This is a genomic window from Desulfovibrio sp. 7SRBS1, assembly GCF_049723905.1.
GTDB lineage: Bacteria > Desulfobacterota > Desulfovibrionia > Desulfovibrionales > Desulfovibrionaceae.
On sequence record NZ_JBJKFD010000001.1, the window covers coordinates 4,485,718 to 4,543,388 of the forward strand.

49 protein-coding genes and 1 tRNA gene (1 of these 50 running past the window's edge) are annotated in these 57,671 nt (G+C 57.4%); 36 read left to right on the forward strand and 14 right to left on the reverse strand.

The genetic code is table 11. The features are described from left to right. The 9 genes from bioA to ACI0FJ_RS19800 all read left to right on the forward strand — a co-directional run. Positions 1 to 266, forward strand: partial view of an adenosylmethionine--8-amino-7-oxononanoate transaminase gene (gene bioA, locus ACI0FJ_RS19760; RefSeq protein WP_424306320.1) — the final stretch only. Its footprint begins 1,048 nt before the window's first position; 266 of the gene's 1,314 nt are visible here — the last part of the coding sequence; its start codon lies beyond the left edge, outside the window; it ends in the stop codon at positions 264 to 266. Then, positions 263 to 880, forward strand: a complete 618-nt coding sequence (gene bioD, locus ACI0FJ_RS19765; RefSeq protein WP_424306322.1) for a dethiobiotin synthase — start codon at positions 263 to 265, stop codon at positions 878 to 880. Before bioA ends, bioD begins: the two co-directional genes overlap by 4 nt. Before the next feature lie 2 nt (positions 881 to 882). Then, the gene (locus tag ACI0FJ_RS19770; RefSeq protein WP_424306324.1) at positions 883 to 1,818 is read left to right on the forward strand and encodes an ATP-binding protein; all 936 of its coding nucleotides are present in this window, start codon (positions 883 to 885) and stop codon (positions 1,816 to 1,818) included. 58 nt (positions 1,819 to 1,876) lie between these two features. Further along, a complete protein-coding gene (locus ACI0FJ_RS19775; RefSeq protein WP_424306326.1) occupies positions 1,877 to 3,184 on the forward strand; it encodes an RNA-binding domain-containing protein in 1,308 nt (435 codons plus the stop codon). Further along, positions 3,184 to 4,272, forward strand: coding sequence for a CCA tRNA nucleotidyltransferase (locus tag ACI0FJ_RS19780; protein WP_424306328.1), 1,089 nt, complete (start codon positions 3,184 to 3,186; stop codon positions 4,270 to 4,272). The genes ACI0FJ_RS19775 and ACI0FJ_RS19780 overlap by 1 nt, the downstream gene beginning before the upstream one ends. A 59-nt stretch (positions 4,273 to 4,331) precedes the next feature. Continuing rightward, positions 4,332 to 5,303 carry an ABC transporter ATP-binding protein gene (locus ACI0FJ_RS19785; protein WP_424306330.1) on the forward strand — a complete coding sequence of 324 codons (972 nt, stop codon included), beginning with the start codon at positions 4,332 to 4,334 and terminating at the stop codon, positions 5,301 to 5,303. A gap of 2 nt (positions 5,304 to 5,305) precedes the next feature. Further along, positions 5,306 to 6,268, forward strand: coding sequence for an ABC transporter ATP-binding protein (locus ACI0FJ_RS19790; protein ID WP_424306332.1), 963 nt, complete (start codon positions 5,306 to 5,308; stop codon positions 6,266 to 6,268). 263 nt (positions 6,269 to 6,531) lie between these two features. Beyond that, a complete protein-coding gene (locus tag ACI0FJ_RS19795) occupies positions 6,532 to 7,317 on the forward strand; it encodes a substrate-binding periplasmic protein (RefSeq protein ID WP_424306334.1) in 786 nt (261 codons plus the stop codon). Between the two features lie 246 nt (positions 7,318 to 7,563). Further along, a complete protein-coding gene (locus ACI0FJ_RS19800) occupies positions 7,564 to 8,043 on the forward strand; it encodes a hypothetical protein (protein WP_424306335.1) in 480 nt (159 codons plus the stop codon). Between the two features lie 118 nt (positions 8,044 to 8,161). On the opposite strand, the gene ACI0FJ_RS19805 is transcribed toward ACI0FJ_RS19800, so the two are convergent. The 3 genes from ACI0FJ_RS19805 to ACI0FJ_RS19815 all read right to left on the reverse strand — a co-directional run bounded on the left by ACI0FJ_RS19805 (position 8,162) and on the right by ACI0FJ_RS19815 (position 12,464). After that, positions 8,162 to 9,559, reverse strand: coding sequence for an aminopeptidase (locus tag ACI0FJ_RS19805; RefSeq protein WP_424306337.1), 1,398 nt, complete (start codon positions 9,557 to 9,559; stop codon positions 8,162 to 8,164). Positions 9,560 to 9,617: 58 nt separating this feature from the next. Further along, entirely contained in the window at positions 9,618 to 11,024 is a 1,407-nt protein-coding gene (selA, locus tag ACI0FJ_RS19810) for an L-seryl-tRNA(Sec) selenium transferase (protein WP_424306339.1), read from the reverse strand. A 192-nt stretch (positions 11,025 to 11,216) separates the two neighbouring features. Further along, a complete protein-coding gene (locus ACI0FJ_RS19815; protein ID WP_424306341.1) occupies positions 11,217 to 12,464 on the reverse strand; it encodes a bifunctional folylpolyglutamate synthase/dihydrofolate synthase in 1,248 nt (415 codons plus the stop codon). A 253-nt stretch (positions 12,465 to 12,717) separates the two neighbouring features. Between ACI0FJ_RS19815 and ACI0FJ_RS19820 the strand changes: the two genes are divergently transcribed. Further along, positions 12,718 to 12,794 (forward strand) — tRNA-Arg (locus ACI0FJ_RS19820). A 197-nt stretch (positions 12,795 to 12,991) separates the two neighbouring features. Here the strand turns inward: ACI0FJ_RS19820 and ACI0FJ_RS19825 are convergent. The 4 genes from ACI0FJ_RS19825 to ACI0FJ_RS19840 form a co-directional block, all read right to left on the reverse strand. After that, entirely contained in the window at positions 12,992 to 13,855 is an 864-nt protein-coding gene (locus ACI0FJ_RS19825; RefSeq protein ID WP_424306343.1) for a DMT family transporter, read from the reverse strand. After that, positions 13,852 to 14,094, reverse strand: coding sequence for an amidoligase family protein (locus ACI0FJ_RS19830; RefSeq protein WP_424306345.1), 243 nt, complete (start codon positions 14,092 to 14,094; stop codon positions 13,852 to 13,854). Before ACI0FJ_RS19830 ends, ACI0FJ_RS19825 begins: the two co-directional genes overlap by 4 nt. Positions 14,095 to 14,761: 667 nt before the next feature. Next, on the reverse strand, positions 14,762 to 15,316 hold the full coding sequence (locus ACI0FJ_RS19835; RefSeq protein ID WP_424306347.1) for a BMC domain-containing protein: 555 nt from the start codon (positions 15,314 to 15,316) through the stop codon (positions 14,762 to 14,764). 30 nt (positions 15,317 to 15,346) lie between these two features. Further along, entirely contained in the window at positions 15,347 to 16,705 is a 1,359-nt protein-coding gene (locus ACI0FJ_RS19840) for a 4Fe-4S dicluster domain-containing protein (protein WP_424306349.1), read from the reverse strand. A gap of 359 nt (positions 16,706 to 17,064) precedes the next feature. Here ACI0FJ_RS19840 and ACI0FJ_RS19845 point away from each other — a divergent pair, with 359 nt between their 5' ends. From ACI0FJ_RS19845 to ACI0FJ_RS19935, 19 genes are all read left to right on the forward strand, one after another. Further along, entirely contained in the window at positions 17,065 to 18,213 is a 1,149-nt protein-coding gene (locus tag ACI0FJ_RS19845) for a 1-propanol dehydrogenase PduQ (protein WP_424306351.1), read from the forward strand. 219 nt (positions 18,214 to 18,432) lie between these two features. Continuing rightward, on the forward strand, positions 18,433 to 18,729 hold the full coding sequence (pduA, locus tag ACI0FJ_RS19850; RefSeq protein ID WP_424306353.1) for a propanediol utilization microcompartment protein PduA: 297 nt from the start codon (positions 18,433 to 18,435) through the stop codon (positions 18,727 to 18,729). A gap of 29 nt (positions 18,730 to 18,758) precedes the next feature. Further along, the gene (gene pduB, locus ACI0FJ_RS19855) at positions 18,759 to 19,562 is read left to right on the forward strand and encodes a propanediol utilization microcompartment protein PduB (RefSeq protein WP_424306355.1); all 804 of its coding nucleotides are present in this window, start codon (positions 18,759 to 18,761) and stop codon (positions 19,560 to 19,562) included. Positions 19,563 to 19,635: 73 nt separating this feature from the next. Further along, entirely contained in the window at positions 19,636 to 20,490 is an 855-nt protein-coding gene (locus tag ACI0FJ_RS19860; RefSeq protein WP_424306357.1) for a BMC domain-containing protein, read from the forward strand. A 61-nt stretch (positions 20,491 to 20,551) separates the two neighbouring features. Beyond that, complete coding sequence (locus tag ACI0FJ_RS19865; protein ID WP_424306359.1) at positions 20,552 to 20,830, forward strand: BMC domain-containing protein; 279 nt, start codon at positions 20,552 to 20,554, stop codon at positions 20,828 to 20,830. Between the two features lie 41 nt (positions 20,831 to 20,871). Then, positions 20,872 to 21,585, forward strand: coding sequence for a phosphate propanoyltransferase (pduL, locus tag ACI0FJ_RS19870; protein ID WP_424306361.1), 714 nt, complete (start codon positions 20,872 to 20,874; stop codon positions 21,583 to 21,585). A gap of 4 nt (positions 21,586 to 21,589) precedes the next feature. After that, entirely contained in the window at positions 21,590 to 22,420 is an 831-nt protein-coding gene (gene eutJ, locus ACI0FJ_RS19875; protein WP_424306363.1) for an ethanolamine utilization protein EutJ, read from the forward strand. A gap of 7 nt (positions 22,421 to 22,427) precedes the next feature. Beyond that, the gene (locus tag ACI0FJ_RS19880; protein ID WP_424306365.1) at positions 22,428 to 22,736 is read left to right on the forward strand and encodes a hypothetical protein; all 309 of its coding nucleotides are present in this window, start codon (positions 22,428 to 22,430) and stop codon (positions 22,734 to 22,736) included. A 9-nt stretch (positions 22,737 to 22,745) separates the two neighbouring features. Beyond that, entirely contained in the window at positions 22,746 to 23,021 is a 276-nt protein-coding gene (locus ACI0FJ_RS19885) for a EutN/CcmL family microcompartment protein (protein ID WP_424306367.1), read from the forward strand. A 24-nt stretch (positions 23,022 to 23,045) separates the two neighbouring features. Continuing rightward, a complete protein-coding gene (locus tag ACI0FJ_RS19890) occupies positions 23,046 to 23,528 on the forward strand; it encodes a GlcG/HbpS family heme-binding protein (RefSeq protein ID WP_424306369.1) in 483 nt (160 codons plus the stop codon). Positions 23,529 to 23,542: 14 nt separating this feature from the next. Beyond that, positions 23,543 to 25,111 carry an aldehyde dehydrogenase family protein gene (locus ACI0FJ_RS19895; RefSeq protein ID WP_424306371.1) on the forward strand — a complete coding sequence of 523 codons (1,569 nt, stop codon included), beginning with the start codon at positions 23,543 to 23,545 and terminating at the stop codon, positions 25,109 to 25,111. A 27-nt stretch (positions 25,112 to 25,138) separates the two neighbouring features. Continuing rightward, complete coding sequence (locus ACI0FJ_RS19900; RefSeq protein WP_424306373.1) at positions 25,139 to 25,435, forward strand: BMC domain-containing protein; 297 nt, start codon at positions 25,139 to 25,141, stop codon at positions 25,433 to 25,435. 294 nt (positions 25,436 to 25,729) lie between these two features. Beyond that, entirely contained in the window at positions 25,730 to 28,297 is a 2,568-nt protein-coding gene (locus ACI0FJ_RS19905) for a glycyl radical protein (protein ID WP_424306375.1), read from the forward strand. Positions 28,298 to 28,393: 96 nt separating this feature from the next. Further along, positions 28,394 to 29,311, forward strand: coding sequence for a glycyl-radical enzyme activating protein (locus tag ACI0FJ_RS19910; RefSeq protein ID WP_424306377.1), 918 nt, complete (start codon positions 28,394 to 28,396; stop codon positions 29,309 to 29,311). A gap of 11 nt (positions 29,312 to 29,322) precedes the next feature. After that, complete coding sequence (metK, locus tag ACI0FJ_RS19915; protein ID WP_424306379.1) at positions 29,323 to 30,468, forward strand: methionine adenosyltransferase; 1,146 nt, start codon at positions 29,323 to 29,325, stop codon at positions 30,466 to 30,468. A 59-nt stretch (positions 30,469 to 30,527) separates the two neighbouring features. Then, positions 30,528 to 31,775 (forward strand): sensor histidine kinase, encoded by a 1,248-nt coding sequence (locus tag ACI0FJ_RS19920; protein ID WP_424306381.1) that lies wholly within the window; start codon positions 30,528 to 30,530, stop codon positions 31,773 to 31,775. 25 nt (positions 31,776 to 31,800) lie between these two features. Continuing rightward, positions 31,801 to 32,847, forward strand: coding sequence for a response regulator transcription factor (locus tag ACI0FJ_RS19925; protein ID WP_424306383.1), 1,047 nt, complete (start codon positions 31,801 to 31,803; stop codon positions 32,845 to 32,847). Between the two features lie 1,177 nt (positions 32,848 to 34,024). Then, the gene (locus ACI0FJ_RS19930) at positions 34,025 to 35,233 is read left to right on the forward strand and encodes an acetate kinase (RefSeq protein WP_424306385.1); all 1,209 of its coding nucleotides are present in this window, start codon (positions 34,025 to 34,027) and stop codon (positions 35,231 to 35,233) included. Between the two features lie 551 nt (positions 35,234 to 35,784). Next, positions 35,785 to 37,125, forward strand: a complete 1,341-nt coding sequence (locus ACI0FJ_RS19935) for a DUF6198 family protein (protein WP_424306387.1) — start codon at positions 35,785 to 35,787, stop codon at positions 37,123 to 37,125. Between the two features lie 227 nt (positions 37,126 to 37,352). On the opposite strand, the gene ACI0FJ_RS19940 is transcribed toward ACI0FJ_RS19935, so the two are convergent. After that, positions 37,353 to 38,198 (reverse strand): DUF169 domain-containing protein, encoded by an 846-nt coding sequence (locus ACI0FJ_RS19940; RefSeq protein ID WP_424306389.1) that lies wholly within the window; start codon positions 38,196 to 38,198, stop codon positions 37,353 to 37,355. 154 nt (positions 38,199 to 38,352) lie between these two features. On the opposite strand from ACI0FJ_RS19940, the gene ACI0FJ_RS19945 reads away from it, so the two are divergent. Beyond that, entirely contained in the window at positions 38,353 to 39,240 is an 888-nt protein-coding gene (locus tag ACI0FJ_RS19945) for a LysR family transcriptional regulator (RefSeq protein WP_424306391.1), read from the forward strand. 48 nt (positions 39,241 to 39,288) lie between these two features. On the opposite strand, the gene ACI0FJ_RS19950 is transcribed toward ACI0FJ_RS19945, so the two are convergent. The 4 genes from ACI0FJ_RS19950 to ACI0FJ_RS19965 form a co-directional block, all read right to left on the reverse strand. After that, positions 39,289 to 41,088, reverse strand: a complete 1,800-nt coding sequence (locus ACI0FJ_RS19950; protein ID WP_424306393.1) for a sensor domain-containing diguanylate cyclase — start codon at positions 41,086 to 41,088, stop codon at positions 39,289 to 39,291. Positions 41,089 to 41,384: 296 nt separating this feature from the next. Continuing rightward, the gene (locus tag ACI0FJ_RS19955; protein ID WP_424306395.1) at positions 41,385 to 42,980 is read right to left on the reverse strand and encodes an efflux transporter outer membrane subunit; all 1,596 of its coding nucleotides are present in this window, start codon (positions 42,978 to 42,980) and stop codon (positions 41,385 to 41,387) included. Positions 42,981 to 42,982: 2 nt separating this feature from the next. Beyond that, positions 42,983 to 46,138 carry an efflux RND transporter permease subunit gene (locus ACI0FJ_RS19960; protein WP_424306396.1) on the reverse strand — a complete coding sequence of 1,052 codons (3,156 nt, stop codon included), beginning with the start codon at positions 46,136 to 46,138 and terminating at the stop codon, positions 42,983 to 42,985. Between the two features lie 7 nt (positions 46,139 to 46,145). After that, complete coding sequence (locus ACI0FJ_RS19965) at positions 46,146 to 47,432, reverse strand: efflux RND transporter periplasmic adaptor subunit (protein WP_424306398.1); 1,287 nt, start codon at positions 47,430 to 47,432, stop codon at positions 46,146 to 46,148. A gap of 119 nt (positions 47,433 to 47,551) precedes the next feature. Between ACI0FJ_RS19965 and ACI0FJ_RS19970 the strand changes: the two genes are divergently transcribed. The 6 genes from ACI0FJ_RS19970 (at position 47,552) to larB (ending at position 54,083) form a co-directional block, all read left to right on the forward strand. Continuing rightward, positions 47,552 to 48,220 (forward strand): TetR/AcrR family transcriptional regulator, encoded by a 669-nt coding sequence (locus ACI0FJ_RS19970; protein ID WP_424306400.1) that lies wholly within the window; start codon positions 47,552 to 47,554, stop codon positions 48,218 to 48,220. Positions 48,221 to 48,484: 264 nt separating this feature from the next. After that, positions 48,485 to 49,585: an MBL fold metallo-hydrolase gene (locus ACI0FJ_RS19975; protein ID WP_424306402.1), complete on the forward strand. Its 1,101-nt coding sequence runs from the start codon at positions 48,485 to 48,487 to the stop codon at positions 49,583 to 49,585. Positions 49,586 to 49,762: 177 nt separating this feature from the next. Further along, a complete protein-coding gene (locus ACI0FJ_RS19980; RefSeq protein ID WP_424306404.1) occupies positions 49,763 to 50,914 on the forward strand; it encodes an aldo/keto reductase in 1,152 nt (383 codons plus the stop codon). Positions 50,915 to 51,040: 126 nt separating this feature from the next. Continuing rightward, positions 51,041 to 52,480: a nickel pincer cofactor biosynthesis protein LarC gene (gene larC / locus ACI0FJ_RS19985; RefSeq protein WP_424306406.1), complete on the forward strand. Its 1,440-nt coding sequence runs from the start codon at positions 51,041 to 51,043 to the stop codon at positions 52,478 to 52,480. 15 nt (positions 52,481 to 52,495) lie between these two features. Further along, complete coding sequence (gene larE / locus ACI0FJ_RS19990; RefSeq protein ID WP_424306408.1) at positions 52,496 to 53,305, forward strand: ATP-dependent sacrificial sulfur transferase LarE; 810 nt, start codon at positions 52,496 to 52,498, stop codon at positions 53,303 to 53,305. Between the two features lie 34 nt (positions 53,306 to 53,339). Then, entirely contained in the window at positions 53,340 to 54,083 is a 744-nt protein-coding gene (gene larB, locus ACI0FJ_RS19995; RefSeq protein ID WP_424306411.1) for a nickel pincer cofactor biosynthesis protein LarB, read from the forward strand. 294 nt (positions 54,084 to 54,377) lie between these two features. On the opposite strand, the gene ACI0FJ_RS20000 is transcribed toward larB, so the two are convergent. Both ACI0FJ_RS20000 and ACI0FJ_RS20005 read right to left on the reverse strand, forming a co-directional pair. Next, positions 54,378 to 56,525, reverse strand: a complete 2,148-nt coding sequence (locus ACI0FJ_RS20000) for a methyl-accepting chemotaxis protein (protein WP_424306413.1) — start codon at positions 56,523 to 56,525, stop codon at positions 54,378 to 54,380. A gap of 88 nt (positions 56,526 to 56,613) precedes the next feature. Continuing rightward, entirely contained in the window at positions 56,614 to 57,579 is a 966-nt protein-coding gene (locus ACI0FJ_RS20005; protein WP_424306415.1) for a DMT family transporter, read from the reverse strand. Positions 57,580 to 57,671: the final 92 nt, after the last annotated feature.

Sequence of the window (57,671 nt, forward strand, 5' to 3'; positions counted from 1 at the left end):
TTGCCGGTCATCCCCACGTGGGCGAAGTGCGCACAACGGGCTTTATCACCGCTCTGGAGCTGGTGGACGACCCGCAGACCCGCAAGGGCTTTGCCCCGGAGCGGCGCACGGGGTTCCATGTGTACAGAGCCGCAATGCAAAGGGGGGCGCTGATGCGCAACATGAAGGACGTGATGTACTTCATCCCTCCGTATATTATTACAAAAGAAGAAATCGAAACCATGGTGGATATCGCCTATGATTCGGTTCAAGAGGTTTTGGAATGATCCGTATCTATATATCCGGCGTGAACACCGAGATTGGAAAGACCGCGTTCAGCGCATTGCTGGCAAAACATTTTCTGGAGCAGGGCAAGACCGTTACCTATGTGAAGCCCGTGCAGACGGGCAGTCCGCCGGATGACGACTCGGCCTACGTGCGCGAGCACAGCGGGCTGGGAATGGACCGGGCCTATTGCCTGCTGACCGGCAAGGAACCTGCGGCCCCCATGTTCGTGTTCGAGCAGTTTCCCTTTTACGGACTGGTGGAAAAGATCAATGCGGTGCAGGATACGGACGTGCTGCTTGTGGAAAGTGCGGGTGGGCTGCTCGTGCCTCTCTGCCGTCGCTGGATGAACCATGATATTGCCCGCAAATGCGGGTTGGACGTGGCCCTCGTGGTGCCCAACCGCCTGGGATGCATCAACGATGCCCTGCTCAACATTCATTATCTGAAAACCACTGGCCTCAATCTGTACGGCCTGGCCATGAACGAACACTTTGCGGACGATCCCATGCCCGCAGAGCGCAACCGGGATTACCTGGCAGAGGTCGAGCCCGGCTGCATACGCTACGTGTTCGGCAATGGTTGGCTGAATGCGGTAGGAGCCGACAAGGACTGAGTATGACCGTTTGGGACGTGATAGAGCGATTTGCCGGACCGGCCACACGGGCCTGGGCGCGTGAAGCCCGCGAAGAAAATCTGGGGCTGGCTGGTTTTATCCACGGGTATGTCTACACCCGCTGGCCGTATCTTTATATTCGCACGGCGCTTGGCAAACACGTGTTGTCCATTGTGTTTGTGCCTTTGTATCTGCTCTGGCAGGGGCTGCGCTATCTGGGCGCGCGGCTTGTGGGGCGCAATCCGGCCGAACTGGCCGATTTTGCCGACGGCTATCACGGCAAGGTGGTGCCTCTGGACAAGGCCAAAAAGCTCATCACCATCAATCGGGATATTCACATCGACGATCTGGAACAGGTTTTGCCCTATGCCTCGGCACGCAAGCTGGTTCTGGAACATGCCGCCGACCTGGTGGTTCTGGACTGTCCCTGCCGGGTGTCCAAAAAGGAGCACTGCACGCCCGTGGACGTCTGCCTCATTGTGGGGCAACCGTTCTCGGGCTTTGTGCTGGAGCACCATCCTGAGAAATCCCGCCGCATCACCACGGCCGAAGCCCTGGACATTCTGGAGCAGGAAAACAAACGCGGCCACGTCTCCCATGCTTTTTTCAAAGACGCCATGCTGGGGCGGTTTTATGCCATCTGCAACTGCTGCTCCTGCTGCTGCGGTGCCATGAAGGCCATGCGCAACGGCTTGCCCATGCTGGCACCCTCCGGCTACAGCGCCGTGGTGGATGCCGGGCTGTGCGTGGGCTGCGGCAAGTGCGCCAAGATCTGCCCCTTTGACGCCATTACCATGGGGCCGGACAATACGGCTCTGATTGGCGAGAGTTGCATGGGCTGCGGAGTTTGTACGCATTCCTGCGCCAAGGAGGCGTTGTCCCTGGTTGTGGACCCTGCAAAGGGGGTTCCGCTGGACGTGGACGCACTGACAGACTAAAGTCGTAAAAGCTCGACGCATCTCATGCTCGCATACTGATTTTTCGGAGAAAATACGAATGTTCGGCAAGACCCCCATAGATCCCAATCTCCTTGATGTCGTTAAAGAAGACGGTTGCTACCTTCTGGCTGTGGACGGCACTCCCCTGCGCACTCCGGCAGGCAACGAGGTCTCTCATCCCAGCCAGCGGCTCATGGAGCACATGCTGCGCGAAATAGCCCTGAGCGGGGGATTTTCCAGCGAAAGGCTCAACGCCTACACCCAATATTCCTTTACCCGGGATTGCTTTGCGAACGCGGACGACAAGACCGTGGAACGGTTTGAAGAAGTCGTGCAGGCCGATCCCATTCTGCGCCGCCGGATGTGCTGCACCCTGGACGCCAGCACCGAGAATCTCGATGCCGTCATGGACGTGCTCGACAATCATTCCGGGGCCATGATGTTTATGATGGGCGGTGTGGCCGCCATAATGAAAAGCATGAACCGTTTTTTTCAGGAACGGACCGAAGGCGGGGGACGGAGCATCCGCAATATGGAAGGCAGCGTCGCCTTTTGCCGGGAACTCTACGACGCGCTGACCGAAGACGAGCAGGCGGGTGTGAACCTGCTGCGCATGGTGCACCGTTCCGGCCTGCTGTTGCCGCTGCTGTTCATCTACGGCCGCATTACGGCCTCGGAATACGCCAATACGCTGTTCAGCCTGCATCTGCCCGGCGTGGCTGTGGACGAATGTCCCGTCACCTGGCCCGCCTCCTGGGGAGACGTCTGCGTTGCCGAATGTTTGCCCGACTGGCAGACGCCGGAGAAAAGTTTCGAACACTTGCGGCTGCAGGCCGCCGGGGTGCTGGAATATCTGGCCTGCTTCGAATCCATGGACAAACGGTTGGCCTCCATACGCGATCTGATCGACCTGGGCGAGAGTTACAACCTGGAATTCAAGTCCACCTTCCGCATCAACCTGCATACGGGCAAGCCCGACGCCCGCATCAACCATGCCGGCTGCAAGACCATTGCCGCGTTCCTCAATTCCGGCGGCGGCTCCCTGCTCATCGGCGTGCGCGACGACGGCACCATAGAGGGCATAGAATCTGATAATTTCGAGAATCAGGACCGCTTTTCCCTGCATTTCTGGTCCGTGGTGGAGACCCTGCTGGGGCTGGACAATTCCCCGTACATCAAGACGAGTTTCGAGACCCTGGACGGGCGTACCGTGTGCCAGGTGAAATGTTCCAAAAGCCCGCGTCCCGTGTTTTTGCGGCCTGCGGGAAAGCCCGAAGAATTTTACATCCGCATCGGTCCCAAAAGCGTGCAGCTCTCCATTGAAAAGGCCCTTACCTACATCGGCCACCGTTTCGAGGGGCGCTAGTGCATATTTATCTGGTTGGCGGTGCGGTACGCGACAAGCTGCTGGGCCGTCCGGTAAAGGATAGGGATTTCGGCGTGGTGGGGGCAACGGGCGAAGACTTCATGCAGCGTTATCCCTCGGCCAAGCCCGTGGGCAGACTGGGGCTTACTTACATTTACAAGGGCGAAGAATATACTCTTTCCCGCGCCGCGACCATGCTGGAAGATTTGCAGACCCGCGACCTGACCGTCAATGCCCTGGCCGAGGACGAGGCCGGAAAGATCATAGGCCCGCCCGGCGCCCTGGACGACCTGCACGCCGGAATTCTGCGTCCTGTGGCCTGCGAAAATTTTCATACCGACCCGCACCGCGTACTCCGGGCCGCACGGTTTGCCGCTTCCTTCCCAGACTGGAACGTTGCGGACGAGCTTTCAGCCTGCATGCGCCAGGTGGCGGCAGCCGGACTGCTGGCCGAGATTGCCCCAGAAAGGGTGGGGCTGGAGTTGGTGAAGGCCTGCTCCTGCCCGGCGCCCGGCCGGTTCTTTCGGCTGCTGTGCGCAAACAATTGTCTGGAACCGTGGTTCGGCGCGTTCGCAACGTCCAACGAGGGCGACACTGCACGAGACGCCAAGCGCCATTTCGACTGGATGGACGCGGCGGCAGGCGGTGAAAAGTCGGAGACTTCACACCGGGCGGCCTGGCTGGTCGTCTGCGCCGGGCTGGACCCGGAACATGCCGAGGCCGAGGCCCGCCGCATCAAGCTTTCCCTGGACTACATCCGGGCTGCCGTTTTTGCCTCGCGCTGGCTGAAAAAGGCCTGCAAGACTGCGGACCCGCAGTGGACATTCCCGCAACTGACGTCTGCCCAGCGGGTGGACATGCTTTTGCACATGGACCGCCTCGGTTTGGTTCCGGCTTTTGCCCGAGCCGTGAGTGCCGGAATCGGTCCGGACAGGGTGGACGAGGCCGCACTCCTGGAGCGGTTGGAACAGGACGCCGCCAGGGTGCGCGAAGTGCACCTGCCCAAATCGGCCCGCGGACTGGGACCGGAATCGGGCAAAGTGTTGCTGGAGATGCGAATTGCCGCCCTTGAGGGAGCGCCCGAATAGGGCGGGGTAAATAGGTCAGCTTTCTTGCCCGGCCCTGCAAAACCGAGTAGTCTGAAAATATGAATCAGCCCGTCCTGTCCATCCGCGATCTGCACACCCAATTTCATACTTCACGCGGCGTTGCCCAGGCGGTCAACGGCGTCAGCCTCGATATCGGCACCGGCGAGATGGTCGCCCTGGTTGGCGAGTCGGGCTGCGGCAAGACCATGGTGGCACTCTCCGTCATGGGGCTGGTGCCTTCGCCGCCGGGGCTTATCGCCTCCGGCGAGATACTTTTCAAGGGGCGCGATCTGGTGGGCATGAGCGAACACGATCTGCGTTCCGTGCGTGGCAATCACATCGGCATGGTCTTTCAGGAGCCCATGACCTCGCTCAACCCGGTATTCCGCATTGGCGAGCAGATTGCCGAGGTCCTGCGCCTGCACAAGGGCATGAACCGCAAACAGGCTCTGGAAGCGGCGGCAAGGCACTTGAACGAGGTGGGCATACCAAGCCCGGTGGAACGGTTGCAAAGCTACCCGCATGAACTTTCCGGCGGCATGCGCCAGCGGGTGATGATTGCCATGGCCCTGGCCTGCGGACCCGAACTGCTGCTGGCGGACGAGCCTACCACTGCTTTGGATGTAACCATCCAGGCGCAGATTATGGGGCTTTTGGACAACTTGCGGCGCAAGCACGGCCTGTCCGTATTACTCATCACCCACGACCTGGGCGTGGTGGCCGGAACCTGTGACCGGGCCGCCATCATGTACGCCGGAAATATTGTGGAACGGGCCGACGTGGTTTCGCTTTTTCATGAACCGCTGCATCCGTACACGCGGGGATTGCTGGCGTCCGTTCCCCGGCTGGACGATCCGGAACGGCGGCTTGCCTCCATACCGGGCACTGTGCCCAGCCTGCTGCAATTGCCTTCGGGCTGCCGTTTCCATCCCCGCTGTTCCCAGGCCATGGATATCTGCCGGGAAAAGACGCCTCCGGAATTCGAACTTGGTCCCGGACGGCGGGTCGCCTGCTGGTTGCACGGGAAATAGCCATGGAAAATCTGGAAATACGCGACATCAAAAAACACTACATGGTCGGCGGTGGTCTTTTGGGCGGTGGGCAGTCCAAGGTGCGGGCCGTGGACGGCGTGAGCCTGCACATAGAGCCGGGCGAGACCCTGGGGCTGGTGGGCGAATCGGGCTGCGGCAAGTCCACCCTGGGGCGGCTGGTGCTGGGGCTGGAAAAGCCCACCGCAGGCGACGTGCTGCTGGGGGGCGAATCGATTTTTACAGGCAATCCAAGGGCCTTTCGCCGCCGGGTACAGATGATTTTTCAGGACCCTTTTTCCTCGCTCAATCCGCGCAAGTCCGTAGGCTCCATCATTGCCGAGCCCTTGGTCATCCATTCCGTTGGCAACCGTGCCTCGCGTCGGGAGCGGGTGGCCGAACTGCTGGGGCTTGTCGGCCTGCGGCCCGAACATGCCTCACGCTATCCGCACGAATTTTCCGGGGGCCAGCGACAGCGTATCGCCATTGCCCGCAGTCTGGCCCTGCAGCCGGAGTTCATTGTCTGCGACGAACCCGTCTCCGCCCTGGATGTCTCGGTGCAGGCCCAGGTCATCAACCTTTTGGCCGATCTGCGAACCCGCATGAATCTGGCATACCTGTTCATTTCCCACGACCTTTCCGTGGTTGCCAGTGTCAGCACCAGGGTAGCGGTCATGTATCTGGGGCGCATCGTGGAGGTCGGTCCGCGCCAGGATATCTTCACCTCTCCCGGGCATCCCTACACGCAGGCCCTGCTGCACAGCGTGCCGGTGCCCGATCCTGCTGTGCGCAGTGAAAGCATAGCCCTCTCCGGGGACCTTCCCAGCCCGGTCAATCCGCCCACCGGCTGCCATTTCCATCCACGCTGTCCCAAAGCCATGCCAATTTGTTCCGAACGGGTTCCGGAACACCACCAACTTGGACCGGGCCATTGGGCCGCCTGCCATCTTCATGGTTCAGGCTGCTGACAAAGGCAGGATAGCGTCGTTGCCTCAAAAAAACTCAACCCCTCGCGTATCAGGAACTACGCGTCAGCCTTGAGTTTTTCTTACAACGGTGAGTCTTTCTGGGCTCTCGCACCTTTTTGAGCAGCCTGGAAGATGTAACTTTGTAATCACTCTGCGCCATCTTCATGGCTGCTTCTTTTTTTTGGGTTCGTGAAAACTATAATTGCATTGCGCTCTTCTGAATTGTTATTTCCATGTATAGAATAACAATTTGGAGTTGCGCTATGAAGTTCCTGCGGTTCAGTTCTTTCTGGCTCTCGTTCGTGTACGTTCTCGTGTTGGGGAGTTTGGCGTGTGCTGCGTCGGACGCATCGGATGAAACAGCGGGCGATCCCTTGTGCTCCCTGAAATATATGACCGAAGAATACCGGCCGTTCAGTTTTCGTGACGCCGGAGGCCGCGCTACCGGGCTGTCCGTCGAAGTGCTCCGGCTGGTGATGAAGGAACTCGGCTGCCCAGCCCCCGAGTTGACCTTTTATCCGTGGAGCATGGCCTACCGTATCTTGCTGGAACGTCCGGGGACCGTGCTTTTCAGCATTTCCAAGTCAAGGCACAGGATGAACCAATGCAAGTTTGCCGGCCCTATAGCGGAGATGAACTATGCCCTGGTTGCCCGCAAGGACGCGGGCATCCGTGTGAACAGCCTGAGGGATGTCGCCGGGCTGCGTGTGGGGGTGCGCCAGGATGGGTGGGCCGACGCATTTTTTCATTTCCATCTGCCTACGGTAAGTTTGGCCCGGAAACCGCGTATTGAATTTGCCGTCAACCATGTGCGCAAGGGAAATCTGGACCTTTTTGCCTATGCTGAACCTGGAGTACCGGCCCTGCTGCGCAGCATGCGTCTGGACCCAAAAGAGTACGAAGTCGTGTACGTGTTTGAACCTGTCTCGCCGTATTACGGGTTTCATAAGGAAACACCGGATGCCTATGTGGAGAGGTTTCAAAGGGCCTTGGATGTGGTAAAGACCCGCCCGGAATTTCAAGAACTCATCGAAAAATATCTGGAATAAATGGCGCCTCTTCCTTTGGGGGGAGTACGGTTTTCGTCTGTGCCTCCGGGATGCGGTTTTCCTTCCTGGCTGCAATCTGGTAGGTCTTGGGTGCGGTTTTCTGCTCCTCGCAATGTGGGGCTTTTTTTTGACACTTGCGTATGTTTCCTAAGCAGGAATCTGGCGCGTACCCTTGACTCCCGGCGCGTTGGCGGCCATAGTCACGCTTCCCAAAGTTATAGGCATGTGTGCCGCCAAGGAGCGACCATGAAAGATATTCGGAATGCGCCGAACGAAGTTTTGGACATCATGCAGTTCGAGCACTGGCTGCGGTTTTATTTTGTGGAAGAAGTGGACGGTAAGCTGGAGCTTCGTGTCCCGGACGAAGAGATGGAACGGATCAAAGACGAGCTGCCCGTGATGCACAGTCTGGTGGAATTGCTCAACAACCGGGAAATCACCCAGCAGCTATGCACGGAAACCGTGTGCAGCTTCATCGCCGCACGGCTGGACGGGCAAAAGTACCCCGAAGGCACCATCACCAAGGTCTTCGACGGCAAGAAGTTCAAGCTGGAAATGTATCTCTTCAGCCTTTGGAACCGGACGCACGAGGCCAAGCTGGACGAGGAATATCTTTTTTATCCCAGCTGGCAGAAGATGTTTGCCGAATGGAAAGAGACCGACGAGGTCAAACAGTACATCGCCAAACTGACCATCTCCGCACCCGGCCCCAAGACCACGCAGTAGAAGGCCCCGACAAGACGGTCCTGGCGTCTGCAACCGCCTTTGGGCGGATAAAAAATCCCCGGCATCACATTGCGCGATGCCGGGGTTTTTTTGTGTGTATTTGGGGGCGCTCAGCGGCTTAGCTGTTCAGGAAGGCCTGGAAAGCAAGCTTGACGGCGTAGATGTCGGCCTTGCTGGCCAGCTCGAAGGGGCTGTGCATGCCCAGAATGCCGGGGCCGAAGTCGATGATGTCCATGCCGTAGATGGCAAGTTCCTTGGCAACGGTTCCGCCGCCGCCTGCATCCACCTTGCCCAGTTCGGCCATCTGCCAGGGAATCTCGGCAGTGTCGAACAGGTTACGCAGCCAGCCCACGTATTCGGCATGGGCGTCGTTGGCCATGTATTTTCCGCCGTGGCCGGTGAACTTGCAGAACACCGGACCGTATCCCATCAGGGAGGAGTTCATTTTTTCGTGCAGATCCTGGAAGTCGGGGTCGATGGCCGCATGCACGTCTGCGGACAGGGCCTTGGAGGCCATGAACACCTTGGACAGGCGTACGCCCGGTTCCCAGGCGTCGATGAGGTCCTGCAGGCTGTATTCCAGGAACAGGGACTTGGCTCCGGTGGAGCCGTCCGAACCGATTTCTTCCTTGTCCCAGAAAATCACGATCTGGGTGTGTTCGGGCTGGTCGGCAGCCAGAAAGGCTTCCAAAGCGGTGTACACGCAGGACCTGTCGTCCTGGCCGTATCCGCCGATGAGCGAGCTGTCCAGACCCACAAAACGGGCCGGACCGGCAGGCACAACCTGCAGCTCGGCGCTGTACAGATCGTCTTCAGTAATGCCGTAGCGCTGGTTCAGCAGGGTAAGAACCTGCTTTTTCACCGGATCTTTGGCTTCTTTCTTTTCGCCTTTTTCGTCGGTCTCGGCTTTTTCCGGAGCATGGCCGATGATGATGTTCAGCTTTTCCCCTTCAAAGGCGTCGGATACCTTGGCCTCGTTCTGCTTGCGGGCCAGGTGGGGCAGCAGGTCGGCAATTGTGAAGACCGGATCGTTCGGGTCCTCGCCTATGCACACCGTGACGGAGGTGCCGTTCTTGAGCGCGATAAGGCCGTGCAGGGCCAACGGACGGCCCAGCCACTGGTACTTGCGGATGCCGCCGTAGTAGTGGGTTTTGGCAAGTCCCAGCCCCACGGTTTCGTAAAGCGGATGCTGCTTGAGGTCCAGGCGCGGGGTGTCGGCGTGGGCACCGGCCAGGCGGAAGCCTTCGGACAGCGGACGCTTGCCTTTGCGGGCCATGAAGATGGTCTTGTTGCGCATGACGCGATAGCAGGCGTCGGCCGAAAAGTCGGGCTTGAAGCCTGCGGCCTCGATGCGTTCAACCACCTTGGTTATGGTTTCGCGTTCGGTTTTGCATTCGGTAAGAAAGTCCACATAGCCTTTTGCCAATGCATCCATGGCGTCCAGGTGGGCTTGGTCCGTGTATACGTCCCAGCAGCTTTGGGGCTTGGATTCGAGCTGATTTTTCTTGTCGGACATATGATGTGTCTCCTTGATAGTTGCAATGGGAAAGATGTTCCCCGCCAATTTACAGGGGCTACGCGCCAGCTTGAGCAATGGCCTGGGCAAGAGCCTCGGCCGCTGGTTCGAATTCCTCGTGGGCCAGGGTGCGCGGGTCCAGGGCGAAGTGTTCGTCTTCTATGCGGCCCACCAGGGGCGGGGTGGTGGCAAGCAGGGCCTCCTTGAGCGCGTCCACGCTGCAGCCCATGGGCCGGATGCGGACCAGGGTGGTGGGCAGGTCGCGTTCCGGGAATGCTCCGCCGCCCACGCGGGATGCGCCGGGGCAGGTATCCACCTCGGCGGCCTTGCCCAGACGGTTGCGCAGCGTTTCGGCCAACTGCACGGCCTTGGCCTCCAATTCCTGCGCAGAGGCGGTTATCATGGCCAGGGTGGGCACCCGCAGCCGGGCTTCGTCAATGTCCAGATACAGGCGCATGGTGGCTTCCAGCGCCGCCAGGGTCATTTTGTCGATGCGCAGGGCCCGGTTGAGCGGGTTGCGTTTGATTTTTTCGATGATTTCCCGGCGGCCCACGATGATGCCCGCTTGCGGACCTCCCAGGACCTTGTCGCCGGAAAAGCTTACCACATCGGCGCCGCTGGCAACGGAGCGCTGCACCGTGGTTTCCTCGCCCATGCCCAGGTGCGCGAAGTCGAAGAAATTTCCACTGCCCAGGTCTTCGATAACCGGCAGGTTGTGCGCCCGTCCCAAGGGCACCAACTCGGAAAGGGTGACTTCCTTGGTAAAGCCCACCACCCGGAAGTTGGAGGTGTGCACCTTCATAAGCACGCCGGTCTCTTCGGTAATGGCGTTTTCATAATCGTGCAAATGGGTGCGGTTGGTGGTGCCGACCTCCACAAGGCGTGCACCGCTGCGGGCCATGACGTCGGGGATGCGGAACGATCCGCCTATTTCTATGAGTTCTCCGCGCGAAACAACGGCCTCGCGTCCGCTGGCCAGGGTGTCCAGCACGATGAGTACGGCCGCGGCATTGTTGTTGACCACCAGGGCGGCTTCCGCGCCGGTGATGCGGCAGAGGATGTCTTCCACATGGCTGTAGCGGCTGCCCCGCTTGCCCGTGCTCAGGTCGAATTCCAGGTTTGAGTAGTGCTGGCAGGCCTGCTGCACCGCTTCCATTGCCTCGGGTGCAAGCAGGGAGCGGCCCAGATTGGTGTGCACCACCACGCCCGTGGCGTTGAGCACGCGGGTGAAGCGGGGGCCTCCCTTGCGGCGCAGCAGGGCGTGCAGTCCGGCCATGAGGCGTTCCGGTTCCAGCTCTTCCGGGTCGGTCAGCAGGCCGTCGCGGATCGCTGCCCGCAGCGTGTCCAGATATTCCGTAACAAGGTCTTTGCGCAGGGGGCGCGGCACGGCGGGTGCCAGGGGATCGTCCTCCAGGGCGGACAACAGTCTGTCTGTGGAAGGCAGGTGGCGGAACAGCTGGGACAAGGGAGCATCTCCTTACGTACAGAGTGAACAATAAAAGTATTCTGCCCGTCCGAAAAGTAAACACCCAGAGGGCAGATTAAACGACGTTCTGCCGAAAAAAGACGAGAAAAACGAAAAAAACGGTCGGCTCGGGCTGCGCTGTAAGTCAGTCGCGGCCCTGCGCCGGGGAACCGAGGTACCGGGGATACGTTCTCATTCTTGCGGTGTCGTGTCCAGTTGGTCGGGCCACAGCCTGTAGAACTCGGATAACAGATAGAGCGAGCCGCAGACAAGGACCTTGCCGCCGGATTGGGCGGCCTTTTCCAGGGCCCGGGCCAGGCCGGGGGCGGTCTGTACCTGTCCGCCGATGTGGCGGGCCGTGACTTCCGGGTCGGCAGTGCGTTCGTGCGCGTCCATATAGGGCACGATGATGGGGCCGTGGGTCAGGCTGCGCACCAGCGGTCCCATGGTCTGCATGTCTTTGTCCTTGAGACAGGCGAAGACAATGGCGTCGGGATGAAAATTCATGGCTGGCAGGGCCTTTTGCAATGCGTACAGGGCGTGCGGATTGTGTGCGCCGTCTATGAGCAGATCCACGGGGTTGTTGGAAATGTGCAGGCCGCTGATGTGCTGCAACCGTCCGGGAATAAAGGCCGTGCCCAGGGCGCGAATTTCTTTGGTCGTGTCCGGGGCAATGTGCAGTCTGCGGGACAATTCGTTCCAGGCGGCCAGGGCAAGGCGGGCGTTGGTCTGCTGGTGCGGTCCGGCCAGGGACGGGCTGCTGTGTGCGGGCAGGGGGGGCAGGTCCGTGTGCAGCCGTGCCCCGCAGGTTGCGGCCCGTTGGCTGATGACGGCCGCGGCTTCGTCCACCTGCGGCGCACTGAAAACCGGCATGTCCTTGCGCATGGCTCCGGCCTTGTCCGTGGCGATTTCCGTAATGGTGTTGCCCAGCACGGCCTGATGGTCCAGCCCTATGGGGGTAAGGCACAGCAGGTCGCGGCGCATGGAGCAGACCGCGTCGTACGTGCCGCCCAGTCCGGCTTCCATGATGGCGGCGTCCACACCTGTTGTAGCGAACATCTGCACGGCCAGCACGGTGAGAAATTCAAAGTAGGTCAGGCCGAGGTCCTCGGTGGTATCCATAACAAGGTTGGCCTGTTCCACCCAAAAGGTCGGGGGGAGCATGTCGCGGCCTATGCGGATGCGCTCGCGGATGGTGATGAAATGGGGGGAGGTGTAGACTCCGGCCTTGGCCCCGTGCTCGGCGCACAGGGACGCAAGGAACGTGGTGGTGGAGCCTTTGCCGTTGGTTCCCACCATGTGGGCCACGGCGAAATTTGGATTGCGCAGTCCCAGGCGGTCCAGAGCCTTGTCCGTGCGTTCCAGGCCGAGGTCCATGTGAAAGAGGCCGCGTTTGTCCAGCCAATGCTGCAATTGTTCGAAAGATGTGAAGTGCGACATGATGGAATGGGAAGTATCCGAGGCGGCTGGGGTAGGCAAGCCATTTGAACGATACTCTTTTTCTTGACCACTTGCTGTGGTTTGTATAATGTCGCGTCCGCCAAAAAGGGTGCAGAGATTATGCGTCCTAAAAAAAGGTGCAAAGACGAGGCACCTTGGCATATGATGCACTTGTCCGTTGCTCAGAATCATTATTCAAAGTGGCGGATATGCCGAGGAGAGCCAATCTCCCGAAGCATTATTTACAATCCGTGCGCCAGTAGCTCAGTTGGATAGAGCAACGGCCTTCTAAGCCGTCGGCCGGGGGTTCGAATCCTCCCTGGCGCACCACTTTTCAAAAAAAGGGTTACGAAGAAATTCGTAACCCTTTTTGTTTTGGGTGCTTTTGGCAGACCCTGCCAAAGCGGCAACCCAGTCTCTTCCCACGAAACTATTTGGGTAACACGGTTACACGACACCCTCCACTAGGCCGCCCTCTGGTGCGCTAGCACCAGAACAGCGGCTCTCCGTTCGCGCTCGAAAGCCGCCTATTGCGTCCGCTTTTTTCTTTTCGTGTAAGAGCCGATGTAGATGCCAATCAAGGCAAGCCCGACGCCCGAGAGCTCCACCGGATTGACCGGCTTGCCGAAGAAGAGGATGTCCCAGAGGAAGGAGAGGGTCGGCTGAAGCAGCAGGAGGAGGCCGACCAGGGCGCCGCGCACAGTCTGGATGCCCCGGGTGACCAGGAACCAGCCCACGGCGTGGCAGATGAAGGCCAGGGCGGAGATGGCGGCCAGGGACTTGAGCGTGGGGATGACGAAGGACTGGCCCTCGGCCAGGGCCAGCCCACCCAGGATCAGGCCGCTGACCAGGGCCGCGGCCGAGGCCAGGACCAGGGCATCCACGCGGTCCTTGGACAGAGCGTATTTGAGCGAGAGCATGTACAGGGCGTAGAAGCAGGCAGTCACCAGCCCGTAGGACACGCCCAGCCGGTAGTCCGCGGAAAACCCGGACCAGCTTACACCGACCATGAGATAGAGCCCGCCCAGGGCCAGGAGGATGGCCGCGTACATGCGCGCGGGCATGCGTTCCTTGAAGAACAGAGCCGAGACCACGGCCAAGGGGATGACCTGGAAGTTGCCAAGCATGGTGGACAGTCCGGGCCCGACAAACGCGATGGAGCGATGCCAGAACACGAAGTCGCCTGCAAAGAACACGGCAGCCACGCACCCCCACTTGATAGTGTTCGGGGTGAACAGCTTGAGCTTGCCTGCGCGGGCCAGGACCAGGAGCATGGCCATCCCGCCGCCGGTCAAGCGGTAGAACCCGGTCACTTCCGGGGGCAGCCCGGCCAGGACCACCATGACCGAGGAAAAACTGATGAGCACCGCTCCGATCAGCAGTGCGTTCATGCGGCCACCACCTTGAGCCTGCGTCCCAGGGTGGTGTAGGTTTTCCTCTGAAGAAACGGGCAGGCAACCTCAAAATCGTCCCGTACCGAGGAATCGCTCACAACCTTCCAATGATTTCGGGTGGTGTGGTTGCAGCCTTCTATGGCTGCCCGAAGACCTGTAATTCGAAGAACCTTGGCGGTTCGTTGTTTGGCCATTACGGCAATTTCAAGTTCAATTCCAAAACGTCTGTCAGTCATCGTGGTGGCTCCTTCAATGCGTCGTCGGGGCACCATTGTTCCAAGGTCGGGACGAGTCAACAAAGAAATTTACAGATTGCATATTTCAGGCTGCTGACAAAGGCACGATAGCGTCGTTGTTTCAAAAAGCTCAAACCCTCGCGTATCTGAAAATACGCGTCGGTCTTGAGTTTTTTTGGCTCTCGCACCTTTTTGTGCAGCCTGCCAGATTGAATTTTGTACTCAATCTGGAATATGCAGAAGGATAGAGCCCGCAAGTGGCAGAACTCATGCCAGGCCCTGGAAAAGCCCTCCACCGTTATCTCAATGTAACTGTCAGATTTTTTCAAGCTGGGTGTCTGCTTACAGTGGGCTGCCGTATGCAATGAGCCCCAAGTATGCATGGTATGTAATGGCACAGGGGGGGAAGAAATCCGGCCAGAGGAAGGAGGTCCGGCCAGGGAGAGACGTAAGCAAGGTGTATCTGGTGTGCTGTCTCCGCAATGCGTCTCTGCATTTGTGGAGGACCACGTCCTAGCTGTGGCGTTGTTGTAAGGTCTTCATTGCTGCCTGTTGTTGGCGAGGTTCCCGGCCCTGAAGCAAAAAAACCGGGAGCCCCGCCAGTGAGGCGAAAAACTTTTTTCTGCCGGGCTGTTGGATATGCCCCCGGCTACAGGTTGCCGTCAGCCTACACGAGCTGTTGGAACAGGACCGGGTCGGGCCTGGGCAGTACAGTGGTACCAACCAGCAGTCCGCGCTCACGGGCGCATTCCTGTCCTGTGGCAACAGCCGCCTCTACAGCACCTACATCTCCGGTAAGAAGCACATACCCTTTGCCTCCAAGGCCTAGTGCCGTGCGGATTTCCAAAAGGTCCACGGCTGCGGCCTTGACCGCGGCATCGGCCGCCAGAATGGCCGAGGCGACGGAAAATGTTTCTATCACTCCCAGCGCTTTGCGCTGCGTGATCTGCGTGCAGGCGGACAGCGCAGCCACAACATCGGGGTGCACGTTGGGTATGGTGAAACAGTCCACAACCGCAGTGGTGTTGATCTGTTTCCCCGTGTCGACGGAGGATTTGACCGCGCCGATTTCGCCACTGACTCCGGCAATGAATTTACCGGGACAGATGGTTTTCAGGCAGAAAGGGGTTACGGCAGCGGTTTTGAGCATGGCATCCGCCGCTTCAATGCCGGTATGGATATTTGAAAATTCAATCAGGCCGATGGCTGTTAATTTATCCACGGGTAACCTCGGAATTTGTATTGCTGAATGCTATTGAACCGCTATGCGGACATGGCTGCCCACTTCCAGAACCTTGCCGCCGACGCTGGCGTGAATTTGGGCCCCAAGGGCCTTTTCCGGTATGGCGCCGATCAGATCCCCCTTGGCCACGGTATCGCCTACTGCGACCACGGGCTGGCTGGGTGCGCCGATATGCTGCCGGAGCGATATGTTGACCTCGGCCGGGGTAATGTCCCCTTTGAACGGGGTTTCCAGGCTCATGTAGTGCGAAATTCCGATTCTGCCCGCGAGCCGGGGTACGGGAATTTTTCTGTAATCCCGGAAGGCCGTCTTTTCCTCCACAATCTCCTTGGACCCTTCGTAGGCTATGGATTGCGCCCGGAGCTCCCGTTTTATGGCCTGGTTGATGCGCCGCGGCGCCATGCCCATGGGGCAGGCGTAGTGCTCGCAGGCTCCGCATTCGCTACAGATCATGGCCTTGGCCCCGGCTTCGGACAGTTCGTTGCCTGCGGCAAAAGCACGCATGATGGTGTGTGTCTGGAGGGGGTGGCCGATAAGCCCGCGAGGACAGATATCCGAACACGCCCTGCATTGGATGCAGGCGGACGCGGCCCTGCGGCGCACCACTTCCAGGGGAAGGGTGGCGTTGCGGTGCAGGTAGTGGCCTGCCGGAAGTACGATAAGGCCGCCGGTCGTCTTGGTGACTGTTTCGCTTGCCAGTCCGTCGAGCCCCTCGACAACGCGTCCCATCATGGGGCCGCCGATGATGAAAACGGGAGAGGCTGGCAGTGCGCCGCCACATTTTTCCAGACAGTCGACCATGGAGGTGCCCAGAGGAGCACGCACGACACCGGGAGTACCTACTTCGCCCGTAATGGTAAGTATCTTGTCCGTTATCGGTGCGGGCTTGCCATCCTGACTTTTTCCTTCCAAGGCGGCTCCCACATGGGCAAGCGTGCCCACATTGGCAACAATGGTGCTTACGGCAAGGGGTATTCCCAAAGGCGGAACACTGCGTCCGGTGACTTCCCGTACCAGAATCTGCTCGTCGCCTGCCGGATAGAAATCTTCCATGAGAAAAAGGTCCACGCCGTATCCTGACAATTCCGTGCCAAGGGCCGGGATGATGTCGGAATGCTTCTTTTTGATGGCCAAAAGCAGACGGGAAGCGCCAACCGCCTGTCCCAGGGCCTGCATTGCCCTGCCGATGCGGGAGGCGTCGTTCTTCATTATGAAATGGTCGGTGTGCAGAAGCGGTTCGCACTCGCACCCGTTGGCGATAATGGTGTCCACATCCGCATTGTATTTGACGTGGGCCGGAAAACCGGCGCCGCCTTCACCAACAATCCCGGCTGCCTTGATCAACTCTATGAATGAGTTTTTATCCATATGGGCGTTCCTTATTAAAACTTTCAATATATTGGGTAATACCCCGTCCATGCTCTGACGAACAACGAGGTAAATTTGCCCTGCGTATGTAAAATTTTGTCTTTTCCGCAGATGCGCGTTTGTGTGCGTGCATTACTTTTTTCGGTTTATGCGGCAGATGGGGTGTGAATGGAGAGGGATGATCTATTATAAAGGTATACGCCGATGGAAATGAAAGGGCGGGACCGTGCAATTCGGCCCCGCTTTTTTGTTTGCGGCGCAATCTGGTCAAATATTTCCCTTGGGTTGTCAATTTTCCCATCTGGTTGTCCTCGGTCCGCTTGATATTATCCGGACAAATTCAAAGAAGAGGACACAGCATGAACGGTTCCGATAGATTTTACGTAAAGCCCCAGATTTTGTCCGGACAGGACGCGCTGCGTTGGCTGGAAAACTACAGGGAACGCCGCATAGGTATAATTACGGATTCGTTTATGGTTTCGTCGGGCATGTTGGACATGGTTCTCAAATATCTGCCCGACAACCGTATTGAAATATTTTCCGGCGTGGTCCCCGATCCCACTATCGAGGTCGTCATCAACGGTACGGAAGCCCTTCGGGGGCTGCGCCCGGAAATCCTTTTGGCCGTTGGCGGCGGGTCCACCATAGATACCGCCAAGGCCATTTTGGCCTCGTTGCGCGAAATGCCGGATATGCCGGACATGACGCTGGTGGCTGTTCCCACCACCAGTGGTACGGGCTCCGAAGCCACGGAGTTCGCGGTGATTTCCGATACCGCCAAGGGCATCAAGATTCCGCTGCGCACCGAAACCATCATCCCGGATCTGGCCATCCTGGCGCCGGAGCTGGTGCAGAGCGTTCCCCCCAAAGTTACTGCCGATACCGGCATGGATGTCATCACCCACTGCATAGAGGCTTTTGTCTCGCTGCGGGCCACGGACTTTGCAGACGCCTTTGCGGAAAAGGCCCTTGTCATGTCCTTCAAGTGGTTGCCCCGCGCCTATGACGACGGCTCCTGCCTTATTGCCAGGGAAAAAATGCACAACGCCTCCTGCATGGCCGGAATGGCCTTCAATGTTGCAGGTCTCGGCCTCAACCACGGCATAGCCCATGCCGTGGGATCGGTGATGCACATGGCTCACGGCAGAATCAACGCCATGCTCCTGCCCCATGTCATCGAGTTCAACGCGGGTACGTCCGGAGATTACTCGGCCTCGGAGCTCAACGAGTTTGTCGCCAAACGCTATGCCCGGCTGGCCGAAAGGCTTGACTGCGGCGCGCCTGCCTTGCGGGCTGCCGTAAAGGGCCTAGCCGGTGCGGTGCGGCGTCTGAACTCCCGGCTCGGCATTCCGGCCACGCTGCGTGAGCAGGGGGTGGATATGGAGAAATTCGCAAACGAGGAGTCCCGGATGGTCCAGGCCGCGCTGGACGACATTACAACCACCTGCAACCGCAGGCAGCCCACGGCCCAGGATGTGGAAGACATCCTGACCAGGGTGGCAGGGTAATTTTTTACCATTACGTAGGACTATTTTGCGGTTCTCGCTTTGTATGAGGACAAATTATGCCAGTAGCCCGTCAGGACATTCCGAAGGGGCGGGGCGTAAATTCAAGCTGAAATAAATAGTTACAGGGGAAGAGCGGAGAGAGGCGGAATTTCCGGCCGAACCGTTCGAGTGGAAGATCCAATTGTCCCAGAAAACTCAGCAATGAGTCGGAGGTTGTCAATGCAACAAGAAGCACTGGGTATGGTGGAAACCAAAGGGTTGGTCGGCGCAATCGAAGCTGCCGATGCCATGGTCAAGTCCGCCAATGTTGTCTTGATTGGTTACGAGAAGATCGGTTCCGGTCTGGTTACCGTGATGGTTCGCGGCGACGTGGGAGCGGTCAAGGCATCTACCGATGCCGGTGCAGTGGCTGCGGAAAAAGTCGGCCAGCTCATTTCGGTCCATGTCATTCCGCGTCCGCATATGGAAGTGGAGAAGATTCTGCCCGTCGTGGCGGCAACTCCGGCTGGTAAATAACATCCCGCCCGGAACCGGAGGAAGATTACATGAACGAAGCAATGATTGAAAAAATCATGGGTGAGGTCATGCAGAAAATGGGCGGCGAAGGCGAGTCCAAGCCTTCCTGCAAGCCTGCTGCCTCAGCCGTTGCCGGTTGCTGCGGACTTACCGAATACGTCGGCACGGCCACCGGTAGAACCATCGGTTTGGTCATCCCCAATGTGGACCCGCTTATTCATGACCTGATGAAGATCGACAAGAAGTACCGCTCCATTGGCATTATCGGTGCCAGAACCGGTGCCGGACCTCAGATCTTCGCAGCTGACGAAGCGGTTAAGGCTACCAACAGTGAAGTAATTTCCATCGAACTCGCCAGGGACACCGAAGGCGGCGCCGGTCACGGCAGCTTGATCCTGTTCGGTGCGGCGGATGTGCCCGATGCCCGCAGGGCTGTCGAGGTTTCACTCAAGGAAGTGGAACGCACATTCGGCGATGTGTACGGCTCTCCCGCCGGCCACCTGGAATTTCAGTACACGGCTCGCGCAAGCGGTGCCCTGAACAAGGCCTTCGGCGCTCCCATCGGCCAGTCCTTCGGCATCACTGTTGGTGCTCCGGCGGCCATTGGTGTTGTTCTCGCCGATGTGGCGGCCAAGGCGGCGACAGTCAACGCCGTTGGCTACTCCTCTCCCGGAAATGGCGGAACCAGTTTCAGCAACGAGGTGATCTTCACCTTCTCCGGCGACTCCGGTGCTGTCAGGCAGGCCCTGATTGCCGCGCGGGAAGTCGGTCTCAAACTGCTGTCCACCATGGGTCCCGAAGAAATCAAGTCGACAACCACGCCTTACATCTAACGGGCGGCGTTGTGTTACCGCGGGGCCGCCGTCGATTTGTTGAGCAACGGCCAGCGTCGCATCAGGAGCAGAGATGTCTAAACAGAGCATAGGACTAATCGAAACGGTGGGCCTTGTCGCCGCTATCGAAGCTGCTGACGCCGCTGTGAAATCGGCCAACGTGGAGCTGATCGGTTACGAGTTGTCAAAAGGCGGCATGACTGTGGTCAAGGTCGGCGGGGACGTGGGAGCAGTAAACGCTGCAATTGCGGCTGCAGCGGCATCGGCATCCCGCGTGAATGGCATTGTTTCCATAAAGGTCATCCCCAGGCCGTCCGACAGCATAGCCCCTCTTATTGTCAACGAAGAAACCGTCGGGGCGGTTCCGCCCTCCGTTCAGGAGAAGGATGTTCCGCCTGTTTCCGGAAAGGACGATGCGTCCGTAGAGGACGCTGGTGAGGCTGATTCAGCGATCAGTAATGATGTCGAAACCGCTGAAGCAGTTTTGCCTCCCGATCCGGCACCCGAAGCCAAAGTGGAAGAATCCGCTGCAAAGGCTGAAAAAGCTCCCGAACCGTCGGTTGAAAAAAGCGCGCCTCCCAAGAAGGAAGCTTCGTCCTCCACAGCCCAAAAGGCAGCTCCCGCTGCTCCGGCAAAGGAAGAAGTTGCCAAGGAAGACGCTCCCGCTGCCGCGGCCGGAAAAGAAGCAAAGACCGCAAAGGACGTTTCGCCGTCCCCAGCACAAAAGCCTGCTCCGGCTGCTCCCGAAAAGAAAGACGCACCCATGAAGGATGCGGACAAACCCAAACCGGCTGCCAAAAGCGCTGACAAGAAGCCCGCTCCCCAAGAGGCTTCCGAAACGGCCAAGAAGACGGACGCGAAAAAAACGGTCCGGGCTTCAAAGCCGAAAACCCAGAGCTCCCGCAAGTCGAGTCGTAAAAAGAAATAAAGCGTGACGTTCCGGCATGTCCACGGGGCAGGCCGCCGTATGCGCACACAGGAGAAGAGTAATGAGCAACGAAGCACTTGGCATGATCGAGACACAGGGATTGGTTGGCTCCATCGAAGCTGCCGATGCCATGGTCAAGGCGGCCAACGTAGAACTGATCGGTTACGAGAAGATCGGCTCCGGTCTGGTTACCACTATGGTTCGCGGCGACGTCGGTGCAGTCAAGGCTGCCGTGGATGCCGGAGCCGTGGCTGCCGAGCAGGTGGGCACAGTGGTTTCCAAGCACGTAATCGCCCGGCCCCATAACGACGTTGAAAAAATTCTGCCCAAGAACAAATAGCCCGGCTTGTGGAAAGACAACGGTAGATTAAAGGCGAAAAAATGGACCTTGATCAGATAATTGTAAACGAATTTGCTTCCCAGATACTCGCTGAACTGCGTTCGGGAAATGGAACCGGCAGCAGCGTACCCGTGGAAGCCGTCACGTTCGCCCCTTGGGCGGCCGAGACGTCGCAACAGACGTCTGCATTGGTCCCCGTCGGCATATCGAACCGTCATGTCCATCTTTCCAGGTCGGATATGGACACCCTGTTCGGGCCGGGCTCCAGCCTGACCCGCCTCAAGGCCGTCAAACAGCCGGGACAGTTCGCCGCCAAGGAGACTGTAACGCTCCGCACTCCCAAGGGAGAACTGGCGAAAGTCCGGATTCTCGGGCCGCTGCGCAGTGAAACCCAGATCGAACTCTCCATTGCCGACAGCTTCAAGCTCGGTCTCACCCCTCCCATACGGATGTCGGGAGATCTGGAAGCCTCGCCGGGCATCGAGATCATCGGACCGTGCGGAAGCGTGACCAAGGAAAACGGCGTCATCATCGCCTGGCGGCACATCCATGCCGATCCTGCCACGGCCACCCTGATGGGCATTCGTGACGGGCAAAAGGTGGATGTCGAGATTCAAGGCGATCGGGGCGGAATTCTGTCCAACGTGGTGATGCGGGTGGTGGAGGATTCCATTCCCGAGATGCACGTGGACATCGAAGAAGCGAATGCTTTCAATCTTCATAACAGCGACTTGGTGAAAGTCCTGCTGCCGTAAGCTTATGAACTACGAACAGGCAAACAGCACACTCCGCGAGATCGCCCGTCTCATAGACGAGAAATCCTGCAATCCCTACGAGGGAGAGTTGAGGACCGGCGTGGATCTCGGCACCGCGAACATCGTCCTTGTCGTGGTCGACAAAGACGGCAATCTGGTTGCCGGAGCCTCCCAACCCTCAACGGTTGTGCGCGATGGAATCGTTGTGGACTACCTGGGCGCCGTGCGAACGGTGCGCCGGTTGAAGGACGAGCTGGAGGAGCGCCTTGGCGTATCTCTGGCAAATGCCGCCACAGCCATTCCGCCGGGAATTATTGCCGGAAACGTGAAGGTCATCAGCAATGTTGTGGAAGGGGCCGACTTCAATCTGACCAAGGTCATTGATGAACCCACGGCAGCTTCCCATGTGCTCGGCGTTCGGGACGGGGCCGTTGTCGATGTCGGCGGCGGCACCACCGGCATAAGCATTCTGAAGGACGGCGAAGTCGTCCTTACTGCGGACGAGCCGACAGGCGGAACGCATATGACGCTTGTTCTGGCCGGGGCGTACGGAGTTTCCGTGGAAGAAGCGGAAACCATGAAAAAAGATCCGGAAAAGGAACGCGAAGTCTTTCCGGTGATCCGGCCGGTGGCGGAAAAAATGGCCTCCATCGTCAAGAACTGCCTGGTCGGCCATGAGGTAGAGACCGTGCACCTTGTGGGCGGTGCCTGCACCTTCAGCGGGTTCGACGATGTTTTTAGCAAGGTTCTGGGGCTGGAAATTTGTAAGCCGGAGGAGCCGCTTCTGGTTACTCCGCTTGGAATCGCCCTCAATTGCAAAGGCGAAGCGCGGTAGGTGACGCATGGACCCTCGGGAACTTGAAGAAATCATAACGCGGGCGATCATCACGTATTTCGTGGACCGCATCATGGAAAGGCTGGCGGCCCGGAATCTGCTGCCAGCGGTGCAGCAGAGGGAGAGTGCGAGCTCCTGGAAAGCATCGGTTTCGGACAGCCGTCCTCCGCTGCAGAAAAGGAAAAAGCTCTTCAGCTGGGAAGACGCGGTGCAGTGCGGCCAAGGCCAGACTGTGCTTATCGACCCGGGAACCATTGTCTCGCCATTGGCGGCGGACGAACTGGCAAAACGCAACGTCGTTCTCATCAGGGAATAGGTAGCCACTATGTATCTTGGAAAAGTGATCGGAACGGTTGTTTCCACCAGCAAGGACGAAACCCTCAAAGGCAGCAAGATTCTTGTGGTGGCGCGGCTGGACGAAAAGCAGGCCCCGACCGGGGAGACGGAAATCGTCGTGGACTCGGTGGGCGCGGGCAGCGGAGAAATCGTCATCGTTTCCCAGGGCAGTGCCGCGCGCTTTTCCAAGGGAAGAACCAACACCGTTGTGGATGCCGCCGTGGTGGGCATCGTGGACACGGTGGAAATAGACGGGCTGGCCTGAACTCGCGGCGCAAGGGGATAGGAGATGGCAATTATTTCAGCGGATAAGGAACGGATGATCATAGAAACAGTCCATTCCGTTCTGGACGAATTTTCCGCCGGCCCAAGGCCTTTCAAACGGCTGAACCTGGAAGCGGCACAACGCATGGCCTCTGCCGCACATCAGGAAGCGGGCAGAATGGGAATCGCCGCGGTGATTTCCGTGGTGGACGAAAGCGGCACCCCCATCCTTCTGCACCGAATGGACGGCTCGCTGCTGGTGGGCGTGAAGCTGGCCGAAGACAAGGCCTACTCGGCAACAGCCCTGCAGAGGCCCACACATGAACTGGCTGAGGAGTGCCGTGCAGGAAAACCTCTTTTCGGACTTCAGTTTCAGGACAGAATCACCCTTGTGGGCGGCGGGTTTCCCTGCCGGATGAGCGGTCAGCTTGTCGGGGCTATCGGAGTCAGCGGCGGAACCGTGGAGCAGGACATACGGATAGCGTCATTCGCCCTTGAATCTTTATAAGAAGGAACAGCGTGATGAGTCAGACAGATCAGCAGATTACCAATATAGTTGAGAAAGTGCTGGGGGAATACAATCAGGCCCCCAAAAAGACTCCGGACCCCAGAACGGTACCCAGAGCCTGCTGGCAAAAAGCCCCGGTGGTGGAAAAGCCCCTGGTGGACGACGCCATGATTTCCAAGGCGGTTGCCCAGATTCTGGGCAGCGGTGAAAACACCTACTCGCCCCAGCCTGCCCCGGTCATTGACAACGACGCCTATGTCGCTTCCGGCGACGGAATTTTCGAGAGCATGGACCAGGCCGTGGAGGCCAGCGTTGTTGCTCAGCGCCAGTACCTGCTCTGTTCCATGGAAGACCGCGAACGCTTCGTCAACGGCATCCGCGAGGTTTTTCTGGAACCCGGCACCCTGGACCTCATCTCCCGCATGTCCGTGGATGAAACGGGCATGGGCCGCTACGACCACAAGGCGATCAAACTTCGTCTGGCCGCCGAAAAAACACCCGGAACCGAAGACCTCCGTACCGAAGCGCTTTCCGGCGACGGCGGCCTTACCCTTGAAGAACTTTCCCCCTATGGGGTCATAGGTGCCATCTCGCCGACCACAAACCCTGTGGAAACGCTTATCTGCAACTCCATAGGCATGCTGGCGGCAGGCAACTCCGTTGTTTTCAGCCCGCACCCACGCGCAACCAAGGTTTCCCACTTATCGATCAAGCTCATCAATGAAAAGCTGGCTCACCTGGGAGCGCCGGCTAATCTGGTCGTCACCGTGGCCAAGCCCTCCATCGAGAATACCAAGGCCATGATGTCTCACCCCAAGGTGCGCATGCTGGTAGCCACCGGTGGTCCTTCCATCGTGAAGACTGTTATGTCGTCCGGCAAAAAGGCTATCGGCGCGGGTGCGGGCAATCCTCCCGTTGTGGTGGACGAAACCGCGAACATCGAAAAGGCGGCCATAGACATCATCAACGGCTGCAGCTTCGACAACAACCTGCCCTGCATTGCAGAGAAGGAAATCATCGCCGTCGATGAGATCGCGGATTTCCTGATCTTCAATATGAAAAAGAACGGCGCCTATCTGGTGACCGATCAGACCGTGATCGAAAAGCTCCAGGAACTTGTTCTGAAAGAAAAGGGCGGCCCCAAGACCGAATTCGTGGGCAAGAGCGCTGCCTATATTTTGGAAAAGGTCGGCATCAAGGTCGACGATAGCGTCCGGGTCATCCTGATGGAAACACCCAAGGACCATCCCTTTGTCGTCGAGGAACTCATGATGCCCATCCTGCCCCTGGTCCGCGTGGCCAATGTGGACGACGCCATCGACCTCGCCATCGAGGTGGAGCACGGCAACCGCCACACGGCCATGATGCACTCCACCAACGTGCTCAAGCTGACCAAATTCGCCAAGCTCATTCAGACGACCATCTTCGTCAAGAACGGGCCTTCGTACGCCGGTATCGGCGCAGGCGGAGAAGGGTGCACCACGTTTACCATTGCCGGACCCACTGGCGAAGGTCTTACCACGGCCAAGTCGTTTGCGCGCCGCAGGCGTTGCTGCATGGTCGAATCGCTCAACATCCGCTAGCGGAAAGGCGAGTCAGGAGAGTTGGATATGAACAGGCACATCATCAATGCACCCGGCCCGGAAGTCCGGAAGATGCTCGAACGCAGGGTTCCTCAGGGAACACGCGCCCAGCTGCAGGGACTTTCCTACGATGCGGTGGGCCTTGTTCAGACCTCCATTGCCTCGCTTTTCTACTATGCCGATCTCGTAGACAAGGCGTCCGACGTGCTGGTGGCGGAAATCAATGGCTCTTGTCCGCAGCACATCACCACTCTGGCTTTTTTCGGCGAAACTGCATCGGTGGTAACCGCCATGCAGGCGATTGAAGCCGTGGAGGGGAAATAACGATGTTTGCGGCGCACACCCGTACCCGGACATGTTTGAAATATGCAGGGGGCCGTTTTTTGGCCCCGGATTGCCGTGAAGTGCAGGTCCTTGTTTCGGCGGACGTGTTTTACGGCACAAGCGGCAACGAGCCACACTGGCGAGTTGCCGGAGAGAACCGGCGGGAGGACTCATGTTGTCGCCGCAATCGACTGCTGCTCCTCCTTCCAACATCGTCGTAATTGAAAGTACGCCTTTTCCCGGAATAGGGGAGGCATCCCTCTTAAACGAGCAGGATTATTCGGAGGTTCACAAATGGCTATTGAAAAAGGATTTGGCACACTGTCGCCGAGAGCAAAGCGCCTGAAGGATGAACTTATGAACGCGCAGCCTCGCGTGGAATGCGAACGCGCCGTTCTGGTTACCGAAGCCTATAAAGAAACCGAAGACTTGCCTATCATTCTGCGCCGCGCCAAGGCCGCCGAGAAGATCTTCAACAATATCCCCACCCCCATCCGGGACGGCGAACTGATTGTTGGTGCCACTTCCGACGCCCCGCGTTCGGCTGAAATCTTCCCTGAATTTTCCTTTGAATGGGTCGAAAAGGAATTCGACACCATGCATGACCGGGTCGCCGACCCCTTCACCATCACCAAGGAAGTCGCCAACGACCTGTCCGGGGCCTTCAAGTACTGGCCCGGCAAGACGGTTTTTGATCGTGCTTCTTCCTATATGTCTCCCGAAACGCATGCCTGCATGAACAATGGTCTCTTCACCGTGGGCAACTACTTCTACGGCGGCATCGGCCACGTCTGCGTCGACTACGGCAAGGTGCTGCGCATCGGCTTCAGCGGCATTATCGTGGAAACCATGGAAGCCCTGGACAAGCTGGACCATTCCGACCCGAGCTACATTGAAAAGACCCAGTTCTACAATGCCATCATCATCACGTACACGGCTGCCATCAATTATGCCCGCCGGTACGCTGCCAAGGCCGAGGAAATGGCTCGGATGGAAACGAATCCGACCCGCAAGGCCGAACTGATGCAGATTGCCAAGAACTGCTCCAACGTACCTGAAAAGGGCGCCAGCAACTTCTACGAAGCCCTGCAGTCCTTCTGGTTCGTGCAATGCCTGCTGCAGATCGAATCCAGCGGCCACTCCATCTCCCCGGGGCGTTTCGACCAGTACATCAACCCCTACCTGGAAGCCGACAAGAGCATCTCCAGGGAATTCGCCCAGGAACTGATGGATTGCCTGTGGATCAAGTTCAACGATGTCAGCAAGATCCGCGACGAAGTGTCTGCCCAGGCTTTTGCCGGTTGGGGCACTTTCCAGAACTTGTGCGTCGGCGGCCAGACTTCTGGCGGTCTGGATGCCACCAACGAAGTATCCTACATGTGCATGGAGTCCGCCGGTCGTGTGGGCATGCCGCAGCCTTCGTTCTCCATCCGCGTATGGCAGGGCACTCCCGACGAGTTCCTGTTCCGCGCTTCCGAAGTTGTCCGCCTGGGTTACGGATACCCGGCCATGTACAACGACGAAACCATCATGCCCGCCCTGCAGAACCGCGGTGTATCTCTGGAAGATGCCCGTGACTACTGCCTGATCGGTTGTGTTGAGCCCCAGGCCATGCACAGGACCGACGGCTGGCACGACGCCGCCTTCTTCAACGTTGCCAAGGTGCTGGAAATCACCCTGAACAACGGCCGCGTGGGCGACCTGCAGCTCGGACCCCAGACCGGCGAACTGACTGATTTCAAATGCCTGGACGAACTCTTCGACGCCTTCCACAAGCAGTTGAGCCATTTTATCTATTACCTGGCCGAAGCCTGCAACAGCGTGGACCTGGCCCATGCCGAAAGGGCACCGCTGCCCTTCCTGTCCGCCCTGGTGGACGATTGCATCGCAGCTGGCAAGTCCGTGCAGAACGGCGGTGCCCGCTACAACTTCACCGGCCCGCAGGCCTTTGGTATCGCGGATTCCGGCGACTCTCTGTACGCCATTCAGAAGAACGTCTTTGAAGACGGCCGCCTGACCATGGCCCAGATCAAGGACGGTCTGGACAACAACTTCGGTTTCCCCGTGGGCGGCTCCGACGCCAACCCGGCCGGAAGTGGTGCCAACGTGACCGAAGACCAGGTGTACGAAGCCGTACGCAAGGCTCTGAGCAGCGGCGGTTCCATGGATATCGCCTCCTTCAAGAACGAAGTGTACCGCACCCTGGGCGCTTCCACTTCCGCCGTCAACAAGGCTGCCGCTCCTGCTGCCACGTCCAATTACGCGGAACTCCGCCGTATCCTGGACAACACGGATAGCTTCGGCAACGACATCGACTCCGTTGATATGGTCGCCCGCAAATGCGCCGAACTGTATTGCCGCGAAGTTGAGAAATACAGGAACGTACGCGGTGGCGGACAGTTCCAGGCCGGTATCTACCCGGTTTCCGCCAACGTGCTCTTTGGCAAGGACGTCCTGGCATTGCCCGACGGCCGTCTTGCCAAGCAGCCTCTGGCCGATGGTGTCTCTCCCCGCCAGGGCCAGGACCACAACGGCCCCACCGCCGCTGCCAACTCCGTTGCCAAGCTCGACCACTTCCTGGCTTCCAACGGTACCCTGTACAACCAGAAGTTCCTGCCCTCCGCCCTTGCCGGCGACCAGGGCCTCAAGAACTTCGCCGGCATGGTCCGCGGCTACTTCGACAGAAAGGGCATGCACGTCCAGTTCAACGTCGTTGACCGCGCAGTCCTGCTGGACGCCCAGAAGCATCCTGAAAACCACAAGGACCTCGTTGTCCGCGTGGCCGGATACAGCGCCCAGTTCGTCATCCTTGCCAAGGAAGTTCAGGACGACATCATCAGCCGTACCGAGCAGACCTTCTAGTTTGCCGGTGTAACGGAACAATAGCTGTAATCGCCGGACCGGCAGGGCAAAAGCGGCTCTGCCGGTCCGCAACAACCTCTAGGAAATGAGGAGAGCATGAAAGAAATACAGTACGACATGGAAGGCGTTGTCTTCAATATCCAGCGCTACTCGGTTCACGATGGCCCTGGTATTCGGACGATACCCTTTCTGAAAGGCTGTCCGCTTTCCTGCCGTTGGTGCAGCAATCCGGAATCGCAGAGCGGCAAACCGGAAATCATGTACCAGAAGGACCGTTGCATTGGTTGTGGCAAATGTGTGGCTGCGTGCAAGCAGGGTGCTCTTTCCAAGGACAATCCCTTTTTCGTGGACCGGACCAAATGTATCGGGTGCGGTGCCTGCGCCGAGGTATGCACTACCGATGCCCTGACGCTGAAGGGCAAGAAGATGACCGTCTGGGAAGTTATGCAGATTCTTCAGAAAGACGCCATCACCTACCGCAGGTCCAATGGGGGCATTACCCTTTCCGGCGGCGAACCGCTTATGCAGCCCGATTTTTCCAGGGAGCTGCTGCGTGCCTGCCACGAACAGGGGTGGCATACGGCCATGGAAACCACGGGCTTTGCTCCCAAGCATGTGCTCGAACAGGTCATGCCGCATGTGGACCTTGCCCTGCTGGACATCAAGTCTGTTGATCCCGAGGCCCATCGCAGGGGAACCGGCGTGGACAACAGACTGATTCTTGAAAACATCATTCGGATTACCCATCTGACCGAAACAGTGATTCGCGTACCGGTTATTCCGGGCATAAACGCCGATGCGGAGCATATCAGCGCCATCGTGAATTTTGTTCAGTACCTGAACAACGTCACGAAGATCCATCTGCTTGCCTACCATACGTACGGTCAGAACAAATACGCTCTTTTGGGACGGGAATACCCCATGGGCGATACCCCGAACATGAAACCGGAAGAGCTGGAACCCTACAAGAAGATTGTGGAAGATCACGGCTACGAATGCGTGATCGGGGGCTGAAAGGGGCTGCAATGACAAGTCGTTTGATGAGCGCCGAGTCCGTTACCGAAGGACATCCGGACAAGGTTTGCGATCAAATTTCCGACAGCATCCTCGATGCCTGTCTTGGACAGGACCCGGACGCCAGGGTGGCAGCGGAAACCCTGGCATCCGGCAATTCCCTGCATATAGCCGGGGAAATAACGACGACTGCACAGGTCGACGTTGTCGAGGAGGCTCGAAAGGTTATCCGCAAGATCGGGTATACCGATCCGGCTCTGGGGTTTGACAGCGAAGGGTGTTTCATTCTCACCAGTCTGAACTCGCAGTCGCCGGATATTGCCCGGGGCGTCTCCAAAAATGGCGAACTGGGAGCGGGCGACCAGGGCGTTTTTTACGGGTTTGCCTGCGATGAAACGCCGAACTTGATGCCCACACCCATTGCCCTGGCGCACAGGCTTTCCAAACGGCTTGCCGAGGTTCGTCATCAAAAACTGGTTCCCTGGCTTCGGCCGGACGGGAAAACCCAGGTTACCGTGCGTTACGAGGATGGCAGGCCGGTGGGGCTGACCAGCCTGGTTGTTTCGGCCCAGCATGCCCCCGAAGCCGACATGGCAGAGTTGGTGCGGGGGATTGTGGCTGAAGTTGTTTTTTCGGAAGTGAACATCGACTGGATAACAAAAGACACCCGCGTACTGATAAATCCCACCGGACGTTTTGTGGAAGGCGGACCGGCGGCCGACACCGGGCTGACCGGGCGAAAGATCATGGTGGACACGTACGGCGGTTGTGCCCGGCACGGCGGCGGTGCCTTTTCCGGCAAGGATTCAACCAAGGTGGATCGCACTGCCGCATACATGGCCAGGTACGTTGCCAAGAACGTGGTTGCGGCCGGTTTGGCCGCGCGTTGCGAGGTTTCTATAGCGTATGCTATTGGACAGAGAAATCCCGAAATGGTAGCACTGGAAATGTTCGGAACCGAAAAAGTTGATCCTGAACGCCTCTGTTCAATTGTTCAAAATATATTTCCTTTTTCTGTATCTGGGATGGTTGCGGAGTTGGGGCTCCGCAGGCCTCTATTTGTGAAAACTTCTGCCTATGGGCATTTTGGTCGCGAGGATGAAGGGTTTGCGTGGGAGAGGCTGGACAAGGCAGAGCTCCTGCGCTCCTTTTTCTGATTTTTCAGGAGGAAAAACGCTTCATCACAAGAGCCGCGTGCCGTCAGGGGAATGCATTTATGGCTCGTTCTTATTTGCTGGAGAATCTGATCAGCATAGACATGCTGCAAAAGGTTCAGGATAATTTCAGTGTGGCTGTGGGCGTATCACTCATTACGGTCGATACGCATGGCAATCCCGTCACCCGGCCCAGCGGCTTTTCGGATTTCTGTGCTGCTTTTCGTGCAACGTCTGAAGAATTCAAGGCACTCTGCATCCGCTCCGACGAATTGGGCGGACTGCATGCCGTCAAGCGTCGCGGGCCGAGCATTTATCGCTGTCCCTGCGGGCTGGTCGATCTCGCTGTTCCCATTATGATCCGGGACCACCATCTGGGGTCCATCATGGCGGGCCAGGTCCGCCTGAGCGATGAAACCGCCGCGGTTATCGGCAGCCACATGCCGTACGACGAATCGTGGAAGGCCGACCGCAGACTTCGGGAATACCACGAGAGAATTCCCGCCATTTCCTACAGCAAGCTCATTGCTGCATCCAAAACCCTTTTTCATCTGGCCAACTATCTGGTGGAGCAGGGGTATTCCAACTCCATGGCGCAGGAGCTGAGTGCCAAGAACCTCAAGATCGTCGAGGAATCGAAGCGCACTCTGGAACTTGAAAAGACGCTGCGCGAGGTGGAGCTTCAAGCCCTTTCATACCAGGTGAATCCTCATTTTCTTTTCAATGTGCTCAATGCCATCGGCCGACTGGCCTATTTTGAAAACGCCAGAAAAACGGAAAACGTTGTTTACGGTTTTTCCGACATGATGCGCTACATCCTTAACAAGGACATAGCGCAGTTCGTAACAGTGAAGAATGAAGTCGAGCACGTTGGCAACTATTTGTATCTGCAACAGATTCGTATGAGCGATAAGTTCTCGTATGACATTGATGTGCCGGACAAGTACAATTCCACATTGTGTCCGTTTATGGTGCTGCAGCCCTTGGTGGAAAACTGCATCAACTACGCCATTGAGCCTTCCGGAAACGAGAGCTTTGTAAAAATAAAGGCCTCCGACGACGGCAAGGATGTGACCCTGGAGGTGCAGGACAGTGGTGACGGCATTTCGCCCGAAAAGGCCAGGGCCGCGTTGAACGGCACAGCGGAACGGTCCGGGCGTGCCAGCATCGGCCTGCACAACGTGAACCAGCGGCTCATCTATTTTTATGGCGAAAGTTACGGGCTGGAAATTGAAAGCCTGAACACACCCGGCGCGGGGACGCTTGTAAGGATGCGTTTTCCTTTGGAATTCGACCCAGCTGCCCTTTGATCTCAAACGCCACCCAGGAGTTTCCATGACGACCTCAATTGTTATCGTTGAAGATGAAAATCTGGAAAGACAGGCGATCAGGACAATTTTGAACAATGAGCTCAAAGACCCCTGCGAAATGCTGGAAGCCAGTACCGGGTTGGAGGCCATAAAAATCATCGATTCGGGCGGGGTCGATCTCATGCTTTTGGATATCAGCATCCCCCGGCCGAACGGCCTGGAAGTTCTTCGCTATCTTCGTGAGAACAACCATCATTCAAAGGTCATCATCACCACGGCCCACGACGATTTCAACATGGCGCGCGAGGCCATCAACCTGAAGGCGGACGGCTATCTGCTCAAGCCCATTCGGGTGCAGGCCCTGGTGGAGGCCGTACAGTCGTGCCTTGGGACCGGCTGCGGCACCGGGCGCCGCTGCGAGGAACTGGCGCAGGCGGTTTACCAGTATCTTGCCCAGAACATGTATCAGGACTCGGTTATTCTGGTGCGAAATCACCTCAACTGGATCTATGCGCAGGACGGCGGCAATATCCGCCAGCTGCTTTTGGAAACCGGGGATGCGCTGGTCAAGATGGGGCAGGAAAAGGATCTTGATACGGATTGTCTGCGCGGTGAGATAGACCGGGTAAGAAATATGAACACCGGGTCCCAGAACTGGGGAAAGGTGCTGGATACGTACCTGCGCATGCTGGATTGCCTTTTTGAGAGCACGCGCAAGTATTTCGGCCATTCGCAGGACACCATGCAGCGGGTTTTGGGGTACATAGAGCGGTTTATCTACAAGGGGGTAACCCTGGAAGAAGCCGCCGAGTTCGGCCATGTAAGTCCCTCGTATCTGAGCCGGTTGTTCAAGAAGAGCACGGGCGAGAATTTTGTTTCCTACACTACCCGGCTGCGGATGGAACAGGCCAAGGAATTGCTGAAGCAGAGCGATCTGCCCATTACCGCCATAGCCCTGGAACTGTCGTATAACGACGTCCAGTATTTTTATAAGTCGTTCAAGAAGATGTTCGGCATGTCTCCGTCCGAGTATCGCAAGCAGGCCAGTGCCGAGACGTGCGCAACCCATTGATAGTGTCCGCGTTGGACGATGGCTGGGCGGTTCAGGCAGCATGAACATGGGGGGGCAGGGTACAGCCACGGGCGACCACGGGCGACCTGAAGTTTTGGAAGCTGTGGAAGCTGTGTGCCTGCGCCTGACAAACCAGGTTTTTCTGGAGGGCACCGTCCCCTGTACAAAAGCCGTGTATTGGGGACAGCACAAAATCTACGGATGAATTTTGCAAAACCTGAGCTGTGGACCGTACTGGGGATGTCTCTGGACGGTCCACGGCTTTGAACAGCGCATGCTGAATATCCAGAAATCTTTTTGTGGATGATGCTCTTTCTTTAGTTTGCAATACTTTTTCTGCTACGTCTCAAGCTTGCAGAGAACTTTTTGCCATTTCGTAGAGTATTTTTTTATCTTCTACATTCTTTCAATTCATAAAGAAATCTCTTTTAAAGTTTTTTCATTTTTTATTCGAATTTAAACTTCAAATTATTTAGTGCGTAAATTCTATGGCACACATTTTGTTGTGCCATTATCTGGTTTATCATCCATACACATGTATTGGAATCTTTGGGTACACTCTTGGTACTTTTATGACATGCCTTTTGGGAAAATCTTGAAAACAAAGCAAGAATTTACCACGAGAGGTCAACCTCCGCATATTATCCGCAACATTCCTGCCTGCTATAACTCTGCTCAAGGAAATTGATCCAGCATCATTTTGTTGGTCTTCATGTGTAAACAAGCACTCTGGGCACTGAAGGCACAACCGGGGCGCAACTTCGCACAGTTCTGCCGACGCGTAATTGCCCCGTGTTCATATATGCCGTCTGCCGTGTCCCCAAACATGGCATGACGAAGACCGGGTATCTTGTTGATTTCGGCTTTGTTCTCCCCTGACAGAACCTGGCCGGTCAGCAAGGCGCCCCGGTGGTGCAGCGGGCTGTTGGTTCATGCAGCCCTGGCGGCGGGGATACGAATCCCCTTTGTATTGTTCACATGGCGCATGTCTCCTGCGATCTTTGGCGGTGTTGCATCCGGTCCTCGGCGTGCCGGGCTCTGGTTCCGCTGTCCAGCGGGTACGGATTTCTTCCGATGTTTTTCCCGAAACCATGGTGTTCCGGGATTTGCATGGGAAATCATCCCAGGAGGCGTTTAACTTTCAAACTGGCCGGTTGGTCCATACAAAGGCGTCTTCATGAAAGTTCTCGTCATCAATTGCGGAAGCTCGTCATTCAAATATCAGTTCATCAACATGGAAAACCGTCAGGTTTTGTGCTGCGGCCTTGTGGAACGCATTGGGACCGACACAGGAAGCCTGACCCATAAAAAGGCTCCCTGCACTTCCGATGAGATCGTATTCAAGGAAGAGCGGGAATTTGCCACCCACACGGATGGAATAACCCGGGTAATGTCCTTGCTTACCGATGCCGAGTACGGGGTCATCAAGGACCTCTCGGAAATTTCCGCCTGTGGACATCGGGGCGTCATGGGGGCTGAAAAGTTCACCAAACCGACGCTTGTGGAACCTGGAATGCTTGCGACCCTGGACGACCTCTCGGTTCTTGCTCCGCTGCATAATCCCCCCACGATTCAAGGGATGCGGATCATGTCCGAGCTGTTGCCGTGCCCGTCCGTGGCGGTCTTTGACACCGAGTTTCATTCCACCATGCCCGAACACGCCTATAAATACGCACTGCCCAACGACCTGTACACAAAGTACGGGATTCGGCGCTACGGCTTTCATGGAACCTCCCACAGGTATGTGGCGGAACAGGCTGCCGATTTTCTGGGCAAGCCCAGGGACGGGGTCAACCTCATTACCTGCCATTTGGGAAACGGAAGTTCCATTTCCGCGGTGCGTGACGGCAAGTGTGTGGACACCTCCATGGGGCTTACACCGCTGAGTGGTGTTGTTATGGGAACCCGCTGCGGGGACATCGACCCTGCCATTTCCAACTATCTTGCCGAGCGTACGGGCAAAACCGTTGCGGAAATAGACAAGATGTTCAATTCCGAAAGCGGACTCAAGGGACTGAGCGGCATGAACGACATGCGCGATATCCATGCCGCCAGGGAAAAGGGCGACCAGGGGGCGGAACTTGCTTTTGAAATGTTCTGCTACAGCATCCGCAAGACGATAGGTTCGTATTATGCCGTGCTGGGCAGGGTGGACGCCCTGGTTTTTACAGCTGGCATAGGCGAAAACGACGACATTTCCCGGGCTGCCATATGCAAGGATTTCGAATCGCTGGGCATTGCCTTGGATTTGGAGAAAAACGGCCAGAGAAGCGGAGAAGCCCGCAGCATCAGCAAGCCCGGAATGGCGGTTGATGTACTTGTCATCCCCACCAACGAGGAATTGGCTATTGCCATAGCCACCATGAATGTTTTGAAGGCGGCCTAAACAAAGAAGCAACTTTGCGGTAGCAGCGTTCCGTTTTTATGTCTCGGTGGGCGTTGCTGCATGTTGGCGACTTCCGGTCGGGTCCTCTCCGGCCACTCGGCTTTTAAGTCTTCCCCAATTGAGGCTTACGGTTTCCTGGACCACCGAGTGTTGGACCCCATACGGCATGTTGCCTCTTACGCCGCACTTCTTCCCGGCCCTTGGGTGTTCAGCCCAAGGGCCGGGTTTTTTATGTGCGCAGGCTAAATGATGGTGCGTATTCTGGGCCGTTGACAGTACTGGTTTGCAGATTTATTGACGCCTCACCCCAAGGCAAAACGGCTGCAGGGGGAAATGGTCGAAATTCTCCAAGCGCACAACGCGGTTCTTTTATTCCGGCTTTACTGCAGACGAACAAAACCTGATGATGTCTCTGCGCGACAGAATCATGGAAAATCTTCACCATCGTCTTGAGGGTTTCTCTCTCGACGCAATCAATAGTATTTTTCTTCCTGCGCACCATTGGTCCGATAAACTGAAACGACGTGAACTGGGGCAGTCTCTTGAAGCATATGTCGAAAAGAATTTTTGTGGCCGTTGCCGGGCTTGTCAGCATGGCATTCGGCGTTGCTTTCTCTGTGAAAGCCAATCTGGGTGTGTCCCCTGTTTCATGCATTCCGTACATTTACAGCCTGAAGTTCAATTTCACCGTCGGCGAACTGACCATCCTGCTGAACATGATTTTCGCCCTGGGCCAGTTCCTCATCCTACGGAAAAAGTACACGCTGCTTCACCTTTTGCAGATGCTCGCGGTCATCATATTCGGCTATTGCATCGATATGGCCTTGTATGTCATCGGCGGCATCAACCCGACCACCTACGTCGTGCAGATGGGGCTGTGCCTTTTGGGTTGCCTGACCCTTTCGGCGGGCATTTTTCTTTTGGTAAAGGCCAACCTTACCTATCTTCCGGGCGACGGTTTTGTGGTGGTGGTTGCGGACACGGTGCACACAGGATTCGGCAAGCTGAAGGTCGCGTTGGACTGTAGCATGGTCACAGTCGGGCTGGTCAGCTCCTTTGCCTTTCTGCACAGGCTGGAGGGCATCCGCGAAGGAACCGTCATTGCAGCCCTGCTGGTCGGCTCCCTCGTCAAATTCTTCAACACCAGGATTTTCTGGATAGACGGCTGGCTGGGCAACGGCGTGCAGGAAGAAGATATCCCGCTTTTGCCCGAGGGGATGGAGCAGCCCCTTGTTGTGACGATTTCCAGGGAATACGGGAGCGGCGGTCACAGTATCGGCCAAGTCGTTGCCAGGAAATTGGGCATTGATTTCTACGATAGGGAATTGATCGACATCACGGCGGCAAAAAGCGGGTTCACGCCGGAATACATCCAGGAGAACGAGCAGAAGCTGGCCGGTTCGCTGCTTGATGAACTCTATATGAACAACTACGCCTACGTGCAGGACGAGCTTCCTCCCTCCGATGTGCTTTTTCTGGTGCAGAGCAAGATCATCCGCGACATCTGCAGCAGGGGGCCCTGCGTCATCGTGGGCCGTTGCGCCAACTTCATTCTCAAGCACAATCCGCGTTGCTTCAACGTCTTTGTCCATGCCAGCGAAGCACACCGCATTGCCAGAATCGTCAACGAATACGGAGTGGACGAGTCGGTATCGGGCAAGAAACTGGAAAAACTGGACCGCGAACGGGCCAAGTATTGTCTGGAATACACGGGCGAGGACTGGCGGGACTCGACCAACTATCACCTTGCGCTGGACAGCTCGCTGTATGACAGCCCGGAGCAGATTGCCGACAGGATCATAGAGATGATTCCCGAGGACATCCTGCACCCGCAGGCGGAAGCAGCTCCCTCAGAAGAAGTTTCCTCGAAAGAAGTGTCCCCGGTCGCCTAGCTTTTTTCACCACGACCCCAAAACTCCCATTCCCCAGGTGCTTTGCAAAATGCCCCAGGGAATGGGAGTTTTTATTTTTTGTTGCCCTGTATGTTGGAGAGTCGGCGTTCCCCCCGTCATCCTCGGTCATCCCAAATCATCCCAGGTCACCTGGCTCTCTGGCTCGCCTTTCACCCAAAGAACCACAGGGGCGTTATCGTCCTAGTCTCCCATAGGGCGCGGGGCAGCTATTCAGCTTCGCCCCATGCCTTGGCGCTGCGTTCCACCTTTTTGCGGACGCCTTTCCAGTCGGTTTCGTGGGCAAACATGGATTCCGGCAGGGCGGCCAGCATTTTTTCGTAAAGACTCAAAGGAACCGTAAAGGTCAGTTCGTCGGTTTTCAGGAATTTTCTGGCCGACGGGTCCATGCCGCCAAGCACTGCCTTTTCCATGCCTTTTTCCTTGTAATACAAGGGCCAGGCAACAATATTGGTGCATCCTGCGCCAAAGGGGCTGACCACGCATTCCATATCGCCCGTGGTGAAGGTCGCCTGGGTGAAGAGTCCGGTAAGAACTTCGGGACGGGCGAAAAAGATGATGAATTCCGGCTGTACCTCGTCGGTGAACTGGGAAAGTGGCTTGAAGATGCAATATCTGCCCGGAGCGTCGCGGGGCTCCACCTTCCGCACGAACTTGCGCATGGCTTCGGGATTGGGCATGTAGCGTTCGCCCTTCAGGGGAGTGCCTTCAAACCCCGTGGACACGTAATTTTCAATGAACCGCAGGTTCGGCTTCATCATGGAAGTGTAGTACACACCTCCCAGACATCCGTACTCTTCGGCGGAAACAAAGGCCGCTCCTTTCTTTTTGCGGGCCAGCCAAATGTTGCCGACAACACAGGAAAAGCTTTTCATCACTTCCCGCATGTCCAGTTTTCCCGCGTCTTCCAGTTCCCGGGAGATGGGCACTCCGGTTTTGGGGCCGTAGGCCTTTTCCGGCAAGGTGTCCGAATAATAGACTCCAAAGGGCTCTTCCTGCAGGCCGAGATAGTCCAGAAACGTGGCGGTATCATCGAGTATGGATTGCATGGTCATGTCGTCCTCCTGCTGTTTGATGGCCAGGAAACAGGGCGTTCGGATATATTGATTTCCACTATGTCTTTTCATACCATGCTTATGAATAAAATAAACAGGCTGAATAAAAAACTCTATTCCACAGATGGGCATAATGATGCAGGGGATGGGCATAATGATGCAGGAATTTTTCAACGACATTCCGCTGCTTGTGGAAGTGGCAAAGCAGAAAAGTTTTACCAAGGCGGCGGAAAACCTCGGAATAGGGGCCTCGACTCTTTCCAGGCGCATCAAATTGCTGGAAAAGCGGATGGGCGCGCTTCTTTTTTACAGGGATACGCGCAATGTGGACCTGACCGACAACGGAATGCTGCTGGTCGAACGTTGCGAGTTTCTTTTGGAGGAAGCGCAGGAGGCTTACAATTCCGTGGGCATGAACATGCGCAACCCGACCGGGCTTATCCGTGTATGCATGTTCCGGGACCTGTACGGCCGGTACATGAAAAAGGCGTTGATTGAATTTGCCGAGAGATGGCCAAATATCCAGCTGGACCTGACCTTTGTGGAACATCCGGTGGATATGCGTACCGATCCCTATGATGTGGCCTTTCTCATCGGGTCTTCCATTGCCCCGCCGTTGGTTGCCAGAAAAATGATAACCATTGAGCCGTTTCTCTATGCCTCCCCAAAGCTGTTCGAGCGGTACCCCGTACCGTCCGATCCCGGCGATCTGCACAATCTGCCGTGTATTGTTCTCCAACGCTTCGGGCGGCGCTGGTCCATGTACAATGATACCCGAAGGATGACGGTGGAGATTCAGCCCCGATACGAGTTCAGCTCCGCGGTCATGTGCCGCGACTTTGCTTTGGCCGGGCTTGGCGTGGTTCTGCTGCGTGGGCTGCTTGCAGAGCCGTACGAAAAGGCGGGGCGTCTGGTGCGGGTGCTTCCCGAGTGGGACGGAGACTTTCAGCACGACGTCTATATGGTGACCGGATCCTCCCAATTGCCGCAGAGAATCCGTCTGTTCATGGACCACATCTTTACGCGGTACGTTGTAGCGTAAGGGGGACGGGGCGTCGGCCCTGTCAATCGTCCAGGTCGAGGAGCCAGCCTAATCTGTGCGGGGTTTTTTCAGCCTCTTGCCGACAATTCTGTTCCGTCCGTGCTGCTTGGCCTTGTACAGTAAATCGTCGCAGGTTTTGAGCAGGGCTTCGGGCGAAATTTCGTACGAGCCGTGCGCCGAGAGCACGCCGATACTGACGGTCACGTATTGGCTCACCTTCGAAGTTTCATGGGGAATGGCAAGCCGTTCCACTCCGGCGCGGATTCTTTCCGCAACCATCAGGGCACCGTCGTGGTCCTCTGTAAAGGAGAGGAGACAACCGAACTCTTCGCCTCCATAGCGGAAGGCAATGTCCGTGGATCGCTTGAGTTCCCGCAACAGAACCTGGGCTACACCGCGCAAACAGTCGTCGCCTGCCACATGCCCGTACATGTCGTTGAATTGTTTGAAAAAATCAACATCCAGCAGAATGAGCGAAAGCGAGGACCCGGAGCGGCTGTGCTCCTGGAGCCTGATGCGCAGCGTCTTGTCGAAAAGACGGCGGTTGGCAAGGCCGGTAAGGCTGTCCTTGTTGGCCAGTTCCGCCAGCTCCCGGTTTTTCGCCTCCAGCTCCGAAGTGGTGCTGGCAAACAGGTGGCTCATCACTTTGAACAATTGATGTTTCTTCAGCTTGTTTTCCGACGTGCCGACGGATTGCCGGGGGGCAGGCAAGGGGCAGTTGCAGCTGCCTGTTTCGGAAAGGGCCAGGACGGTCATTGTCTGCTGAAAGAAATGGGGACGGCGGTCCGGTGCGGTGTAATATTCGCCAAAGGTGAAAAATCCCGTGGCAGAGGAGCAGCACTCCAAGGCCTGCATATCCACGGTGATATCATCGCCTAAAATAGACAGCCGGGAAATGCAGCTGTAGGTGAAAAGCGCCTCGGGATCGAAGCTGGCAAGTTCCGCACGAAGCCTTTTCGCCCCCTGTTCCTGGAGGATGGCGTCGCAAAAGCTGAATCGGACCTGTTCTCCCGCCCGCAGCTCCTGCACAAGCTCAAACGAGCCGTCGTCGTTGATTGCCGCTATGGGGTTGGTCAGCTGGGTGTCGCCTTTGTCTATGAGAAGGGGAAAGTTGTTGATCATAAAAAACGACGACATGTTGGAATCAAAGCCAAGGTATTGTTTGTATATGTCACTGACGGATTGGTGGTCCAGGGCGTAAAGCCGTGTGCCTTCGGCATGGGTCACGGTCATTTTTTTGCCGATGGGGCCCCATCCTCTGTCGTAGGCGGTGTGAACGCACAGTGCTTCACCGCACAGGGCGGCAGCGGCAAATCCTGTCTCCATCAGCCCTTTTTCCGTAAAGATACAGACCCGGCTGTTCAATTCGTCGTAACCGCCAGCCTGTCCGCCCCCTATGGGGACATTTCCCCCCAGCTTTTTGCTCAGCGCTTTGAGAAAGGGCAGGTGGTTGGTGAAATTGCCATGTTTGAGACCTCTGCCGAAGACAATAACGGCCTTGGGGGCGCTGGCTGCAAAATCTTCGCCCACGGCCTGCCCGGCAGCTTCAAGATCGTCTTCTTTTTTCAGGGTGGTATGTACCTTGGTCTGTTCAAAGAGCGAAATGCCGAGCACGACAGCGTGTTTCATTACGCGTGCGTTGAAGATTTCTCCCGCAGAACTCGCGCCGAGGATGGCCGTTCCCGGAAAAAGTTCCACAAGCTCCAAGCGCAGATTGTCAATTTTATGCGGATCGGAAATGCCACAGAAAGCCTGTATCAAAACCTGATCAGCAGGATGGGAAACGACTTTTTCTCGTATCCTCAACAGATCGTCTCTACCCTTGTAGACGATGTTCCAATGTTTCAAAACAGCCCCCTCTTGCCGGATTCCGGTTGCCGGTGATGTTGCGCGCCGACAACATATGCAGAAAGCTCGTCCTATATACTATGAAATCCAATAACGTTGCCATTAGATTGATCACCTCGGAAAAAAGCGCTGTTTCTTTAGGCCGGACATCACTTTCAGAGCCAGATTGCCCAAAAAAAAAAGCCCCTACCTGGCGGAGGGGGGCTTTTTTGGGATGAATCGACGGCCATGCATGGCCGTTGTTCAACCGGCGGATGGAGCCGGTTTGAGGGGAAGCTTGTTATCGGCTGACCAGGCTATTGGATGTCTCCCTGGCGGGATGTGTCCCTCTTTGGAGTTGTTGTTTGGTCTGTAGCGGTTGCAGTCGCCAGCAGGTTGCCGTCGGCATCGAAGTCGAGCGGCTGTCCTGCATCGAGGGCTTTGTCCCAGCCGCCGCCCAGCGCCTTTGCCAGCGATATGTAGTTCTCCACAATGGCGACCTTGCTCTGTACGAACTGGTCCTGGGCGGAATACAGCGATCTCTCGGCCGCGAGCACGTCCAGAAAATTAGAAGCGCCGTTCTGGTAGAGCAGCTGGGAGAGTTCGACAGCTGTCTTGTAGTTGCGCACGGCCTTGGCAAGATCCTTTATTCTGGTCTGCTCGCGGGACAGGGCAACCGTGTTGTTTTCCACATCCTCCAGCGCGCTGAGCACGGCGATGCGATAGGCGTAATATTGTTGGTCGCGCTTTGCTTCGGCAATTTCCACCTTGGCTGCCAGCTGTCCGCCGTTGAAGATGGGGATGCTCAGCGACGGCCCGATAACCCAGCCGATGGACGAACCCTTGGCAATGTCTCCGAACGTGGCGCTGGAGGTATCGAGGCTGCCGGAAATCGAGATGGCCGGGTATCTGGCTGCCTCGGCCTGGCCTATCCGGGCCGTGGTTTGGGCAAGCTGCCGTTCGGCCATGCGTACGTCCGGGCGGTTGAGCAGGATGTTTGCCGGAACTCCGGCCGGGAGTTCGCGCCTGGGCATGGGCACGGGAGTGCTGTCCTTCATAAGGCCCAGCAGGGAATCCGGGGCCTTGCCCAAAAGAATGCCGAGCCTGTGCACGGCCTGCGCATACATGGCTTCATACGTGGGAATATTGGCCTCGGTGGTGTTCACCAGGGCATCGGCCATGTGCATGTCCACGGCAGAGGAAACGCCGGCCTCAACCATCAGCGTGGTCAGGTGGGCTGTTTCCTTTTGCGATTCGGCAGTGCTTTTGGCCAGGGCAATCCGGGCCTGATAGCCGCGCGCCTCCACATAGTTGAGGGCCACGTCGCCTATGAGGGTCAGCAGGGCCGAGTTGAGATCTTCCTGTGCGGCATCCAGACCGAAGCCTGCGGCTTCCAGATTGCGCCGGTTGGCGCCGAAGAAGTCGAGTTCCCAGCTGGCGTCAAAACCGGCCTTGAACTTGTTGTAATAGTTGGACCGGCCATTGGTAGAACTGGCCGAGGTCTTGCCGTAGCCGGTTCTGGCGGCCGAGGCCGAGCCGTCCACCAATGGCAGCAGTTTGCCCCCGGCTTCGCGGTAGGTTGCCCGGGCTTGGCGGACCCTGGCCTGGGCGGCGGCCACATTCAGACTTCCTTGCACGGCTTCGTTGATAAGCCGGTCGAGAAGCGGATCTTCCAGGCTGTTCCACCATTTTTTGAGGTTGGCGAGCCGTTCGCCGTCTATGGCCTGGGTGGCGTTCCATTGGCCGGGCAGGTCAAGGGCGGGTTGGTGATAGTCCGGCCCCACGGCGCAGCCTGCCAGCAGAACCAGCATCAGCAGGCCCGATCCCACCAGGCCCGATCCCAGCAGGGCGGAACGCCCGGAATGGTGGGCGGACGTGTTTTTTGTTCTTGGCATATGGTTGGTTGCTTTCATTGTTATTTTCCTGCGGTCTCCTGCGTCTCTTGCCTTGGGGCGGGAGCGTCGTCGTCAGGGGCGGGCTTCAGTTTGAACACTCGCCGCAGAGCGACATACAAAAGCGGGATGAAGAATATCCCGAGTACGGTTGCTGCGATCATGCCGCCCATAACGCCGATACCTACGGAGTTCTGCGCTCCCGATCCCGCGCCCGTGGCTATTGCCAGCGGCATAACGCCCAGGATGAAGGCGAAGGAGGTCATGAGAATGGGCCGCAGACGCTGTTTGGCCGCAACAAGGGTGGCCTCTACGACGCCCATCCCGGCTTCCTGCTGGGCCACGGCGAATTCCACGATGAGAATGGCGTTTTTGGCGGCCAGACCGATGGTGGTGAGCAGCCCGACCTTGAAGTAGACGTCGTTGGTCTGCCCGAAGATGGTTGCCGCCAGCAGGGCACCGAAGATGCCGACCGGCACCGAAAGCATGACCGCAAAGGGGATGGACCAGCTTTCGTACAGCGCGGCCAGGCAGAGGAAGACCACCAGAATGGAAATTGCGTAGAGCGGCCCGGCCTGGTTGCCGGACAGCTTTTCCTGGGCCGAAAGGCCGGTCCACTGCAGGGTGAAGCCTGCGGGCAGCCTGGACACCAGACGCTCAATTTCATTCATGGCGTCGCCGGAGCTGACGCCCTGGGCGGCTTCGCCCTGGAGCTCCACGGCGGAGGAACCGTTGTAGCGCTCCAACCGGGGGGAGTTGAAGCTCCATCTGCCCGAGGCGAACGAGGCAAAGGGGACCATGTCGCCGGAGGTGTTGCGCACGTACCAGCGGTCCACGTCGTCTGGCTGCATGCGGAAGTCCTTGTCGCCTTGCAGGTAGACGGGCTTTACCCGGCCCCGGTCGATGAAGTCGTTGACGTAATCGCTGCCCCAGGCCGTGGACAGGGTCGTATTGATGTTGGCAAAGGAGAGGCCGAGAGCACTGGCCTTTTCCTGGTCGATGTCGACGTGGTACTGCGGTTGGTCTTCCTGCCCGTTGGGGCGGGTGTTGGCCAGCAGCTTGCTTTGCGCGGCCATGCCCAGAAGCTGGTTGCGGACCTGCATCAAGCGTTCGTGGCCTGCGCCGTTGACGTCCTGCAGGTAGAAGTCGAAGCCGTTGGAGTTGCCCAGCCCGTGAATGGCGGGCGGAGCCAGGGTGAATATCCGCGCTTCCTTGAGCTGCGACAAGGCTCTCATGGCCCGTCCGGCAACGGCCTGGGCGGAAAGTGCGGGCGATGTGCGGTCATCAAAAGGCTTGAGCCGCACAAAGGCGATACCGACGTTCTGGCCGGAAGCGCCGAAGTTGAAGCCCAGGGTGCTGAACACGCCTTCCACCGCATCCTTTTCCTGATTCAAAAAGTAGTTGCGCACCTTGACCATGACTCTTTCTGTGCGGTCCTTGGTGGCACCCACGGGAAGCTGTACGCTGGTTATGAGTATGCCCTGGTCTTCCAGGGGAAGAAAGGAGCTGGGCAGTTTGACGAACAGCCAGGCCATGCAGGCCGTGAGGAGCAGGAAGATGATCACGAACCTGCCCGTTCGGTGGAGTATCCAGGCCGTGCCGTCGCGGTAGGCCAGGGTGCTCCGGTCGAAGACACGGTTGAACCAGTTGAAGAACCGGAACTTGTTTTCCCCTGGCTTGTGCGGACGCAGAAGGGTGGCGCACAGGGCCGGGGTGAGGATCAGCGCGACCAGAACCGAGAGGACCATGGCCGAAACAATGGTGATGGAAAATTGCCTGTAGATGACGCCGACGGAGCCGCCGAAAAAGGCCATGGGCACGAAGACCGCGGACAGAACCGTGGCAATGCCGATCAGCGCGCCCGAGATTTCCTTCATGGACTTGCGGGTGGCCTCGCGCGGGGAGAGTCCTTCCACCGCCATCACGCGTTCCACGTTTTCAACCACCACAATGGCGTCGTCCACCAACAGGCCGATGGCCAGGACCATGGCGAACATGGTCAGGGTGTTGATGGAATACCCTGCCACCGAGAGCACGGCAAAGGTTCCCAGCAGAACAACCGGCACGGCAACTGTGGGAATGAATGTGGCCCTGATGTTCTGCAGAAACAGGAACATGACGAAGAAGACCAGGATGATGGCCTCGATCAGTGTCTTGATCACCTCGTGAATGGAGAGCTGGACAAATGGGGTGGTGTCGTACGGATAGACCACCTCCACTCCCTTGGGAAAGGTGGTGGAGAGTTTGCCGATGGCCTTCTCGACCGCTTTCGCGGTCTGGATGGCATTGGCCCCAGTGGCCAGCATGATGGCCAGACCGGCTGAGGGCTTGCCGTTGAACGAGGCCGAGGTGGTGTAGCTTTCCGCGGCCAGTTCCACCGTGGCGACGTCGCCCAGGCGCACCACGGAGCCGTCGGACGAGCTTTTCAGGATGATGTTGCGGAATTGCTCGGGCGTTTCCAGGCGGCTGCGGGCCGTCATGGTGACGTTGAGCTGTTGCCCCTTGCGCGCGGGCAGGCCGCCCAGCTGTCCTGCGGATATCTGGGTGTTCTGTGCCTGGATGGCGGAGGCAACGTCGCCGGGCATCAGCGAGTATTTGGCCAGCTGGTCCGGGTTCAGCCAGATGCGCATGGCATAGGCCGAGGCGAAAAGCCGGGTGTCGCCCACGCCTTCGACGCGTTTGAGCACGTCGTTGAGAGAGCTGTCCACGTAGTCGGCTATGTCCGTGGAGGACATGCTTCCGTCCGAGGAGACAAAGCCGATAACCATCAGAAAGCTGGACGTGGACTTGGTGACGTTGATGCCGTTGGTCTGCACCACGCTGGGCAGCTGGGCAGTTACCTGCTGCAGTTTGTTCTGCACCTGCATCTGGGCCACGTCCGGGTTGGCCGCATTGGTAAAGGTGAGGGATATGTCGGCTCTGCCCGAGGCTGACGACGTTGAGGTCATGTAGTCGAGGTTGTCGATACCGGTCATGCCCTGTTCGATGACCTTGGTGACCGAGTTTTCGACGGTTTGGGCGTCTGCCCCCGGATAGCTGCAACTGATGCGCACGGTAGTTGGCGCAATATCCGGGTATTGGGATATCGACAACGTGTCGAGGGCCAGCAGGCCCGCGAGCATGATGACGATGGCGATGACCCATGCGAAGATGGGTCGTTTTATGAAAAAGTCGGACATCTTCTGGTTAGCCTTCTTCGGAAACGGACTGACTGGCCGCGGGATGGGTGGTAGCGGGGTGGTTGGTCGCCGACTGCGTGGCGGCCTGCACAGGGTGCACTTCGCCCGTGGCCTCTTCTATGACCATCTGTCTGGTTCTGACCTGCTGTCCTGCGCTGACGAACTGGGTGCCCTGGACGATGACCCGGTCGCCGTCCTTCAGCCCCGTTTCCACCAGCCAGGAGTTGCCGATGTTTTGCTCCACCTGGAGCTGGCGTTCCTCGACCTTGCCGTCCTTGTTCACAAACCAGGCCACGGGATCGCCCTTGGTATTCCGGCTCACAGCGCGTTGGGGAACAAGGAAACAGTTGTCCACAACGCCTTCAATGACGATGGCGCGTACATACATGCCCGGCAGAAGCAGACGGTCCGGGTTGGCGAATTCGGCACGCAGGGTATAGGTGCCGGTGCTTTCATTCACGTTGGCTTCGGAAAATTCCAGTGTGCCCTTCAGCGGGTAAATGCTCCCGTTTTCCAGCTTCAGCTTCACGCTTACCCGTCCTCCGGCGGAGGATACCCGTCCCGAGGCAATGGCTTGGTGCATGTTGAGCAGACTGGTGCTGGACTGTGTGACGTCCACATTGATGGGGTCGAGGCTGCGTATGGTGGTCAGTGCCCTGCTTTGGTTGGCGGTGACCAGCGCCCCCGGAGTAAGGGCCGACTTGCCGACCTTGCCGCTGATGGGAGCCTTTATCTTGGTGTGGTCCAGGTTGATGCGTGCGGTCAGCACCTGTGCCTTGGCCGAGGCCACGGCAGCCAGATCCCTCTGATAGGTGGACTTGGCGTCTTCGTAGTCCTGCGTGCTGACGGCCTTGTGCTGTATAAGCCCCGAGTAGCGAACGGCCTTGCTCTTGGCGCTGGGCAGGGCGGCTTCCGCTTCCTGCAGGGCGGCCATGGCACTGGCGTAGGCCGCTTCATACGAGGACGGGTCTATCCTGTAGAGGACGTCTCCGGCCTTGACCTCACTGCCCTCGGTGAACAGCCGTTCCTGAATGATGCCGTCTACCTGCGGGCGGACGTCCGCCATAAGCGAGGCCGTGGTACGGCCCGGCAGTTCGGTGGTAAGCTCCACGGATTGCGGATGCAGGGTGATGACGCCCACTTCCGTGGGAGCTGGAGGAGGCGTTTCGGCCTTGGAGTCCTTTTCCTTGCAACCGGCAATTCCGGTGAGGAGCAGCAGGCAAAGCAAGCCTGCCGCTGCTGTGCGTCCCCCCCGGCCGGGGAACGAAAAATTATGGAATATAGTGAACCTCAATGTGGTTCCTCCTTGACGTTCTCAAACAATACGAATTACGGTACTTTGGAGTACTGATATTCATACTCCAGTGGGGTGTCAATTCGATTTTTGTTAAAAAATTGTTAAATGAAGGGGATATGGAAAGCGCCAACAAGAAGAGGGGACGCCCCAGGACAATGTCCGACGAGCAGCGTCGCGTCTGCATCGTGGACGTGGCCGAGCAGCTGTTTGTCCGGAAGGGATACGGCGGTACGTCCACCGGAGAAATCGCGGGCCGGTGCCGTATTTCAAAGCAGACGCTGTACCGTATTTTTCCCGGAAAGCTGCAGTTGTTTATCGCCGTGGTCGAAGCCCATCGCATGCGCATGATGGACCTGGGGAACGGTTACGACGACCTGCCCATCGAAGAAGCCCTGGCCAAGGTATTTATGATAGACCTGGACCAGAAAGCCTACCAGCTGCGTGCCGCCTTTCTCCGGGCCTTGAACATGGAAGCGGCCAGCAGCCCGGAGCTGAGGAGAATCCTCCGTCTGCACGGGGGCGAAGCGAACCGTGCGGAACTTACCGCCTGGCTGGAAAGACAGTGCCGTCGGCGGAACCTCGTTATACATGATGTCGACAGCGCCGCGCACCTGCTTATGGACATGTTTACCGGGTCTATCATCTGGGACGCTCTGGGCGGTTTCGGCTGGCCTTCCAGAGAAGCCCGCATAGAGCATTTCAGGCAGTGCATTCAAATCTTTCTGCATGGCGTCCTTCCCATGGAAGGCTCTGCCGGACCATCGGACGGAAAGGCCGAACATTGACTGCTTCAGTCGAGGCATCGTGCCCCTTGCGCTTGGATTTCATTTGGTAATATCTTTTTACAATTGTATCCCGGAGGATTGGGCAAAAAACAAAGAGGAATGGTCTAGGTAGGAACGGCCCTTTCATCCTATAAAAGACAGACAGGAACCGTTTCTTTGCACAAGGCCCCCCTCGGCAATTCTCCCATCCCTGTTGTTTCGTATGCAAAGGAGCGCGCCCGCTTTTGGTTGAGCCTGCGTAAGATGTTGGAATAAGGTGATTTTGTGCGATATGCTGTGTTGTTTATTGTTTTGTTGGTCCTGGCCCTGGTGTTTTTGGGCTGGGTCTACCTGCAGCAGGACAAGTTCGGCAGGCTTCCGAGTGGCGAGCGCCTTGCCAGGATTCGCCAATCTTCCAATTATGGCGACGGTATCTTCCATAACCGGACGCCCATAAGCCGGGTTTTGGAAGGTGGTTTTGTCGGCAACGTGGTTAGGTTCCTCTTCCGCTCCAAGGAGAACATTGCGCCGCCGTACCCCATGCCTACGGTGAAAACCGACCTGCAGGCTCTGGACAGGAACAGGGACGTGGTGGTCTGGCTTGGTCATTCCTCGTACTACATGCAGCTGGACGGCAAGACCCTGCTGATCGATCCGGTCTTCAGCGCGTATGCCTCGCCTGTATTTTTCAGCACAAGGGCCTTTGAAGGCACCAACATCTACAGCGCCGACGACATGCCGCATATCGATTATCTGCTGATTTCGCACGACCACTGGGATCATCTGGATTACCAGACCGTAATGGACCTCAAACCCAAAATCGGGGCCGTGGTTACCGGGCTGGGCGTGGGCGAACACTTTGCCCGCTGGGGCTTTCCCGAAACGATGATCCACGAAGGGGATTGGGGCAGCGCACTGCGGATGGACAACGGTTTCGTCATTCATATTTTGCCGGCGCGCCATTTTTCCGGGCGGCTGCTGGACAGGAACAAGACGCTGTGGGCCGCCTTTGCCGTGGAAAGCTCGAAACGGCGCATCTTCTACAGCGGCGACAGCGGATACGGCCCGCATTTCAAGGCGATTGGCCGAACGTTCGGCGGGTTTGATCTCGCCTTGATGGACAGCGGACAATACAACGAGGCCTGGGCGGACGTCCACATGACGCCCGAGCAGGCTGCCCAGGCGGCCGAGGATATGAAAGCCGCTGGCGCTCTGCCGTCCCATACCGGGAAGTTCAGCATCTCCTTTCATTCCTGGGATGATCCGTTCCGCCGTTTTGCCGCGGCCAGCCAGGACAAATCGTACCGCCTCGTAACCCCCGAGATTGGCCGCCCAGTGGACCTGGAAGATTTCGACCAGCCCTTTTTTCATTGGTGGGAGCAATAGGCGGGCCTCTGTCTTTTGATTTGCAGAAAGAACACCATGCCGCAAGAATCGGGCAAGAATAAAAGAGGATTGGCTCTTTTTTAAACTCCTTTAGCAGGGCATGATGCGGGCCTCAATGAAGTGGTACCTGCACGGTGAATGCAGGCAGGGGAAACGTATCAACAACAGGGAAGAACAATGCTGTACAGAGCAATGCCGAAAAACGGCGACCAATTGTCCATCCTTGGGTTCGGCTGTATGCGCCTTCCCATGGTTGACGGCCATATAGACGAGCAACGTGCCATTGCGCAGATTCGCAAGGCCATTGACGAGGGTGTCAACTATCTCGATACCGCCTGGGGGTACCATAGTGGGGAAAGCGAACCGCTGCTCGGCAAGGCCCTTGCGGACGGGTATCGCGAACGGGTCAAAGTAGCCACCAAGCTGCCCACCTGGATGGTGAAAAGCCGTAACGATATGGATACGTTGCTCAATACCCAGCTGGAAAGGCTGGGCACCGATCATATCGACTACTATCTCCTCCATGCCTTGACCGGTACATCCTGGGAAACCATGGAGGCTCTCGGTGTATGTGATTTTCTTGATGCGGCGCAAAAAGATGGGCGTATTGTCAATCCCGGTTTTTCCTTTCATGGGCTTTCCGACGACTTCAAGACCATTATCGATGCGTATCCCTGGGTTTTCTGTCAGATTCAGTACAACTTTCTGGACCAGGAGTTTCAGGCGGGCACCAAGGGGCTGAAGTATGCTGCCTCCCAAAATTTGGGCGTGGTGATCATGGAACCTTTGCGCGGAGGCAACCTTGGGCTTCCCACTCCACCTCCGGCCGTGGCGGAAATATGGGACGAGGCGCCCATACGCCGTGCACCGGCCGAATGGGGACTGCGCTGGGTTTGGAACCATCCCGAGGTCACGGTGGTGCTTTCCGGGATGAATGAGGAAGCCCACGTGCAGGAGAATATGGAAATTGCCGACGAAGCCCGCCCGGAGTCTCTGAGTGCGGAAGAAGTGGCCCTGGTGGATCGGGCCGGAAAAAAGTACAGAGAACTCATGGCGGTAGGGTGCACTGGCTGTGGCTACTGTATGCCCTGTCCCATGGGGGTTCAGATTCCCTCGTGTTTCAACTTTTTCAACAAGCTGCATATGTTTGGAAATCCCGAAGAATCCAAACGAATGTATACCAATTTTGTCCAGGGTGGGATTTTGAATCGTGAACCCGGCTTTGCGTCCCAGTGTGTGGAATGTGGCGAATGTTTGGAAAAATGTCCGCAGCAGATAGCAATTCCCGAAGTGCTCAAGCAGGTTGTTGCCGAAATGGAAGGCAAGTAAGCAACCGCAAGCCTGGGGAAAACGTAAGCCCGGGGAAATCGTGAATGCGAAAAGGGGCGGACCGTTTGCAACGTGTGCCGCGCCTTTTGTCCGCTCTTTTTCAATTTGAGATACTGACGGGAAATTATGAATATTCTCTATTACGAATGCTTTGCCGGAATAAGCGGCGATATGAACCTGGCCGCCATGATCGACCTGGGCGTGGAACCGGACTATCTGAGGACCGAGCTGAGCAAGCTGGGGCTGGATGATGAATTCGAGCTTTGTGTTTCCCAGGAGTTCCGGTCCGGAATCCGTGGCACCCGTGTGGATGTTCTGCTGAACCAGGAGCACGACCACACGCACGACCATCCGCATGCACATGACGCGGAAGAAGAGGGCGGTCATCACCACCATCACCAGCCGCACGGTAAGGCAAAAGAGTGCGGGCACGCTGCCTTTGCTGGACATGACCACGCCCATAGCCACGATCATCCACACGAACATCATCATGGACATGACCACGAATACCACGCTCATGGGCATGAACACGACCATGGGCATGGTCACGGCCATACGCATACCCACAATCGCAACCTTGGCGATATCGAAGCCATCATCATGGGCAGTTCCCTGGACGATGCAGTCAAGGAGACCAGCCTCAGGATTTTTCGCCGCGTGGCCGAAGCCGAGGGCCATGTGCACGGCAAGCCCATCGAAGAAGTCCATTTCCACGAGGTTGGAGCCACTGATTCCATCGTGGACATCGTGGGGGCTGCCATTTGTTTTCATCGGCTGGGCGTGGATGCGGTATGGGCTTCGAGCGTGGAACTTGGGGGCGGAGTCGTCCATTGCGTCCATGGCGTCATGCCTGTTCCCGCCCCGGCCACCGTGGAAATTCTGCATGGTATTCCCACCACGCGCGGCAGGGTGCAGTTTGAAAGCACCACGCCCACGGGTGCGGCCATTCTTGCGGCCCTGGTGGACGAGTTTACGGATGCGCCCGTTATGGAGACCCGGAAAACCGGCTACGGCATAGGACACAAGGAATCGGAAATGCCCAACTTCCTGCGCGTCCATCTGGCGGCGGTATCTTCGTCTGGCGGTGCAAGGTTAGGCGGTGCAAGGTTAGGCGGTGCAAAGTCCGGTGGCGCAAACTCCTGCCGCGCCCGGCTGCTGCAATGCAATATCGACGACATGACCGGGGAACACCTTGGCGACGCCATGGAGCTGCTCCTGGAGCAAGGTGCCATGGACGTTCATTTTTCCTCCATTATGATGAAAAAGAACCGGCCCGGAACCATGCTTTCCCTGCTGTGCGCGGAGTCGGACGAGGAGCGTTTCAAGGAACTTCTCTTCCGCCATACCACCACGCTCGGCATCAAGAGTTTCGCCTTGGAGAAAACCGAGCTGCAAAGAACGTTCGAACCTCTGGACACTCCGCTGGGAAGCGTTACCATGAAGAACGCCCTTTGGAACGGAAAAGTGGTCCGCTCCAAACCGGAGTTCGAGGAATGCAGGGAGCTTGCCCGGAAAAACGGGCTGACCCTGGCGGAAGTGTACGCCCTTATCGCCAAACAGGGCTGAACAAGGAGTCTGGTTTTGCCGGGTATTGATTCCCCAGCTGCAAAGTATGCGCTTCTGCTCGAAAACCTTCGGGCCATGAAAAAAGTTCTCGTGGCCTTTTCCGGGGGGCTGGACAGCGCCTTGCTGCTGCATGCCGCGCACCAGGCACTTCCCGAAGGCCTCCTGGTGGTCACTTTTTCCCTGCCGTATTCTCCGGGAGTGGAGGTTGCCGAGGCCCAGGCCATGGCAAAGGCCATGGGAGTGGAGCACCGTCTTTTGAAAATGGAAATTCCCGACGTGGTGCGGGATAATCCGCCCGACCGCTGTTACCACTGCAAGCGGCTGCTTTTTGAGGGGCTGTTCGAGATCGCCCGCGCCGAGGGCATAGCGCATGTGCTCGACGGCACCAATGTGGACGACCTTGCAGACTACCGTCCCGGGCGCAGGGCCTTGGAAGAGCTGGGTGTGGAAAGCCCGCTGCTGGATGCGGGTATGGACAAGCGCGACATCCGGGAACTTTCCCGCAGATACGGCCTTTCCACCTGGAACAAACCGTCCGGGGCCTGCCTGCTGACGCGCATTCCCCACGACACGCGGGTTGAAGAGGCGGAACTTCGGCGCATTGACGATGGTGAGAATTTTCTCCGGTCCATCGGTTTTGCGGCCGTCCGCTTGCGCAGCCACGGGGATTTGGCCCGGCTTGAAGTCCCTGCCGAGTTTTTCCCGGACATGATCAATGCGGACAGAGAGCACATCGTCGCCCGGCTCGGTGCCCTTGGGTATCGGCACGTCACGCTGGATTTGGCCGGATACCGCATGGGCAGCCTCAACAAAAAAGCCGAATAACCGCGTTGCGAGACGTGTAACGGGATATATCGTCATGGACGAAAAAGAATTGAAACAGCTTTTGCTGGAAATCCGGGACGGAAGTCTTGATGTGGAACAGGGCATGGAACAGCTGCGCCACCTTCCGTACACGGACCTTGGACATACGAAATTCGACCTGCACCGTCCCCTGCGGAACGGCTTCCCGGAAGTCATCTACGGGGAGGGCAAGACCCCGGAGCAGGTTGCCGATATATTCACCAAGCTGGACGAGCAAAACAACATCCTGGCCACCAGGGTCTCCCCTGAAATGGCGGCTCATGTGCAGTCTGTTTGTCCCGATGTGCACTACAATGCCGCCGGGCGCACACTCACCCTGATACGCACCCCCGTGGTCTTTCACGAAGGGGAAATCGCCATTGTCACGGCAGGTACGTCAGACTTGCCTGTTGCCGAGGAAGCGCGTGTCACCTGCGAGATGTTCGGCAGCCATGCGCGGCTCATCACCGACGTGGGCGTGGCCGGAATCCATCGGCTGCTGCACAACCTGCCGGAAATTCGTACGGCGAGGGTCATCATCGTGGTGGCAGGCATGGAAGGCGCGCTTGCCAGCGTGGTAGGGGGCCTCGTACCACAGCCCATCATAGCGGTGCCCACCTCGGTGGGGTATGGGGCCGCGTTTTCCGGGCTTTCCGCCCTGCTGGGCATGCTCACCTCCTGCGCCAGCGGCGTAAGCGTGGTGAACATAGACAATGGGTACGGCGCGGCCTGCGCCGCCTGCAAGATCAACAATCTCTAGTGTAACGTAATCAGAAAGTTCAGGCTGCTGACAAAGGCCCGATAGCGTCGTTGTTTCAAAAAACTCAAACCCTCGCGTATCTGAAAATACGTGTCGGTCTTGAGTTTTTTTTACGACGGTGAGTCTTGTAGCTCTCGTACCTTTTTGAGCAGCCTGCCAGATTGAATTTTGTAATCAATCTGAGGCCCTGGCAAGAGGGACTTTTCGTATGTTGCAGGAGGGATGAAACGACCTGGGAGAATAAGGCCTTTTGGCGTTCTGGAGGCAGATTGGCCGTATTCCCCCGGTCAGTTTTTACTGTGTGGCGGATTCGGACTGAAGCGTCCGTATCAGGATGGTAAGCTGGCTCGATTGTTCACTGAGTTCCCGGATGGCTTGCAGTGTCTTTCCCACACTGTGGGAGCCTTCCAGTGCGATGCCGTTGATTTCGTCAATGGCCTGGTTGATTTCTTCGCTGGCTGCGGATTGTTGCTCTGCCGCCGTGGCTATCTCGCGGATACGGTCGGCGGACTCTTCGGCCCCTTCCACTATTCCCCGGAGCACTTCCCCCGATTGATTGGTCATGCCCACGGCTTTGTCCAGGTCCTGCATGGCGAGTTCCATGGTGTCGACATTGTCTGCCGCAACTTTTTGGATGGCCAGGATGGATATGCCGACCTCCTTGGTGGCGTGCATGGTTTTTTCCGCCAATTTGCGGACCTCGTCCGCCACAACCGCAAATCCTCTGCCGGCGTCGCCTGCACGGGCAGCCTCAATGGCCGCGTTGAGAGCCAGCAGGTTGGTCTGGTCGGCGATATCATCAATAACCGTCATGATTGTTCCAATGGATTTGGCCTGGGTATCCAGCTGTGCCATGGTGCTGTGCAGTTCCCGGGATCTGTTCAGGGCCATCCCCAGCGTTTCGATGGAATTTTTCACCACGCGGGCTCCTTCCAGAGCCTTATCCCTCCCTTGGAAACTCTGCTCCGAAGCGGTCCCCGCGTTGCGGGCCACTTCCAGAACCGTGGCGTTCATTTCCTCCATTGCCGTGGCCGTGGTGGTAATACGTTCCTTTTGGGTTTCCGTGCCCTGGCGCATATCTTCGGCCTGCTCGGAGATGTTTTTCATGGCTATTGTGAGCCTTGCCACCACGCGCTGCAATTTGTCGGCAGCCTCGGTCATGCCCCTGGCATGCGCTTTTTCCGCATCGCATTTGGCTTCTTCGGCTTCGGATGTCGCTTGTTCTGCCTGGTGGGTTTTTTCCCGGGCGAGGCAGATCTGATTTTCGATCTGCTCTATGTTTTCCTGCAGTTTGACGGCCAGGGTGTTGACGGAAGCCTGCATCACGGCAATCTCATCCCGGCCGTTCGGCGCAAGGCGGACTTCCAGATCTCCGGCGGCAATGCGGTCCACTATGCTGGCTGTCTTTTTGATGGGACGGGCAATGACACCGGCGATGAACCAGAGAAACCCCAAAGCCGCCAACATACAGATTCCGCCGATAAGGCAGGAACGGATAGCCGCCGCATGGGATTCGGCATAGATGAGGTCCTTGCTGATGGAAATGTTGATGCCCCACCAATTGCCGTCGTCTTCTCCAAAGGTTACGGGCACGAAGATCTGCAGAAAGCCGCCTTCAAAGACGTGGAATGCGCTTCCGCGGGCCATGCGTTGCAGCAGCTCGGCCGAGTTGGAATAGATGGAGGACAGGGGCTTGCCGGTGAATTCGGGATGGTTCGTCTTGCCCGCAATGGCCCCGTTGTGTGTGATGAGGGTTACATCCGCCTGGTGTCCTAACAGGTGCACCGAGTCGACGAGATTTTGCAGAAAGTCGGCGGCAATATCGATGCTCGCCACGCCCAGTACCTTGTTTTGCGGCTTGATGGGAACGGTCAGGCTGATCATGACGACCCGCTGCCCCTGCATCTCGTAGGCAATAGGGTCCATGACCGATTCCATGCCCGTATCGCGTGAATATGTATACCATTTTCCCGCATCTGGATCGGCGACAATGGCCTGGAGGTGCAGCCCGTTGACCTTGTTCCAGTAGGGAAGAAAGCGTCCTGTAGACGTGCTGCCCGGTCCGTTGATGAACGCCTCGTCCTGTCCATCAAAGGCGTTGGGTTCCCATCCTGTCCAGACACCGAGAAAATTTTCGTTTTGTTCCGCAAGTCGGCCGATCATGCCGATTATTTCATCACGCCTCGGCGGAAGAGTTGTCTGGCGTTTCAGTCCTTCGATGGCATAGGCGAGGTTGCGCGCTGCATCCAGCCCGGAATTTATCTCCCCGCGTATGCGCAGGGCTTCTATGGTTGCCTGGCTTTTCGCCTGGGCCAAGGCCTGGGACAGGGCGATTTCGCGAACGCTTATGGTGGAATAGGCAATAACCGCTATGATGGACGCTGCAAGGCAGATTCCTGAAAGCAGGACGATCTTTCCTTGTATGGATCGAAATTTGATCACCGTAGGCTCCTTGAGAAAGCGGGAGATCGATACTCATCGACCTCCCTTCGCGGATATTTGCATCAACAAATTGAATGGCTACGCGGCATCAGGAAAAGTTCCCGGCAGGTTGTTTTTTGGGCGGAAGCATGGGCCTTTTCTTATGCGTGGGAATTCCATACAGCGCAAACAGAATGCCGATGAGGATGATCAGGCCGCTAAAAATCTGGTTTCCCGTAACGGGCTCGCGGATGGTGAACCAGGCCACGATGGCGCTGATAGGAGGGAGTGTGTAGTAGAAAAGTGCTGTCTTGGGCGCACCGAGAACTTCCACTGCCATGTTCCAGAACAGGTAGCAGAGAATGGATGCGAAAATGGAAAGATACAAGAGCGTCCAGACAATCGCCGGGGTGAAGACGGGAAGAACGAGCTGCCCGCCTGTTTGGAACAGGTAGATGGGGACGATGAACAGCGTGCCGAAAAGACTGCAGGCCATGAACAAGGTGGCCTGGCTGATGGAATCTGCGGCTTTTTTCACGACGATATTATATATGGCCGACATCAGCGCGGTTGCCAGAATGATGAGGTCCCCTTTGGCAAAGTGCAGGGTCAGCAGCCTTGTGAGGTCACCGTCCGTAACCAGCAGGGCGATTCCCAGCGTGCTGATCCCTATTCCGAAGTACATCCTGGCCTGAAGTTTCTCTTTGTAGAGCCATTGGCACAGGAGTGCGGTAAGCAGAGGGGAAAGGGTGGACAACAGCGACATGTTCAGGGCTTCGCAGGTTTGTCCGGCCAGGAAAACGAGCGTGTCGTACAGGGAAACACCGCACAGGGCGATGATGCACAGCTCCTTCCAGAACCGTTTGACCTGGGCACGTTCCCTCCAGAAAGTGCGCCAGCCAAAGGGCATGAACAACAGGGCTGCCAGCCCCCAGCGTATCAGGTTGAGCGTGCTGGGCTCTATCTGGCCTGCCATTCCCCGGGCGGCGACAAAGTTTCCGCTCCAATTCAGCACACCAAGAACGATGAAAAGGTATCCTGCCTGCTGTGTTTTTTTGAACGTTGTCCATTTCATAATGCTGGCCTCATGATGTTTGCCTGCCGATATCCATTCCGCAGGTGGGGGGATGGCGGGCAGCTGTACGTAAGTGCGTTTGCGGTCGATCT

Excerpts from the sequence above, each read along its gene's own strand:
- bioD (WP_424306322.1), top strand. The coding sequence starts at position 263 with ATGATCCGTATCTATATATCCGGCGTGAACACCGAGATTGGAAAGACC.
- ACI0FJ_RS19770 (WP_424306324.1), top strand. The coding sequence starts at position 883 with ATGACCGTTTGGGACGTGATAGAGCGATTTGCCGGACCGGCCACACGG.
- ACI0FJ_RS19775 (WP_424306326.1), top strand. The coding sequence starts at position 1,877 with ATGTTCGGCAAGACCCCCATAGATCCCAATCTCCTTGATGTCGTTAAA.
- ACI0FJ_RS19785 (WP_424306330.1), top strand. The coding sequence starts at position 4,332 with ATGAATCAGCCCGTCCTGTCCATCCGCGATCTGCACACCCAATTTCAT.
- ACI0FJ_RS19790 (WP_424306332.1), top strand. The coding sequence starts at position 5,306 with ATGGAAAATCTGGAAATACGCGACATCAAAAAACACTACATGGTCGGC.
- ACI0FJ_RS19795 (WP_424306334.1), top strand. The coding sequence starts at position 6,532 with ATGAAGTTCCTGCGGTTCAGTTCTTTCTGGCTCTCGTTCGTGTACGTT.
- ACI0FJ_RS19800 (WP_424306335.1), top strand. The coding sequence starts at position 7,564 with ATGAAAGATATTCGGAATGCGCCGAACGAAGTTTTGGACATCATGCAG.
- ACI0FJ_RS19805 (WP_424306337.1), bottom strand. The coding sequence starts at position 9,559 with ATGTCCGACAAGAAAAATCAGCTCGAATCCAAGCCCCAAAGCTGCTGG.
- ACI0FJ_RS19815 (WP_424306341.1), bottom strand. The coding sequence starts at position 12,464 with ATGTCGCACTTCACATCTTTCGAACAATTGCAGCATTGGCTGGACAAA.
- ACI0FJ_RS19825 (WP_424306343.1), bottom strand. The coding sequence starts at position 13,855 with ATGAACGCACTGCTGATCGGAGCGGTGCTCATCAGTTTTTCCTCGGTC.
- ACI0FJ_RS19830 (WP_424306345.1), bottom strand. The coding sequence starts at position 14,094 with ATGACTGACAGACGTTTTGGAATTGAACTTGAAATTGCCGTAATGGCC.
- ACI0FJ_RS19840 (WP_424306349.1), bottom strand. The coding sequence starts at position 16,705 with ATGGATAAAAACTCATTCATAGAGTTGATCAAGGCAGCCGGGATTGTT.
- ACI0FJ_RS19845 (WP_424306351.1), top strand. The coding sequence starts at position 17,065 with ATGAACGGTTCCGATAGATTTTACGTAAAGCCCCAGATTTTGTCCGGA.
- pduA (WP_424306353.1), top strand. The coding sequence starts at position 18,433 with ATGCAACAAGAAGCACTGGGTATGGTGGAAACCAAAGGGTTGGTCGGC.
- pduB (WP_424306355.1), top strand. The coding sequence starts at position 18,759 with ATGAACGAAGCAATGATTGAAAAAATCATGGGTGAGGTCATGCAGAAA.
- ACI0FJ_RS19860 (WP_424306357.1), top strand. The coding sequence starts at position 19,636 with ATGTCTAAACAGAGCATAGGACTAATCGAAACGGTGGGCCTTGTCGCC.
- ACI0FJ_RS19865 (WP_424306359.1), top strand. The coding sequence starts at position 20,552 with ATGAGCAACGAAGCACTTGGCATGATCGAGACACAGGGATTGGTTGGC.
- pduL (WP_424306361.1), top strand. The coding sequence starts at position 20,872 with ATGGACCTTGATCAGATAATTGTAAACGAATTTGCTTCCCAGATACTC.
- eutJ (WP_424306363.1), top strand. The coding sequence starts at position 21,590 with ATGAACTACGAACAGGCAAACAGCACACTCCGCGAGATCGCCCGTCTC.
- ACI0FJ_RS19880 (WP_424306365.1), top strand. The coding sequence starts at position 22,428 with ATGGACCCTCGGGAACTTGAAGAAATCATAACGCGGGCGATCATCACG.
- ACI0FJ_RS19885 (WP_424306367.1), top strand. The coding sequence starts at position 22,746 with ATGTATCTTGGAAAAGTGATCGGAACGGTTGTTTCCACCAGCAAGGAC.
- ACI0FJ_RS19890 (WP_424306369.1), top strand. The coding sequence starts at position 23,046 with ATGGCAATTATTTCAGCGGATAAGGAACGGATGATCATAGAAACAGTC.
- ACI0FJ_RS19895 (WP_424306371.1), top strand. The coding sequence starts at position 23,543 with ATGAGTCAGACAGATCAGCAGATTACCAATATAGTTGAGAAAGTGCTG.
- ACI0FJ_RS19900 (WP_424306373.1), top strand. The coding sequence starts at position 25,139 with ATGAACAGGCACATCATCAATGCACCCGGCCCGGAAGTCCGGAAGATG.
- ACI0FJ_RS19905 (WP_424306375.1), top strand. The coding sequence starts at position 25,730 with ATGGCTATTGAAAAAGGATTTGGCACACTGTCGCCGAGAGCAAAGCGC.
- ACI0FJ_RS19910 (WP_424306377.1), top strand. The coding sequence starts at position 28,394 with ATGAAAGAAATACAGTACGACATGGAAGGCGTTGTCTTCAATATCCAG.
- metK (WP_424306379.1), top strand. The coding sequence starts at position 29,323 with ATGACAAGTCGTTTGATGAGCGCCGAGTCCGTTACCGAAGGACATCCG.
- ACI0FJ_RS19920 (WP_424306381.1), top strand. The coding sequence starts at position 30,528 with ATGGCTCGTTCTTATTTGCTGGAGAATCTGATCAGCATAGACATGCTG.
- ACI0FJ_RS19925 (WP_424306383.1), top strand. The coding sequence starts at position 31,801 with ATGACGACCTCAATTGTTATCGTTGAAGATGAAAATCTGGAAAGACAG.
- ACI0FJ_RS19930 (WP_424306385.1), top strand. The coding sequence starts at position 34,025 with ATGAAAGTTCTCGTCATCAATTGCGGAAGCTCGTCATTCAAATATCAG.
- ACI0FJ_RS19935 (WP_424306387.1), top strand. The coding sequence starts at position 35,785 with ATGTCGAAAAGAATTTTTGTGGCCGTTGCCGGGCTTGTCAGCATGGCA.
- ACI0FJ_RS19940 (WP_424306389.1), bottom strand. The coding sequence starts at position 38,198 with ATGACCATGCAATCCATACTCGATGATACCGCCACGTTTCTGGACTAT.
- ACI0FJ_RS19945 (WP_424306391.1), top strand. The coding sequence starts at position 38,353 with ATGATGCAGGAATTTTTCAACGACATTCCGCTGCTTGTGGAAGTGGCA.
- ACI0FJ_RS19955 (WP_424306395.1), bottom strand. The coding sequence starts at position 42,980 with ATGAAAGCAACCAACCATATGCCAAGAACAAAAAACACGTCCGCCCAC.
- ACI0FJ_RS19960 (WP_424306396.1), bottom strand. The coding sequence starts at position 46,138 with ATGTCCGACTTTTTCATAAAACGACCCATCTTCGCATGGGTCATCGCC.
- ACI0FJ_RS19970 (WP_424306400.1), top strand. The coding sequence starts at position 47,552 with ATGGAAAGCGCCAACAAGAAGAGGGGACGCCCCAGGACAATGTCCGAC.
- ACI0FJ_RS19980 (WP_424306404.1), top strand. The coding sequence starts at position 49,763 with ATGCTGTACAGAGCAATGCCGAAAAACGGCGACCAATTGTCCATCCTT.
- larC (WP_424306406.1), top strand. The coding sequence starts at position 51,041 with ATGAATATTCTCTATTACGAATGCTTTGCCGGAATAAGCGGCGATATG.
- larB (WP_424306411.1), top strand. The coding sequence starts at position 53,340 with ATGGACGAAAAAGAATTGAAACAGCTTTTGCTGGAAATCCGGGACGGA.
- ACI0FJ_RS20005 (WP_424306415.1), bottom strand. The coding sequence starts at position 57,579 with ATGAAATGGACAACGTTCAAAAAAACACAGCAGGCAGGATACCTTTTC.